Below are 57217 nucleotides of genomic sequence, written 5' to 3' on the forward strand. Positions count from 1 at the left end.
TTCAGGATGTAAATTAGAAACTGTTAACAAAAAAGTTAATTATGATAATAATATTTATATTAACAAAGGATTTACACTAATCTACTCAGACGAACTTATAAAAGATAAAATTACAAAAAAAAAAATTGATATAAGAAGTTTAGATATTCATCATAGCTATTTATCTAGAGGAACAAAAGTTAAAATTACCAACCTCTTAAACAATAAATCTCTAGTTGGAAATGTTTCAAGAAAAATAAAAAATTTAGATTTTTATAATTCAATTGTGTCTAAACGAATTTCAGATGAGTTAAATATAAATCATAACCAACCTTATATTGAGATAAAAGAAATAATAAATAATTCAATTTTTTTAGCAAAGAAATCTAAAACTTTTGAAGAAGAAAAAAATGTAGCTAATAAAGCCCCTGTAGATACAATAAGCATCAACGACTTAAGCTCATCTAAAAAGAAAAAAGTAAAAAATGTAGAAGTTAACAAGTTTTCATATGCAATTAAAGTAGCTGAATTTTACTTTTTTGAAAATGCTAAAGATCTAAAAGAAAGAATAATTACAGAAACAGACATACAAATTGTGAATATTTTGTCTGTCTCAAAGAATACACATAGAATTATATTGGGTCCTTATAATAATATTAATTCTCTACAAAAGGCATTTTATAGTATAAGAACTTTAGGCTTTGAAAATATCGAAATTATGCAAAATGGACGAATTTAAAAAATTTTTATTTTATTGTTTCTTTTCTTACTTTAGTTTAGCGGCTTTTCCTGTTTCTGCTTTTGATATAAAAGCTAGAACTGCAATTTTACAAGATTATTTATCAGGAGAAATTCTTTATGAAAAAGATATTCAAAGATCCATTTATCCTGCATCAATGACAAAGATAATGACATCAATAGTTGTATTTGATTTATTAAAAAGTGGAGATCTAAATCTTGATGACAAAGTAATGGTTTCAGAAAACGCTTGGAGACTTTCACAATCAGGATATTCATCAATGTTCATTATGGTTGGAGATGAAGTATCAATAGAAGATTTATTAAAAGGAATAATAATTGCATCTGGTAATGATGCTTGTGTTGCTTTAGCGGAAGGTGTTGCTGGCACCGAGGAAGAATTTGCAATTATGATGAATTCTAAAGCTGCAGAAATTGGAATGATAAATACTAATTTTACAAATTCCTCTGGAATAAATGATCCCGATAATTATTCTACTGTTGAAGATATTTTATTAATGTCAAATTATTTAATTAAAAACTATCCTGTCTATTATTCTTATTTTAAAGAAAAAACTTTTACATGGGATAGAACTGGGGGAGATCCAATTACGCAAGGAAATAGAAATCCTTTATTATATAAAAATTATGGTGCTGATGGTATTAAAACCGGCTATCTTGCTGTAGAAAAATATTCATTAGCTAGTTCAATTAAAAAAGGAGAGAGAAGATTAATAGCAGTAGGAAGTGGCTTTGAAACAAAAAATTCAAGATCTAGGCAATCAAAAAAACTTTTAACATGGGGTTTAACTAACTTTGATACAATTCAAATAGCTAAAACTGATGAAGAAATTTCCAATTTAGATGTATGGTTAGGTAAAAAAGATAAAGTTCAAGTTTACGTAAAAAACGATATATATAAAACAATTCCAAAAGCTAGAAAAAAACACCTAAAGGCATATATTGAATACAATGGACCCATACTTGCACCAATAGAAAAGGATCAAGAGTTAGGAATTTTAAAAATTTTATATAAAGATGAAATTATCAATGAATTTAAAGTTTATGCATTTGAAGATATAAAAAAACTCAATGTTATTTCTAGAATTATTAAATCTATAAATTATCTTATCTGGGGTGATGTATAAGAAAATTATAGTTTTTGAAGGTATAGATGGATCAGGTAAAACTTTTCATTTAAATGAAGTTTCTAAATACTTAAACAAAAAAAAAGTTAGATTTGTTAAATTTAGAGAACCAGGTGGTACAATAAATTCAGAAATAATTAGAAATATTATTTTAACTAACAAATCCACATTTAAAAAAAAAACAGACCTTTTACTTTATTTAGCTGCTAGAAATGAAAATTATGAAAACTTGATTAAGCCAAATATCAATAAAAAGGTAATACTCATTGATAGGTTTATTGATTCAACAATGGCTTACCAACACTATGGATTTAGTATTAATAAAAATATAATAAATACTCTAAATAATTTTGTTTTAGGTAATTTAAAACCAAATTTTACCTTTTTTCATTATGTACCTATTAAATATATAAAGCAAAATATTTCCGGAGAAAAAAATAAATATGATAAATTTAATAAAAAATTTTACAAAAACGTACAGGATGGTTTTATAAAAATTTTAAAAAAAAAAACAAATAAATTAATAATAGATTCATCAAAAACTAAGAAATATAATGTCGAAATAATAAAAAATAAGATAAATAAAATATTAAATATTCATGATTAAAGATTTATTTAATGAAGAACTTACAAGTTTTAGAAAAAATTTTAATTTCTTTATCAATCTTTATGATAAAAGAAAACTACCTCAAACACTATTATTCACAGGTGAAAAGGGTATTGGTAAATTTAATTTTTCTTATCATTTAATAAATTACATATTGTCTAAAGATGAAGATTACAAATATGACACAAAAAAATATAAGGTTAATCTAAATAATAAAACAAATAAACTTATTTCACAAAATGTTCATCCTAATTTTTATTTTATTTCTCCAAAAGACAAAAAAAATATTGATATTTCACAAATTAAAAATTTAAAGAATTTTTTAAATATCAGTTCACTAAATGACAAACCAAAAATAATTCTAATTAATGAGAGCGAATATTTGAATTTATCTTCCTCAAATTCATTACTCAAATCATTAGAAGAGAACTACGATAATGTTCATTTTTTCTTAGTTCATGATTCGAAAAAACGTTTAATACCAACAATTAAATCCAGATGTATACAATTTAAATTTTATCTTAATGAAGATGAATTAAAAGATAGAATTAATCAAATATTAAATAACCAGTACGAAAAATTAAACTCGGATTTTAAAAATAAATATCTTTCTCCGATTTTTTATAAAGATTTATTTTTGTATTGTAAAAAAAATGATTTACCTTTAGATAGGATTAATTTAGATAGTCTTTTAACTGATATATTTTTAAAAAAAAATTTTAAAAATAATGAGTTTTTATTAAATAATTTTTTTTTATTATCTCAATTATTTTTACACAATCGTATCAAGAGTGACCCAAAAAAAGAAAAATATTATTTACTAACAAAACATTTAGCTCAAAGATTTAATGATGTAATTAAATATAACCTAGATTTTGAGTCTTATGTGATTGAATTTAAACATTTAGCTTATAATGAAAAATAATTTTTATATAACAACACCAATATATTATCCTTCAGCCAAACCCCATATGGGGCATGCATACTCAAGTATAGTTGCTGATTTTTTTGCAAGATTTAAAAGAATCAGCGAACATAATGTTTTTTTTTTAACTGGTACAGATGAGCATGGCCAAAAAATCCAAAGAGCAGCATTAGAAGCAAAAAAAGATCCCTTAGATTTTTGTAATGAAATAAGCTCAAATTTTAAAGATTTGTCTGCTATTTTAAATCTTTCAAATGATGATTTTATTAGAACAACTGAAAAACGTCATAAAATGGCAGTTGAAAATTTATGGAATATTTTAGAAAAAAAAAATGAGATATATTTATCTAAATATTCAGGTTGGTATTCTGTATCTGATGAAGCCTTTTATTCTGAAAATGAAATTGAAGACAAAGATAATGTTAAAGTAAACAAATTATCAGGTTCAAAAGTTGAATGGGTTGAAGAAGAGTCTTTTTTCTTCAAATTATCAAATTGGGAAAAAAAATTACTGGATTATTATGATAAAAATCCTGAATTTATAAGACCGGAAAGTAGAAGAAATGAAGTTATCAGTTTTGTTAAAGGAGGACTTAAAGATTTATCTGTAAGTAGAAAATCTATATCTTGGGGGATAAATGTTCCCTCCCACAAAAACCATATTATTTACGTATGGTTAGATGCACTAACAAATTATTTGAGCGCACTTGATTATCCTAATATTGATAATGATAAATATAAGAATTTCTGGCCTGCATCTGTCCACATAATTGGTAAAGACATATTAAGGTTTCACGCTGTTTACTGGCCAGCTTTTTTGTTAGCAGCAAATTTACCTTTACCTAAAACTATATACGGTCATGGTTGGATTTTATCTAATGAGGAAAAAATGTCTAAATCGAAAGGAAATATATTAGACCCCTTAGAAATTATTGATAAATATGGTCTTGATCCTTTAAGATTTTATTTATTAAAAGAAGTTTCTTTTGGCAACGATGGCAATATATCAAAAGAAAAATTAGAAAATTGTATTAATAGTGATCTTGCTAACAATTACGGTAACTTATGTCAGAGAGTAATATCTTTTAATGAAAAAAATTTAAATTTAAAAATCCCAAAAAATATAAAATTTAATAATGAAGATTTAAATACATTAAATAGATTTAAAGAAAATTACAGTAAAATTGAAAATGCGGTAAATAAACAAGATATAAATTTTTATATGAATTTTTTAATGGAGACTTTGTTTGGAGCTAATAAATATTTTAATGACCAAGAACCTTGGAATAAAAAAAACGATACTAATAGATTAAATACTATTATCTATGTTAGCTTAGAATTAATTAGAAAAATTTCTATTTTAATGTATCCAATAATACCTGAAACTTCTTTAAAAGCTTTAAATATTTTTAATATTAAAGAAAAAGATATCATCTTTAATTCATTGCTAAATAATGAGTTTTTAAAACAAGGTATGAAAATAAATAAAATTAATATACTTATTAAAAAGATAATAAATGATTGACTCTCATTGCCATTTAGACCGTGAACCACTGATTAATAATTTTGAAGAAGTTATGCAAAGGGCTAAAAATGTTGGTATAGAAAAAATTTTAACTATTTGCACAACTAACAAAAACTTTTCTAAAGTAGAAAATTTGGTAAAAAAAGATCAAATAATATATGGCACATTTGGTATACATCCCCATGAAGCTAATACTAACAGTATAAGTAAGGACCAAATAATTAAAAATGTTTCTAAGAATAATAAAATTATTGGGGTAGGGGAAACAGGTTTAGATTTTTATTACAACAATAGTGACAAAGTTTCACAAATCAATAGTTTTGAAGAACATATTCTTGCATCCATTGAATTGAATAAACCAATTATTATACATTCTAGAAATGCAGAAGATGAAACATTTGAATTATTAAACAAATATAAAAATCAAAATATAAAAATTTTGATGCACTGTTATACTGGAAGTCTAAAACTTGCAAAAAAAATGCTTGATTTGAATTCATACTTTTCTGCAAGTGGTATTATTACCTTTAAAAAGAGTACAGATCTAAATAATACTTTTAATTTTATCCCTTCAGATAAAATATTAATTGAAACAGATAGCCCATTTCTTGCACCAGTACCCAAAAGGGGGAAAACTAACGAACCTAGTTATCTAAAGTATACTTTGGAACATATGGCAAAAATTAAGAATATTCCTCCACAAGAAATGGAATTGATAACTTCACGAAATTTCAAAAAATTATTTGAAGTAAATTAATGTCCATAAAATTTATAATTTTGGGGTGTGGTAGTTCATTAGGAGTTCCTAGAATTGATGGTTTTTTTGGTAATTGTGATCCAAAAAATAAAAAAAATTATAGAACTAGATGCTGTGCATTAATAAAATCTAAAAATAAAAATGTTTTGATTGATACATCGCCTGATTTGAAACAGCAACTAATCAAGAATAAAATTAATAATATTGATAAAGTTTTTTATACTCATCATCATGCTGATCAAACTCATGGTATAAATGAACTACGTTTTTTTTATTTAAAGAATAGAAAAAAGATTGATATATATACCAATAATTTAACGAAAAAGTATTTACTCAATTCATTTGGATATTGTTTTAAAAAAAATAGAGAATATCCACCTATATTACAGAATAATTCTTTAAAAAAAAAACATTCATATAAAGATAATGGAAAGATTATTAGCCTCAAATCTATAAAGGTCGAACATGGAAATATTGACAGTATATGTTATGTAATTAACAATAAGTTAGCTTACGCTAGTGATGTAAGTAAAATACATAAAAAAGATTTAAAATCACTTAATAATTTAAAATATTTAGTAATTGATTGTCTTCAATATAATTATCATCCATCACATTATTGTTTAACAGATATTCTTTTATTAATTAAAAACATAAAGCCAAAAAAAACAATTTTAACAAATTTAGCTAGCTCTATTGACTACAACCAAATTAAAAAAAAGTTACCTAAAAATGTTATACCAGCTTATGATGGTTTAACTTTAAATATTTAGCAAAGTTTCTATTTTAGAAATAATTTTATTTGAAGTAGGGTTTGTAAAAGATGAAAATGTATCCTCAATTTTTCCTTCATTATTAATTAAAATTTTATGAAAATTCCACTTAGGTATTGCTGATTTTCCATGATTTTCTTTTGCCCATTTAAATATATCATGTGCACTATCACCTTTAACATCATAAATAGATGTAATTGGAAAAGTGATGTTAAAATTCACCTCACAAAATTCTTTTACCTCTTTTTCTGTTTTTTTTTCTTGATTAAATGAATTCGATGGAACAGCTAAAACTAATAGACCTTTATTCTGATATTTCTCCCAAATATTTTGCATATCATTATATTGTTTTGTAAAACCACAATAACTTGCAGTGTTTACCAATAATATTGCTTTTTTATTTTTATATTCATTTAAATCAATTAATTTTCCATTAACAAGTTCAACAGAAAAATCAAAAAAAACCTTTTCATAATTTGCTAAGGTTTTTGTAGAAAAAAAAGAGATCATTAAGAATACAATTGCTAATAATTTAGTAAAATTTGAAAATTTCATTTCTTTGGAGATAATAATATAAGAAAATATCCAAATAATGTTGATAATAATGACCCACCTAAAACTCCGATTTTAACACCGTCCATATAACTCATGTTATCTATAAATGCTAAATTACCTACGAATAAACTCATAGTAAATCCGATACCAGTTAAAACTCCTACACCATAAAAATTAATCCAATTAGCTTTCGATGGCATTTGTGCTAATTTAAATTTAATTGAAAGGTATGAAAAAATAAAAACACCAAATTGTTTTCCTAAAAATAATCCTAATAATATACCTAATGGAACTTTTGACATGAAGGATGATAAAGACAATCCTTCCAAAGAAACACCTGCATTGGCAAAAGCAAACAACGGCATTATACCAAATGCAACATAGGGGCTTATTGCGTGCTCAATTTTGATTAATAATGAGAATTCTTTTGGTTTTTTTCTATGAGGAATTGTTGTTGCTAATAAAACACCAGCTATTGTTGCATGGATACCTGATTGGTGAGTAAAATCCCACATTACAATACCGATCAAAAGGTAAAGTATAAAGTTTTTAACGTTAAATTTATTTAAAATTAATAATAATATGAAAGCTACAACAATTAATCCTAAATAATGAATTTTTAAATCACCTGTATAGAAAAAAGCAATTATAATGATTGCTCCTAAGTCATCAATTATTGCTAAAGCTGTCAAAAAAACTTTTAGTGATATAGGAACTCTTGATCCTAATAAAGACAAAACTCCTAAAGAAAAAGCAATATCTGTAGCTGATGGTATTGCCCATCCTCTTAATGTCTCCGTATCACCATAATTTATAAAAATATAAACTAGTGCGGGTACAACCATACCTCCAATTGCACCCATTATTGGAAGCATTGCTTGTTTAAAATTAGATAGCTCTCCTTCAATAAACTCTCTTTTAATTTCTAGTGTAACAAAAAAGAAGAATATCGCCATTAAGGCATCATTAATCCAATGCAGAACAGATAATTTTATTCCAAAATCATTTATTCCAATAAATAAATATTTATTTAAGGTTTCAAAATAAACGTTGGATAAATCTGAGTTACTTACTATTAAAGCTAATATTGCACTTATTAATAAAACTAAACCACTTGCAGCCTCTAATTTGAAAAACCACTTAAACGGACTTGATAAGTATCTTAACATTTTTAATTAATTAAATTTATTGTAAATAATTTTATATCTATCAAACTTTGATATAAATTGTCTAAATAAAAGCTGATATTTGGAATAATATAGCTCAAGGGAACCTTGAAGGTATCTATTAAGATAACAATAGCTATTATCGTTATTAAGGAAACCAAAAACAGCTTAGAAAAATTTTTACTTTTTTCTATCTTTATTGCTGGTAAATATTTCTTATTTCCTTTTGTTTTATCTATTTTTGGTTTTATGGTTTCTTTATTCTGCTTAACCTGAATAAATTCTATGTTTTTCTCTTTGTTAATTGTTGTATCCGATGTCGCAACTTCTCGTTTGTTTTCAATGATTTTTGTTGGTTTAAAAAACCATGTATGATTACATACTCCACATTTTACCAAGCGACCTTCTTTAGGTATTAATTTATCATCAATATTAAAACTTTTTTGATCACAGGGACAAACAATAATCATAATTTCTTATATATCAGATTCTATTTAAAATACTTTTATTTTTGATCTCTTTATACTTTAAAAATTAGCTTATCTACTGTAATAGTATTCAAATTCGGGGCGTAGCGCAGCCTGGTAGCGCATCTGGTTTGGGACCAGAGGGTCGTAGGTTCAAATCCTACCGCCCCGACCATTTATGACAAAGAAAAAAGCAAAAATATATAAACCTACCAAAACATCAATGCAATCGGGTATTGGCAAAACTAAAAGGTGGATACTTGAATATATTGACGATTCGATATCTATTAACCCTTTAATGGGTTGGGAAAGCTCAACAAATACTCTATCTGAATTAAAACTTTTTTTTGATACTAAAGATCAAGCAATAGAATATGCTAATAAAAATAAAATTGAATTTGTTTTAATTGAAAATAATCAAAGATCTTTTGTTAAAAAATCGTATACTGACAATTTTTTAGAATAAATGTTTAAATTTTTTACAAATAAAAGGTGGTATCCTTGGAGCATATTTGGTTCATTAATAATATTAGTTTCTACATGGTACCAAGTTCAACTTGACGTAATGATTAATGAATGGTTCGGTGAATTTTATGATACTTTACAAAAGGCCTTAACAACCCCTAACTCAGTATCAGAGAAAGAGTTTATATCTTATCTTTTAACATTTGCTAAAATTGCTGGTGTGTGGATGGTTATTTCTGTCGCTACAGATTATTTTACTAGTCATTGGACGTTTAGATGGAGAACAGCAATGGCTGATTATTACCATGAAAATTGGTATAAAGCTCGTTTAACAGAAGGGGCTTCACAGAGAGTTCAAGAAGATACTTTAAAATTTGCGAGGATTATGGAAGGTTTGGGTGTGGAGCTTCTAAGAAGCTTAATGACACTCGTTGCGTTTTTACCAATATTGTGGGGATTATCAAAACAAATTACCATGTTACCTTTTTTTGGTGAAGTTAATCATGCTTTAGTTTGGGTTGCTATAGTATCAGCCTTAGGTGGAACGTTATTACTAGCTGCTGTTGGATTTAAATTACCTGGAATTGAATATGATATTCAAAAAGAAGAGGCAGCTTATAGAAAAGAACTAGTATTAGGAGAAGATAATATAAATAATGCAGGATCAAGTAGTGTAAATTTTTTGTATGGAAACGTTCGTAAAATTCATTTTAAAATGTACTTTCACTATTTATATTTTAATGCAGTTAAATGGAGTTATTTGCAAGGTATGGTAATTGTACCATATGTAGCTTTAGCCCCAACAATAGTCACAGGAGCTATCACGTTAGGATTTGTTCAACAAATTGCAAGAGCTTTTAACAAGGTAGAAAACTCATTACAATATTTAGTAAGGAGTTGGCCAATAATAGTAGAGTTAATTTCTGTTCAAAGAAGATTGTCAGAATTTGAAACTAAATTAAATAATGTGCCTGATGAAGTAAAAGCTTAATGGACATTGAAGAAAAATTTTTAAAAGAATTTGTTAAAGTTACACAACAAGCATCAATAGCAACACTTCCCAAAATTGGAAAAAAGAACAAAAATGAAGTGGACAAACTTGCAACAGATGCCATGAGAAAAGTTTTAAACAATATTGAAATGAAGGGAAGAGTTGTAATAGGAGAGGGAGAAATAGATGAAGCCCCAATGTTATATATTGGTGAAATTTTAGGAAATAATGACTTTCCAGAAATAGACATCGCTGTTGACCCCTTAGAGGGTACAAATTTTGCTGCTAATAATTTACCCGGGGCTTTGTCAGTTATTGCCGCTTCATACAAAAATAATTTATTAAATGCTCCAGAAACTTATATGAATAAAATAGCTTACGGATCTGATATAGAAAAAGGGGTTATTGATTTAGACTATGATTTTTCAAAAAATATAAAAAATTTGGCTGATTTTAAAAATAAAAAACTTGAGGACATAACTATATGTATTTTAGACAGATCTAGGCATAAAGATATTATTGAAGAAGCTGAAAAATTAAAACTAAAAACTAAATTAATTTCTGACGGAGATGTTTCAGGCGCACTATTAGTAACAGACAAAAAATATGAAGTAGATCTTTTTTTAGGTATAGGTGGTGGACCAGAAGGTGTTTTAGCTGCATGTGCACTTGATGCTTATAATTGTGGTTTTCAAGGTCGATTTATATTTGATGATGATATTGCAACTAAAAGAGCAAAAGATATGGGCATCGTTGATTTAGAAAAAAAATATGAATTAAAAGATATTGTTAGAGGAGACAGCATATTCTGTGCTACGGGAATTACAAACGGCGAATTAGTCAAAGGTATAGAAATATCTGGTGATTATTTTATGACAGATACTTTTGTTACTCACAAAAGCAGGAACATTAAAAAAAAAATACAAGAGAAAGTACAAAAAATTACATGATATCTGTCTCAGGAAATAAATGGTCTGAGAGAAAATTAAATAATAGGATTATTGAAAAAATATCTGTAGATAATAACTTATCATACGATTTATCAAAACTCATTTTAGATAGAAATTATTCATTTGATGAGATAAAAGAATTAGATAACGAATTTCAATTAAATAATCCCTTTTTTAATAACAAGGACTTTTTGAAAGCTAAAAATTTATTAATAAACATTATTAAAAAAAAGGAATTAGTTTTAGTTTATGGTGATTATGATGTTGATGGAGTTTGTTCTACTGCAATTTTAGTAAATTTTTTAAATTATATTAAAATTCCAAATTATTATTTAATTCCAAATAGATTCGATGATGGATATGGTCCTAATTTAGACTTAATAAAAAAAAACTTAAAAAAAAATACAAAAATTGTAATTTTTGTAGATTGTGGGAGTAATTCTACAGAAATTGTTAATTTTTTAAAAAAAAAAAAAATAGAAGTATTAATAATAGACCATCATCATATTAACAATAAAATTTCATCAACATTAAATATGATAAATCCGATGAAAAATCCCAAAGATTATATGGGACAGAATATTTGTGCTGCTGCATTAACCTTTTATTTAATAAATTTTTTGAATAATGAATTAAAAAAAAAAATTAATATTTATGATTTTCTTTTTTTTGCACTTTTAGGAACTATTTGTGACCTTATGCCCTTAAGACATTCAAATAAACATATTTCAAAGATTGCTTTAAATAAATTTAATAAAATTGAAAATCCAGGTATTAAACAGTTATTAAACTTCTTATCTTTAAAGAGATCAGTCAACTATACAGATATTTCTTATTCTATAGGTCCAATGATTAATTCACCAGGTAGACTAAAAGATGCAAAACTTTCTGTTGAATTACTTTGTTCAAAAAATTTAAATAGAATTAAAAAAATCGTAGAAGAAATACAAATTTTAAATCTTAAGAGAAAAAAAATTGAAAATTTTTGTATTAACCTTATAGATTTAAAAAAATACGAGAATAATAAAGAAGTCATATTCGAAGAAAATGAATTATTTCACGAAGGTATTTTGGGTATTATTGCAGGTAAATTAAAAGACAAATTAAATAGACCTGCTTTTGTAATCACAAAGTCTTTTAATTTTTATAAAGGTTCAATTCGATCTACTCGTCAATTTAAATTAAATAATTTATTAAATAAATTATTAAATTTTAAACTTATAGAAAGTGGGGGAGGTCATAATATGGCTGCTGGTTTTGTAGTAAAAAAAGAAAATTTAATTAAATTAAAAGAATTCATAAATACAGAATATCGAAAGTCAAAAAAAATAAATACTTTTTATTATGATTTTAAAAAATTATTACCCAAAGATGATTCTTCTATCTTTATTGATTTAAAGAAATTAGAACCTTTTGGTCACGATAACCAACAGCCGTTATTTTTATTTGAAAATCTTAAGTCTATTAAAACAAAAATTATTAATAATCGACACATAAATTGTATTTTAAAAAATAAAGAAAAAAGATCATTTCAATCGATCGCATTTGACGCAGTTAATACATCAATTGGTAATTATTTAGTTAATTATAAAAAAAAATTTAGTTTAATTGGCACTATTGATCAATATTTTTGGGATGGTAAAAAAAAAAATCAAATTATTATAAAAGATATATTGATATAAATTCTTTAAACTTGATTAATATTTTTTTTTGCAATAAAAGACTGTTTTTTGGTCCCTTCGTCTATCGGTTAGGACACATGGTTTTCATCCATGAAAGAGGGGTTCGATTCCCCTAGGGACCGCCACTAGTTGCTAGATACAGCAACACTTATTTAAATAATTGTGCTAAAAATTTCTCACTGGGCACACTGTGGGCACACTGGTATAATCATTAAATGAAAAAACTTTTAGGGATCGTGGTTCTAGGTTTGTTGATAAGTACTAGTTCTTTTAGTCAATCAATGGTCAGTCTTAAAACTTACATGGAGAAAAATTATAATGATAAAGATTTCATTTATTATACTTATTATAGATGTACGGCTGTTTTGAATTATGCAAGAAGATCTACAACAGATGAAGAATTACGAAATAAATTTAAGGAAGCCGCTAATGCTATAATGTCTTTTAGCATGAGAGTATTGTCAAAAAATATGAAATTGGATGCTGAGATTGCAATTCAAAGAGTTACTGATCATGTTGAATTAATACACAGAAATTATATTAAGGATGGATATGAGTATCACGCAAAAACTGGCAATTATTTGACACCATATATGAAATCAGATTTGCTAATTTGTAAAGAATTATTCGAACCAATTATGAAAGATATTTTAGAATAACCTAAATGAAAAAACTTTTAGTGATTGCGGGCACACTCTGGGCACACTTGATTCTAATTTTTTGATTTTGAAGTTGAAAAAAGCTATAAAATACAATGTTAATGATTCATGAAAGAGGGGTTCGATTCCCCTAGGGACCGCCAGTATGAAATATTACGTTTATTTAATAGTAACAACACATACAAAAAGTAAAAAGGGGCTTTCTTATGTTGGGTGCACAAATAATATTAAAAAAAGACTATTTTTACATAACAATTCTAAAGGTGCTAAATTCACTAGAGGGAGATATTGGCAACTTGCTTATACTAAGGGGTATGAATCTAAAAATATTGCTTTAAAAGAAGAATATATACTTAAACACAATTATAAATTAAGAACCAAAATTAAAAAACTTTTTTTAGATAAATGAAGATATCTGTTTTACTTCCCTATAAAGAAAATTTTTCATCTGTTAATGCTGGCGCCGTCTCTCTATTTGTAAAAGATACTATTCAAAATAGTAAATTTTCTAAAAGTTCTTTTATTTTTGGAAATATGACCAATCAAAAACCTTTTCTTAAAAACTATATTAACATTGAATTAAACAGATCATTAATACAAAGTAATTCAAAGAATTACATAGTTAAGTTTTTGGAAAAAGAAAAAAAAATAAATTCTGACATAATTGAAATACATAATAGACCGAATTACATTAAATTTTTAAATAACTTACAAAATAAAAAAATTATTTTGTATTTTCATAATGACCCATTATCAATGAATGGATCTAAATCAGTAGCAGACAGATTATTTTTATTAAATAAAATTGATAAAATTTTATTTAATAGTGAATGGTCTCAAGAACGATTTTTTATCGACATTGACAATAAAAAACTACTTAAACAAAAAACATCAGTTTGTTATCAGTCAACAAATAGAACTAAAATAAATTTTACCAAAAAAAAAAATTTAATTTCTTTTATAGGTAAATTAAATAGTGCAAAAGGCTATGATATTTTTGGAAAAACAATTATTAAAATTTTGAATAAATATAAAAACTGGAAAGCAATAGTAATTGGAGATGAACCAAGAGAGAAATTATTTTTTGAGCACAAAAATCTAAAAATTTCTGGTTATGTCAAACACGAAAAAGTATTAAATATTTTAAAAAAAGTTAGTATTTCTGTGGTTTGTTCGAGATGGGAAGAGCCTTTCGGTAGAACAAGTTTAGAGGCTGCTAGCAGGGGTTGCGCTGTAATCATAAGCAACAGGGGAGGATTACCTGAAACTTCTAAAAATGCTTTAATTTTAAAAAATCTTTCTTCAGAAGAATTATATAAAAAAATTGAAAGTCTTATTTTAAATAATAAATTATTACTAAAATACCAAAAACTTAATTATAAAAATTTTGAGTTTGATCATGAGTATATTTCTAATTTAATTGATGAGATAAGAGATACATTTGTTGTCAATAAAAAATTTTATACCCATAAAGATCACTCTTTTAAAATTATGCATATAACTAATTTAAACGAGCGGTTTGATGGTAGGCTACATTACAATACTGGGCGTAGACTTAATAATGGTTTTATAAGAAATGGTCACAATGTCTTAACATTAAGTGATAGAGATATTATTCATAATTATAAAAGTTTAAAAGATTTTTCTGGCAAACAGACCTTACAAAATAAAATTATCGAATCATTCAATAATTTTAAACCAGATATAATAATTTTGGGACACGCTGATAGAGTTTTAAATTCAACATTATCGAAGATTAAAGACATCAATAAAAATGTAATTTTTTCTCAGTGGTTTTTAGACCCGTTATCAAAATTTGGACCAGATCATAAAAGTAATTCAAAAAGAATTTTAGATAAAATTAATTTTTTAGATACTACTTTTTTGACAACAGATCCATCTGCCTTATCTATAAATATACCTAACTCTTATTTCATGCCAAATCCTGCAGATAACTCATTTGAAACGTTAAATAACTTTAATAAAAATTGTCCATTTGATGTCTTTTTTGCAATGAGTCATGGCGTTCATAGAGGTCAATTAAAGTCAGGAAAAGGTGATGATAGAGAAAATTTTATAAATAGACTAATTAATTTAAACAAAAATATAAAATTTGATGTTTATGGAATGAATAATGTTCAACCTATTTGGGCAGATCAGTTTATTAAGAAAATAGCCAATTCTTACATGGGATTAAATTTAAGCAGAGGAAAGCCTATAAAGTATTACAGCAGTGATAGAATAGTGCAGCTAGTCGGAAATGGTTTACTAACATTTATAGATGAAAAAACTTTATTGACTGATTTTTTTTCAAATAAAGAAATTATCTTTTATAAAGATATCCATGACCTTAGTAATAAATTAAATAAATATAAAATTGATAAAAAAGAAGGAAAAAAAATAGCAAAAAATGGTAAAAAAAAATATTTAAAATATTTTAATTCAGATATCGTGTCTGAATATATTTTGTCTAAATCTTTTGACTATAAAATGAAAAAAACCGCAATTTGGAATCATTAATTTAATAAACATAAAATTGAAATAATGAAATTAGATGAAAAATTAAAAAATAAGTATTTATCTAAAAAAAATATGAATTTTTTTAAATTAATTTATTTTTTTTATCAATATTTAAAATCTATTAAAATATTACATAAGAGACGCTTTCATTCAAATTGGGGCATAGATATGATGGCAGAAGACTATTTTAAAAATAAAAAAAACGGTTTTTTTGTTGATATAGGTTGTCATCAACCACTACTAAATAATAATACTTATATTTTATATAAAAAAGGCTGGAGGGGTATTAATATTGATCTAGATTTCGGTGCAATTGATATGTTTAATTTCTTTAGGAAAGGTGACACCAATATACAAGCTGCAATATCTAATTCTGTTGATAAAAAAAATCTCTATTTTTTTCATAATCGTTCTGCAATCAATACTCTATCTCAAGCTGCGGCAAATAAAGCACGCGAGGTAAGACAAGTTGAAACCTTTACCTTAAATAATATTATTGAAAGTACTCATTTTAAAGATAAAGAAATAGATTTTTTAAGTATAGATGTTGAGGGTACAGAAATAGATGTTTTACAAGGATTAGATTTTAAAAAATATAAGCCTAAACTTGTTGTCCTGGAATTTATAGATTTTAATGTTTCTGAATATTACAATTTAAAAATAGATAGTATTTTAAACTCATCAATAAATAAATTTATGGAAGATCAAAACTATAAATTAGTTAACTGGATACATGATGATCTAGTTTATGTACCTAACAACTAAATGGAAATATATATAAAATTATTTGAAGTATTATTTCCTGTATTTTTCGTAGTAGGCATCGGATATTATTTGGGCAAAAATAATCCAAAAATAGATACTACTTTTATTACTAGTTTTGCTGCAAATATTGGAACTCCTGCAATGGTTATTTATGCAATAACCTCTACAGGTATAAACTTTGAAATATTTCGAGATTATTTTTGGTATTATCTTTTAGCAATTTGCTTATTTGCTTTGGTAGGCATTTTTACTCTATATTTATTGAAAACTAAGGATATTGTTAGGGAGCTACCACCTTTAATTTTTCCTAATACTGGAAATATGGGGTTACCTATTTGTATGTTTGCATATGGTTCTAAAGGTTTGGGTGTATCAGCATCTATAACTTCTCTAATTATACTATGCCACTTTACTTTAGGTGTTTTTTTAGCTGACAGAAAATTTAATTTAAATGTAATACTTAAAAATCCTCCATTTTATGCAATCATATTTTCTGCAATTATGCTTTTCTACGGTATAAAAATGCCTGTATTTGTTGTTAACACCACAGAATGGTTAATGTACGTTACTATTTTTCTTATACTTATGTCTCTGGGTATTGCCCTTACCCGATTAAAGGTATTTTCTTTGTCCAATGCTTTAATCTCGTCTTTTACAAGAATGATAATTGGTCCTGTTATTGGTTTTTTACTAATTTTTATTTTTGATCTTAAAGGATTTGCCGCTGGGGTACTTCTAATACAATGTTCAATGCCAAGCGCGGTTTTAAATTATTTAGTTGGTTCAATATATTCACCTAAAAAAATAGTAGATAGTATAGCCAGCACCATTGTTGTTTCTACTTTAATTTCTTTTGTAACAATACCAATAGTAGTTTATATAGCATTAAGATTTTTTTCTTAATGAAAGCTATAATTTTGAACTTATTAGCCTGGGTAATGTTACCCATCATGGATGGTTTTGCAAAATATTTAAGCGTTGAACTTCCAGTTCTTCAAATAACTTGGGCTAGATATTTTTTCACTGTAGTATTTACTTTTCCTTTAATGTTTTTTTTCTTTAAAAAATATTTAGTTTGGACTGACAAACCAAAATTACAATTAATTAGAGGTTTGATTTTATTAACCGCAAACATATGTTTTTTTTACTCAATTTCGGTTATTTCTCTTCCTAAAGCATTAACACTTGCATTTGTGGCTCCATTAGTTGTAACTGCTTTCTCACCTCTTTTTTTGGGTGAGTCAGTGGGCTACAGAAGATGGACAGCAGTTATCATTGGTTTTATAGGATCTCTTGTCGTTATTAGACCGGGTTTATTAGAAATAAATCTAGCAAGTTTAGCAGCACTTGGAACTGGTATTATGTATGGTTTTTATTTAATAATTACTCGTAAACTTAGCACCTCAGATAACCCATTATTAACTTTATTATTAACAGGTGTAGTAGGGGCCATTATCGCTACAACATTCATACCTTTTGTTTGGGTTTCTCCAACTTTTAATCAATGGTTTATAATGGCAGCAATTGGATTATTCGCATGCATAGGTCATTTATTTATTATTTTATCTTTGAAGTATGCTGATGCATCTAAATTAGCACCATTTAGTTATTTTGAGATCGTGACTAATATCATTATTGCTTATTATTTCTTTGGTGATTTTCCTGATAGTTGGACTTTTTTAGGCTTGTTTATTATAGTTTTTAGTGGAATATATATTTCTAGAAGAGAGAATATTGTTAAGAAAATAAAAATATAGGTAAATTTAGTTTACTAATTATGAAAGTTTTACTTTAATATTAAGACTTATACTATTGTTTTTATTGAATTTATTTACTTATTAGAAATTGATAAATCTAAATAAAATTAATTAATTAATAATACTAATAAATTAATTGTTTTATTTACTAATATTAAAAAAACACTGAAATATAAGACTTTTTAGGGAAAAATATCGTTTGCAAACTATAAAATAGATTTTTCTAAAAGTGTTGATATTATTAAATAGTAGAGCGATGCAGTATTTGAATATGCCATTTAAACGAACATAGAAGGGTCAAATTTAAGCAAATTGTTTTATATGGTACAACTAAAGGGTGAAATATAATAATTTCTTTTAATAATAGTAAATTGATCAATAATTGTTGATTTTATTAGCTTTTTTAAACATTATATCTACTAAAAAAGGTTAAATTTGAACTTTTTCAGACCTTAATAAACTTACTTTTTTTTTTACCCCACCTCTGCCAGAATAGCCACCAAGGCCTCCATCTGACCTAATTACTCTATGACAGGGTATTTTGGGGGCATATGGGTTCATAGCACAGGCATTTGCTACAGCCCGCGCTGCTTCAGGCTGATTTATAGCTTTTGCAACATCTTTGTATGTTTTGACTGATCCTTTAGGGATCTTTTTGAGATATTTCCAGACTTTGATTTGAAATTTAGTGCCTTTCATTGAGAAAAAACCCCTGTTTCTCTGCACTTTTTACGGTGCAAAGAACAGTAGTTTTGGCACGTCGTTGTATGCGCTACCGCCATGCCTTCCGCCCTACGATTTTAGCGCTACTCCGTAAGACTTTCTGCCCCCTGGGCTTGGTCCTCTCGGCCTTTCCCCAGTCGGCCAGTTAAGGGTTGCCCCTTAATTAATTAAAATTAACAAATGATAATGGTTGTATGTATCACTTTTTGATTGATTTAAGGGGTCCCATGTGGATTGTGTTAATAACTTTTGTTATTGACAAAGTATTTTTGATAATATATTACTAATGATAATTAATTGTTATCAATACTAATTTTATGAATGAACTGACAACAGATCTAAAATCGCTTCATGAGGCAACTTTAAATAACCTCAAAAGTTCAAAAGCAAATAACACTTTAAGAGCATATAAATCAGACTTTAAAGATTTTGGAGCTTTTTGTGCTAAGCATGGTTTAAATTCGTTACCATCAGAACCTAAAATTGTTTCTTTATACCTAACTCATCTTTCTAAAAATTCAAAAATCAGTACTTTAAGAAGAAGATTAGTGTCAATTAGCATGGTCCATAAACTAAAAGGTCATTATTTAGATACAAAACATCCAATTATTGTTGAAAATTTAATGGGAATAAAAAGGGTAAATGGAAGCATTCAAAAAGGAAAAAAACCTATATTAATCAATCATTTAAAATCAATAATTAATGTAATTGATGAACAAAAAATTGAGGACATAAAGAAGTATAGAGATAAATCAATAATCTTAGTGGGCTTTGGAGGTGGTTTTAGACGAACTGAGCTAATTTCAATTGATTATGAAGATTTAGAATTTGTACCTGAGGGGATCAAAATCACTGTTAAAAGATCAAAAACTGATCAATTTGGTGAAGGGATGATTAAAGGACTGCCCTACTTCACTAATGAAACTTATTGTCCAATTATTAATCTTAAAAAATGGTTAGAAATTTCTAGAATTAAATCTGGACCAATTTTTAGAAGATTTTCAAAAGGTTCATCATTAACTGACAAAAGATTAACTGATCAATCAGTAGTTTTATTAATGAAAGAATATTTAAATTTAGCAGGTATAGAAAATAAAAATTTCGCAGGTCATAGTCTAAGATCAGGTTTTGCAACTGTCGCTGCAGAGTCTGGTGCTGATGAACGTAGTATAATGGCAATGACTGGTCACAAAACAACTCAGATGGTTAGAAGATACATAAGAGAATCTAACATATTTAAAAATAATGCCTTAAATAAACTCAAAATTTAAATTAATATAATATTAAATATAATTTAGACAAAAACAAAAAAATAGATACAATACGCAATAAGTTTTTAAAAGATTTCCTAAAATTTAATTTTATAAGATTAATTAAAAACCTCTGAAGGTAATCAAAAAAATTAATTATAATTTTTTTGTATAAATATAGAAAACTGGTTTTTTTACTATAATAAATATATTCAGAAATTTTATGAATTATTGACAATTTACATTTGAGGAAGAACGTCAATTCAGATGACAATCCTTGCAAATGTATCATTTTAGAATCTGGAATTTCTATTATAGATTTTTTATTCGAAATGACTTTGTCACACAAATCATTATCTTCAAAATACATAAAAAAATCTTTATCAAAGCCACCAATTTTTTCAAAAAAATCTCTTTTTATTAAAAAAGAACACCCAACAATAAATTCATAACAAGTGTCGCCTTCAGCTTTTTTATCATTTAATAGATTTTTTTTTAAAATTTTATTCTTTTTGATATGTGAAATATTACCATTAGATCTTCGTTTCCCCTCTTGATCAAACAAACTTGGTGCTAAAATACCTACATTTTGGTATTTAAAAAATTTGTTATATAAAATTTGTATAGAATTAGGATCTACCATTATATCTGGACTTAATATTAAGACAAAGGGTGTGTTACATTCTTTTACACCCAAGTTATTTCCTAGTCCATAACCTAAATTTTTATCGGTTTTTATATATTTGATATTATCAATATCTTTTATTATAGTTTGAATTTGATTCGACACAGAATTTTCAATAATTATAGTTTTGAATTTTTGAATTTGATTTAAGTTCTTTTTTATTAACTTATAGCTGTTATAAGATACGATTATTAATGTAATATCGTTAAAAATACTCATTATTTACTTAATAAATTTATCCATTTTTTTTTAATTATCTCAAAATTATACTTTTTTGAATTAGAAATAGAATTTAAAATAAATTTCTTTTTAATTTTATCTTTTTTATTCATTAAATTAATCATCTTTAAAGAAAGAGATTTATAATCTTTTACAATTAAACCGTTATAATTATTCTTAATTAATTCTTTTAGAGCAGTTTTTCCAAAAGTAATAACTGGTAATCCACACGCATTAGCTTCAATAGCATTAAGACAAAAAGTTTCGTCGTAACCAAGACAAATCATTGCTAATGACTGATTATAAACTTTTCTTAATTTTTCTTTTTTAACTCTACCAAAAAAAAAAATATTATATTTTTTGTAATAATTTTTTAATTTTCTAAATTTATTGTTATCAATACCAAAAATAAATAATTTGGTTTTTTTACTTTTTGGATAAATATAATTTATCCATACATCTAAGGTCTCTTTTAACCCCTTTTCTCTCTGTACAGACCATATAAAATTATTTTTTCTTTTATAACTATATTTCTTTATAATGAATTTATTTGACAAGAAATTAGGTATAATAATTTTTTTATTAAAAAAATATAAATTTGAAGTCTTTCTTTCAAGATATTTACTTACAAAAACTGCAGTTATCTTATTTTTCAGAATCGATAACAATTTTTTTTTTCTTAAAGCTTTTTCAATTGCTAAAGTATTATGCATCCATAATATTTTTTTTGAATTTCTAAACAAATTAAAAATATTTGGATCATTTGAACTTACTATATAATCAAAATGATAATTATGATTTTCTTTCTTTAATTTAGATATTGGAAGATTTGTTAAATTTTTTCTTTTAATTACTTTTTTACATATGGTCGAAAGATAAATATTATAATATTTAGATGAAAGATTTTTGCATAGTTCTAAGTTAAGAGTTTCTATGCCGCCTAATTTGCTATTACCAATTGAATTTAAATCAAATTTTGATGGACAGTGAAATAATATATTCATCAATTAAAAAGTCTTAATAACACAGGCCTCTTAAGAATCTTTTTGTTTTTTTTTAATGATTTTAGACAATTATCTGAATTAAGTTGTTTAGTTTTATGAGTAATAATTACTATAGATGCAGTTTTAAGTTTATTGTCAGGTATTTGTATCATTCTTTGAATGGATATGTGGTTTTTTGCTAAACTTTTTGTTATTTCAGAAAGTACACCAGGTTTATCTTTAACCTCAAATCTTAGATAAAGAGAATTTTCATAGTTATTAATATTAAATGGAGAGATAAATTTCCTTTTATCACTAGATACCCCTAACGGATTTTTAATATTACCTCTTAAGACAGAAAGAAGATCTGACATTAAAGCAGATGATGTGGGCCCTGGTCCAGCACCCTCCCCTTGTAATATGCTTTCACCTACAGGCTTACCTTCTAATATAATCGCATTCATAACACCATCAACATTACCAATATAGCTTTTCTTTTTAACTAAACATGGATGAACTCTCTCAAATAATTTGTTGTTTATAATTTCTGTTATACCTAATAACTTTATTTTGAGATTTAATTGATTTGCTATCTCAAAATCTTTTGGTTCAATAAATTCAATGCCCTCCATAAGCAGATTATTTCTAGAAATTTTCTTTTTAAAAGCCAGAGAAGATAAAATTCTTACTTTTGCCAAGGTATCGTAACCATTTATATCTAATTTTGGATCACCAGGTTCCGCATATCCTAAAGATTGTGCTTTTTTTAATACGTCTCTAAAATTATCACTAGTCTTATCCATCTCTGATAAAATATAATTGCATGTACCATTTAATATTCCATAGACTTTTGTAATTACATTTGTTGATAAGCCTTCTTTTATAGTTCTTAATATTGGTATTCCTCCTCCTACAGATGCTTCAAATTCAAGATTTACTTTTTTGTTTTCTGCAATTTTACTTAAATAATCACCATGTTTTGATATTAATGCTTTATTTGGTGTAATTACATGTATTTTATTATTGAGTGCTTTTTCAACAATTTTTTTCGATATGCCGTCTGATTGACCAATACATTCAAATAAAATATTTATTTTTTTATTATCTAAAATTTTAAACGGATTTTTATAAAAAATCTTTTTATTAATTTTAAATTTTCTTTTTTTATTTTTATTTTTGGCAGATATAGCTATAACATTTATATCTTTGCCAGTTAGTAATTTTATCTCTTTTTTTTTAGTTTTTAGCTCATTTAAAAGGTAATTCCCAATTTGACCTAATCCTACAACAGCAATATTTATATTATTTTTCATTTGTTTATATCAGGATAATCTTTTTCTAATCCTTTTTTTTCTATTAATTCTTTAAACTCATCAAATGTTAAGTTGTCACTAATATCAATCTTTATAGAATTATCGTCAGTGTTATTATAACTGCACGATAATAAAATTATGAAAATAATAAGTAATAAAATTCGCATTAAATCAAACCTTCATCAATTTTAAAGCCAAACTTAATATTCAAATTCTGTATTGCTTGACCTGCACCCCCTTTTATCAGGTTATCAATAGTAGATATTATCACTAATCTATTTTTATTTCTTGTTTCACAAACAGAAATATCACAATAATTAGTATTTATTACATTTTTAGTACCAATAAGTGCATTTCTTTTATTAATACGAATAAATTTATGTTTTTTATAAAATTCCTTTAGAAATTTTACAATTTTTTCAGTACTTATCGTCTTTTCTTTTTCAACATATATTGTTGATAAAATTCCCCTAAACATAGGTAAAATATGAGGTGTAAAATTAAATCTTATTTTTTTTGATAAAAAAGATAGTTCTTGATCAATCTCAGCATTGTGCCGATGTTTAGAGATACCGTATGCACTTAATGTTTTAAATAAATTCATATCTTTTTTTTTTTTCAATATTGATCTACCAGCACCTGAATATCCTGATTTGGAGTCAATAATAAAGTTATTATTTTTTAAATATCTTTTTTTAAATAAAGGAAATAACGGGATGATTATTGAAGTTGGGTAGCAACCAGGACAAGCAATAACTCTTTTATCTCTTATTAATTTTTGATTTAATTCAGATAAACCATATACACTTTCATTCAACAGTTTTTTCGATTTATGTTTAATTTTATAAAATTTTTCATAAATATTTACTTTTTTAATTCTGAAATCAGCTGACAGATCTATCAACACATTTTTCTTATCTAAGTTATTTGCAATTATTTGACTTTGTCCATTTGGCAAAGCTGTAAAAATAACATCAACTTCCTTAAAATATTTATAATTAATCTTAATAATCTTTGGTAAATTATATTTTTTTAGTTCTTTATCGTAAAAATGTATTTTTTTTCCAATCGATGAGTTCCCACAAAGATATTTAATTTTAATATATCTATGTTTGCATAAAAGTTTTACAAGTTGGATACCTATGTAACCAGTAGACCCTGCAACTAAAACATTAAGACGATTCATATTTATTATATTAACAGTTGAAATTTAAAAAGATATTATCTTTTAGAAAACTGGAAACTTCTTCTAGCTTTTCTATGACCGTATTTTTTACGTTCAACAGCTCTAGAGTCTCTTGTGGTAAGTTTTTCTTTTTTTAGTGTTGGTTTTAAAGTGGAGTCAAACTGTAATAATGCTTTTGAAATGCCGTGTATCATAGCGCCTACTTGTCCACTATGACCACCTCCCTTGACTGAACATTTTACGTCATATGATGTTGTTTGATTTATTATTTCAAATGGTTTGGTTAATTCACTTTTGTGATTTACTCTTTTAAAATACTCTTCATAATTTTTCCCGTTAACTATTATTATGCCTGTTCCCTTTTTTAACCAAACTTTAGCGATTGATTTTTTTCTTCTTCCTGTAGCATATTTGCTTTCTTTAAAATTTAAATTTTCAATATTTGGTGCCTGTCTCATTTTAATTTCTTATTATATTTTTATTATTTAAATTTTTAACTTCTATAATTTCAGGATTTTGCGCTGAGTGTGGATGGTTTTCGCCAATATAAATTTTAAGTTTTGAAAGTTGTTTTTTTGCTAGAGGTCCACCAGGCAGCATTCTTTTAACTGCTAACTTTAAAATTTCCTCAGGTTTTTTTACACTAATTTTTTCTGGAGTTGTTTCTTTTATTCCTCCTGGATAGCCAGTATGTCTGTAATATTTTTTATTTAAAAATTTGTTACCTGTGAATTTTATGTGTTCAATATTTTTCACAACAACAAAATCACCATGATCCATGTGTGGTGTAAATTTAGCTGTATTCTTGCCTCTTAATATTTTTGTGATTATTGTAGCCAATCTACCAACGACAGCATTTTTAGCGTCGATTTCATACCACTTAGAATTGATTTCGTCTTTTTTAACAAACTTCGTCATATTGAGGCGGATTAATACTTAATAATATTACATTGTCAAATTATTATATTTAGCTTGTTATATCTATTATCATTATGATACCCTAAAAGGGTTTTAAATGGGTGTTTGAACTTTATTGTGAACCACCATAAGCAAAACACAAAAAAAGGAGTAAATTATGAGTAAATCAAAAAATCCAGAAACAATAGCATTGCACGGAGGTGAATACAGAAGTGACCCAGCAACAACGGCTGTGGCTGTTCCAATTTATAGAACAACCTCCTATCAATTTAATAATACTGGTCATGCCGCAAATCTTTTTGCATTAAAAGAATTTGGAAACATTTATACGAGAATAATGAATCCAACAAATGATGTATTAGAAAAAAGAGTGGCTGCGATAGAAAATGGATTAGCATGCGTAACAGTCGGATCTGGTCAAGCTGCATCAACATTTGCAATTGTTAATGTTTGTCAAGCTGGAGACAACTTTGTTAGTTCAACAGATTTATATGGTGGAACTGTAAATCTTTTTACGCATACTTTAAAAAAATTAGGTATAGAGGTAAGATATGCCGACCCTTCAGATCCTAAAAATTTTGAAAAAGCAATCGATGAGAGAACAAGATGTTTTTACGCAGAAACATTGCCAAACCCGGCATTGAGAGTTTTTCCAATCAAAGAAGTATCTGATATTGGAAGAAAACATAATATACCATTAATAATGGATAACACGGCGGCACCGATTATTTGCAAACCTTTAGATCATGGTGCAGCAGTAGTAGTTCATTCTTTAACGAAATTTATCGGCGGACACGGTACTGTTATTGGTGGCTGTTTAGTTGATGGTGGTAATTTTGATTGGACAGCAGATCCAAAAAGGCAGCCTTTATTTAATGAACCTGATATGAGTTATGGTGGAGCAAAATGGGGAGAAGTAGTTCCACAATTAACGGGAGCGAATGTTTCTTTTGCTGTAAGAGCTAGAGTTTGTTTATTACGTGACCTAGGGGCTCCTCTAGCACCAGATAATGCATGGGGAATTATACAAGGATTGGAGACCGCGCCATTAAGAATGAAACAACATTGCTCTAATGCAGAAAAAGCTGTTGATTTTTTAACAAAACATAAAAATGTAGAAAGAGTAATTTACCCTACACTTCATAAAGGTGCTGTTGGAGATAGAACGAAAAAATATTTTTCTGGTGGCAATGGCGCATTAATAGGCATTGAAGTAAAAGGCGGTGTTGAAGCTGGTAAAAAATTTATAGAAGCACTTAAAATGTTTTATCATGTGGCAAACATAGGAGATGCAAGAAGCTTAGCTATACATCCTGCGACTACTACACATAGTCAACTTACTGAAGAAGAGCTATTGGCAGCAGGAGTTACACCAGGATATGTTCGTTTATCGATTGGAATTGAGCATCCTGACGATATAATAGCTGACTTAAAACAAGCTTTAGATGCATCTGGTAAACCAAGTTTAAAAGCTGTTAGTTAATTTTCTATTGTTGAAGAATAATAGATAAACACTAATACTTATTAAGGCTATTGATCCAATTTGGTGCATAGATGCTAAAAACATTTGTGCACCATTTAATATTGTCAAAACTCCTAAAATTATTTGAAATATTAAAGCCAAACCCAATAACTTTATAATATTATAAAAATTTAATAATTTATCTTTAATTACAAAATATAAAATAATCGAAAATATAATCATTATTAAATACGCTAGGTTTCTATGAATAAATTGTACTAAAGAAGGATCACTTAATGCAGCAAATTGAAAAAGATTAGAAAAAATATTATCATCAGGAAAGTAATTATTTCCCATTAATGGCCATGTGTTGTAAATTTTACCAGCATCCATTCCTGAAACAAAAGCTCCAAATATAATTTGTAAAAAAACTATAAATAAAAATATTGAAGGGAGTTTATATCCAATGGATTGTTCAATAATTTCGCATTTATATTTATAATTTAAAATTTGCCATAAAATTAATGATAAAATTATAAAGGCAGTAACTAAATGCAATGATAATCGAAAATGACTTACGTCAACTCTATTTACTAATCCACTCGAAACCATGAACCAGCCAAGAAAACCTTGAAAACAAATTAAAAAAAATATTAAAAAAAGCGATCTGGTTTTAGAGAACCCTTTTTTATATACAAAATAAATCATTGGTATTAAAAAAAATATTCCTATTATTCGGCCTAGAAATCTGTGTGCCCACTCCCACCAAAATATAACTTTAAATTCTTTTAAACTCATATTAAAATTTTGTAATTTGTATTCTGGAATTTGTTTATATAAACTAAAATAATTTTCCCATTCGAAATTTGATAAAGGTGGCAAAAAACCTCTAAAAAGTTCCCACTCTGTTATAGATAAACCCGAGTCTGTCAGCCTAGTCAAACCGCCAACAATAATTATGCTAGAAACCAGTATAAACATTGCAACTAACCAATAATATAAATATTGGTTTGTTTTTTTATTATTTAAGTACATGATTAAATAGATATAATATCTTAATAAAATTCCAAAAGAATAAATGTCGCCTAATAATAAAAAAAAATTGTTAATTTTAAGAAAAAAATTAGATTTAATAGATAATAAGTTGCTAAACTTAATTAAAATAAGAGCAAGTCATGTAAAGAATGTTCTTTTGTTAAAAGAGTATAAGAATGAAATTATAGATAAAAAAAGAATAAAGATAATTCTTAAAAATATTAAAAGCAAATCACTAAAAAAAGGTATTGACCCAAAAATAAGTAACAGAATTTGGAAAAATATGATTTACGCTTTTGTTGATTATGAGTACAGAAACTTTAAAAAAAGGAAAAAATAATTACTTACTGTGAGGTGGTAATTTTTTTTCTATAAAAACTTCGTGTTTTCTTGTAACGGGATTGTATTTCCTGGCTTTTAATTTTACCTTAGCTTTCTCACCACCAGAGGGCTTTTTTACGTAATAATAGAAAGCGCTGTCAGGTTTAGCCTCTGGTACTAATCTAACTTTGATATGTGATTTTTTTGCCATTTAATTTTTTTTAATACTTTTTAACAAATTGTTAATTTTATTCAATCTGAACTTAATATCTAACGAACTTATAATTTTTTTTTCTTTTTCGTCAATATTAAAATTGCTTCTACTTAATATCTTTTTAACACCATTTATAGTCATTCCTTGATTTTTAAGTAAGTATTGTATCTTTAACAGTATATTTATATTTTTATAATCATAATAACGTCTGTTATTAATTTTAATTGGTTTGATTTGTTTAAATTGTTTTTCCCAATATCTAATAGTGTGAGATTGATTATTTTGTTTATTTGGATTGTTGGTATTTAATATATTAACAACTTCACTAATAGTTTTATATGATTCTTTTAATTTATTATTCATTTTTTATATTAACAAATTTTTTAAAATCCTTCGAGGCTTTAAACAAAACTACATTTCTAGCAGATATCAATTTTTTTTCTTTTGTTTTTGGGTTTCTGCCTTCTCTTTTCTTTTTTTTTCTTAATTCAAATGTGCCAAAGTTAGAAATTTTTACTTTTTTATTTTTTTTTAAATTTTCAACTATTGTGTAAAGAATATCATCCAGAATTGTATTTAATATTCTTTTCGAAAATCCTAGCTTTATGTACATAGAATTTATTATATCTTTTTTTGTTAAATTTATTCTCATTTGATAATATTTTCTTTAATTTTTTGTATTAAATTGTTTTTAACTATTTTAATACAAACATTTAAAGAATGGGAGAAACCAATGTGATCTGTTGATCCGTGACTTTTAACAACAGGTGAATCTAGTCCTATTAATATAGCTCCATTATAAAGTCTAGGATCAAGTTTCTTTTTGATTTTATTTAAATTCTTAATGTTGATTAGACTAGAAACTTTACCTAGAAAATTTGAAGTCATTGACTTCTTAAATTCTTTAATAATGAAATCAGCTGTACCCTCAGCTGTTTTTAATGCAATGTTGCCAGTAAAACCATCTGTAACTATTACATTTGCTTTGCCATCCATAATATGGTTACCTTCGATATAACCATAAAAGTTAAAATTTTTATTTACTTCTTTTTGTAAATTCTGATATGCTTTTTTAATCACTTCGTTACCTTTTAATTCTTCTGAACCAATATTTAGAAGGGCTACAGTAGCGTTATCATTTGGATACAAAGATTTAAATAATGAAGATCCCATAATGGAAAAATCTATTAAATTTTTTTCATTACACTCAATATTTAAACCAAGGTCCAATACAATATTAAAATTCTTTTTATTAGGCCATAAAGCAGCTAAAGCAGGCTTATCAATATTTTTAATCATCTTTAAGTTTAATTTTGATATAACGAAAAGAGCTCCAGTGTTTCCTGCGGATATAGCAATATCTGACTCATTATTTTTAACACTTTGAATTGTTAACCACATACTTGTATCTTTTCCTTTTTTTGCAGCAGATAAAGGAGAGTCAGTATCTAGGATTTTGTTTTTAGTGTTTACAATATTAAATATTTTTTTGTTATAATTTTTTGGTAATAAAGGTTCTATTTTTTCTAAGTCTCCAAATATATTATAAGAAATGTTACTATTTTCTTTATGATTTACAATTATACCTTCAATAACTTTTTTTGGAGAATTTTCACCACCCATTGCATCAACTGCAATTTTAATATTTTCTGACATAAAAAATTATTCCTTGGGATCTAAAACTTGTCTACCTTTATAGGCGCCAGTCTTCAAATCGATATGATGCGATAATCTATATTCACCAGATTTTTTATCTTCAACAATATTTTTACCTACAAATTTAATGTGAGATCTTCTTTTACCAGATCTAGATTTAGTTGTTTTACGTTTAGGAACTGCCATAGTTTAAAATTTATGATTTATTACACTTTTTGTAAATGAATTTAAAGATGTTTTTGATAAATATTTTGTATACTTTATAAAATAATCAACAAAATTTTCGTTATTATCATTAATTTCTATAAAATATTTTAATACTGTATTTTTTTCATCAAAATTAGACTTTTCCCAATTTTCAAATTTATTAATAATTGAATATAGTAAATTTACATAAGTTTTCATCTTTTTATTCACAGTTTGATCACCATATCCAATCTCTCTTATATCAAGTTCGATTTGCCTGAAAACATAATCATAAAAATTTTGCATATATTTTTGATTAATCTTTGATTTAAAATACTTAAAAAAAAAAGCTAAATGAAAAAAGAATATTAATAATCTATCTGAAAAAGTATCTTTTTCAGTAAAATTAAAAAAAAGATTTTTATTTCTAGAGAGATTAACTAAATTATTATATATATTAATATATTCTGAATTCATGAAATTATTATTTTATATATCTCTTTTTTTTTTAATATCAAATTGTTCTTTAAATTTAGTTGATGATCATCACGGTGTCTATTATTTAGACAAAAAAGAAAAGAAAATAATTGTGTCAGAGACAAATGTTAATGATATCTTAAGTATTTTTGGTGAACCCTCAACCAAAAGCACTTTTGATAATGATGTTTGGATATATATAGAGAGAAAAATATCAAATACGCATTTTTTTGGTAAAAGACAATTAATAGTAAATAATGTGATGGTTTTAGAAATAGATGATAAAGGTATTCTAGCTAAAAAGGATTTCTATAATATTCAAGATATGAAAAATTTAAAATTTGATAATCAACGATCAGAAAGTATGAAAAAAAGAAACTTTGTATATAATTTTTTATCTAGTTTAAGACAAAGAGTTAATGATCCTCTAGGTATTAGACAAAAAAAAAGAAAACAAGGAAACTAAAATATATTCATTAAGCGTTAATTATACAGCAATTACAGCTAATAATAATAATGCCACAATATTAGTAATTTTTATCATTGGATTGACAGCTGGACCGGCTGTATCTTTATATGGATCTCCTACAGTATCTCCAGTAACCGCCGCTTTATGAGCCTCTGAACCTTTTCCACCAAAATTTCCATCCTCGATATATTTTTTGGCATTATCCCACGCACCACCACCGGCAGTCATTGAAACAGCTACAAATAATCCTGTAATAATTACACCTAATAACATTGCTCCAACAGCTGCTAGTGCTGCAACCTGTCCGCCTATAAATAAAATAGCAAAGTACAAAACAATTGGAGAAAGAACAGGTAGTAATGAGGGTAGTATCATCTCTTTAATTGCTGCAACCGTGAGTAAATCAACGAGTTTTGCATAATCAGGTTTTTGTTTTTTTTTCATTATACCTGGATATTTTTTAAACTGCCTTCTAACTTCAATGACAACTGCACCACCTGCTCTACCAACAGCTTGCATTCCCATTGAACCGAAGAGATAAGGTAGCATCCCTCCAATTAGAAGTCCAACTACTACGTATGGATTAGATAAATCAAAAGTAACAATTATTCCCTCTAAATTTGAACCAGCTACTTTAGAAAAATGTTTAATGTCCTCTGTATAAGCTGCAAATAAAACTAATGCACCTAAACCAGCTGAACCAATAGCATATCCTTTTGTTACAGCTTTTGTAGTATTTCCAACTGCATCAAGTGCATCTGTTGTCTTTCTTACATTATTAGGTAGCTTCGACATTTCAGCAATTCCACCAGCATTATCAGTCACTGGTCCATATGCATCTAGTGCCACAACCATTCCAGCGAGTGCTAACATAGTAGTTACAGCAATGGCTATACCATATAATCCAGCAATGTTATTTGTTGTGAGTATTCCCACAACAATAATTAATGCAGGTATCGCTGTTGCTTCCAAAGATATTGCTAACCCTTGTATAACATTTGTTCCATGACCAGTAGTTGATGAACCCGCAACACTTCTAACAGGTCTATAATTAGTGCCAGTATAATATTCTGTAACCCAAATTAATAATCCAGTGATTACTAAACCAATTATACCACAATAGTACAAACTCATTCCTGTGAAAGATTTGTTTTTAAGATTATAAACATTATCTAATCCTAGAACATAGTCAGTAACTGGGTATAAAATTATTAATGAGGAAAAAGCAGAAACTACGAAACCTTTATATAAGGCATTCATTACATTTTTGCTTTTTCCTAATTTCACAAAAAAAGTTCCGATTATTGATGTTAATATACAAGCACCTCCAATAGAAAGAGGATATATCATCATACTCATGTCTCCTGGAAAAAATATAGATGACAAAACCATAGTTGCTACAATCGTAACAGCATATGTCTCAAATAAATCTGCAGCCATCCCAGCGCAATCTCCGACATTATCTCCAACATTATCTGCTATAACCGCAGGATTTCTTGGGTCGTCTTCGGGGATACCCGCCTCTACTTTACCAACAAGATCAGCACCAACATCTGCACCTTTTGTAAATATTCCACCACCTAGCCTTGCAAATATAGAAATTAATGATGCACCAAAACCTAGTGCTACCAGCGCATTAACTATTTCTCTTTCATCAACTCTAAAACTTAATAATAAATAATAATAAACAGCGATTGACAATAGTGCTAATCCAGCAACTAACATTCCTGTAACTGCTCCAGATTTAAATGCTATTGATAAACCACTAGCTAAACCTTTTCTAGATGCTTCGGCAGTTCTAACATTCGCTTGAACAGAAACTAACATACCTACATAACCAGCAATGCCTGAGAGTGTTGCGCCAATTAAATACCCTAAACCTACTAAAGTATTAAATGAAAAACTTACAATAACTAAAACGACTACTCCAACAATTGCAATTGTTTTATATTGTCTATTTAAATAAGCCTTAGCACCTATTTGTATAGCGGATGCAATCTCTTGCATTTTAGGATTACCCGCACTTGAGCTTAGAATGCTTTTGCCTGTAAAGAAACCGTAAACAATTGACAAAAGCCCTGCTAAGATTGTGTAAATTAATATTGTTTCAGTATTACTTGACATAAATTAAATTTTAAAAGCGGACAATACAAAATAGATCATAAAAGGCAATATAATATTAAGTAAAAAAATGCTCATAGCCCGGCATTTTTGCTAATTTTAGTACTTTATCGCCATTTAATAGCTTAGACTTAAATTTTTTTTTTGATAATATTTTTCCTATTTTAGTGATTTTTGTATTAGTTTTTCTTGAAATTTTTTGAATTTTTTGTTCATCGGATTTTTTTGCAGTAAATAAGATCTGATAATCGTCGCCGTTAAATATAAATTTATTTTTTTCTAAAGAGTTTTTTTTTAAAAAAATTTTTAAATTATTTGATATTGGTATTTTATCACAATAGATTTCATAAGAAATATTTTGATTATTAATCATTTTATTTAAATCGATTAAAAGTCCATCAGAAATATCTATAGATGTGTTTGCAAATTTAGTTAAATATTTTGAAAAATTTGAATTAATTTTTGGTAAATAAAATTTATTGATAAAATATTTTTTATTAATATTTATTTCAAAGTTTTTCTTTTGAAGATATTTTAAACCTAAATAACTATCACCTAACTCCCCAGTTAAGTATATATCATCATTAATTTTGGCATTGTTTCTTTTAACTATTTTATTGCTAAAGCCTAGTGAAATAACAGTAAATGAGTTTATTTGAGAATAAACTGTGTCTCCACCTGATAATTTAATAGAAAATTTTTTTTGTTCAGACTTCAATGAACTGATTATTTTGTTTATATTTTTTTTAGTGAAAGACTTTTTGTTTCCACTTCCAGAAATAAAATAAAATTTTGGAACAACACCTTTACAAATTAAATCAGATATTGAAGATCGTATAACCTTTTTAATTAATAATTTTGGGTTATCAAAACTAGGAAAATGAGTTTTTTCAACATAAGTATCAACAGATATTACAGTTTTACTTTTTTTATCAAAAAATACGTCGTCATTTAATTTTAATGCTGCTGAATTTTTTTTAACTAATTTTGCTAAATAATTTTTAATAAAAATATTTTCATTCATTTGTTAATCTTAAATTTTTTGAAATTTTGTCAAGTAGTGCGTTTAAATATTTTGTTTTATTATCATCTATAAAAAAATTAGATGCATCTAAATATTCTTTTATAATTATTTTTGAGGAGGTAGTTGGTTTGTACAAAAGCTCGTAAATTGCACTTTTTAAAATGATTAAAAAAACATTGTCAAGTTTTTTAAAATTTATATCTGTGTCTAAATATTTTTTTATTTCCATAATTATAACTTCATTTCTTTCTATCGTACCAAAGACAACATCTTTTATAAATTTTTTAAACCTGTGTTTTGGAATTATTATCCTTTGATTGTCATTATAAAATTTTCCATATAAAATTTGGATAATTATTACCCTTGGGTTATTTCTAGGACTATAAAAAGGCTTCATTTTAAAATTAATTTATTTATAAAGAATGCTATTCAGAGCTAATGCAGCCTCTTTACCCCTGTTTTTTCTTGCTAAAGCTTGCCTATAATTAAAACATGTTAAAATACAGTTCCCCACAGGCTTTTTACTATCTATACTTATATTCATGATCGCATCAATTACAGATTTTGATATTAAATCAAAATGTGCAGTTTTTCCTTTGATTACACAACCAATAGCAATGAAACCATCAAACTTTTTAATATTTTTTGAAATTATTACTGGTATTTCAAAAACACCAGGAACTTTAATAATTTTTAAATGAGACTTTTTATTGATATATTTTTTAGCACTTTTTAATAAAGGCCCACTAATACCTTTATAATAATCAGATACAACTATAAGAACTTTTTTTTTCATTTAATAATCTCTTGTTTTACAATTTTTATATCAAATCCTTCTAGACCTACAACTTTTTTTGGTGATCTTGTAACTAAAATCATATTTTTTATTTTTAATGATTTTATTATTTGTGCACCAATCCCATAATTCCTTATCAATTGATCTGGTCTTTTTTTAATTTTTTCTGATTTCAAATCACGTAGAGTTGCTGATACAGACTTGATGTTAGTATCTCTAATAAATATTAATACACAATTATTAAATTTTTGAAAGTATCTTAAAGTTTTGCTAAAAGAATTTGGTAGATTTATTCCCATAAGATAATTTTCAACAATATTTGAAGATATAACTCTTACCCTAATATTCTTATTAGATTTAATTTTACCTTTGACTAAAGCGAAATTCTCTGATCCATCTAACAAGTTTTCAAACACCTTAATTAAAAATTTTTGGTTATTTATTGTTATATGATCTTTTTTTTTTAATTTGATCAATTTTTCATTTTTTAGTCTATAAGAAATCAAGTCTTCAATTTTTCCAATCTTTAAGTCATGCTTTTTTGCAAAATCAAAAAGCTCTCTCCCCTTTGCCATAACACCATCGTCATTCATTATTTCGCATATAACAGCTGATGGATTTTTATTTGCAAGTTTAGAAATATCTACAGACGCTTCTGTGTGTCCTGCTCTAACTAATACACCACCGTCTTTTGATATAATTGGAAAAATATGTCCAGGAGAGACAATTTCTTCTTTCTTAACCTTATCCTTAATAGCTGTTTTGATAGTTTTTGACCTATCTTTGGCTGAAATACCAGTTGTAACACCTTTTTTTGCCTCAATAGAAACGGTAAAAGCTGTTTGATTTCTTGAATTATTTATTGGGGACATCAATGATAAATTTAATTTTTTTGCTTGTTTGTCTGTAATAGCTAAGCAAATTAATCCTCTGCCAAATTTAGCCATAAAATTAATTTTACTAGAAGATATATATGATGCAGGAACAACTAAATCTCCCTCATTTTCACGATTTTCATCATCAACAAGGATAAACATTTCACCCTTTTTTGCAGACTTTATAATTTTATCTATTGGAGTGTAATTACTTTTTACCATAATGTTTTTTTATATATTTTGATAAGATATCAATTTCAACATTGACAATTTGTCCCTTTTTAAGATCTGATAAATTTGTAAGTTTTAAACTGTGAGGAATTAACCATACTTGAAATCCTTTTTTAGTAACTTTAGATATTGTCAAAGATACACCATTTAAAAGTATAGATGCTTTAGGTATTAAATATGATAAATTTTTTTTATCAATTGTAAAATCATATATTCTAGATTTACCTTTTTTAATAATTCTATTTACCTTTGATGTGCAGTCAACATGTCCCTGGCATAAATGACCAGAAATTTTCTGACCATATTTTAAGGGTAATTCAAGATTTATCTTATCACCTAATGAAATATTTTTAAATTTAGATCTATTCATTGTCTCTTTTAATAAATAAAATTCCATTAATTTGTTTTTTAGAGATACCATTGTTAAACAAACACCATCGCAACATATTGAAACACCTAAGTCTTTTTTATTAACTTTAAGATTACTTTTGATGAAAATATTTACACCTCTAGTGCTTTTTTTTATCTTATTTACAATCCCTTTATTAAAAATAATACCATTAAACATAATTAACTATAGTTAATAACTTTATCCTTATTAAGGTAAACATCTAAATTCATTTTATTTTTAAATTTTTTATTTAGTTGATTAACTATTTCCTTAATCTTCAATTGTCCATTTGTATTTAGGTTTTTACCACTTTTAAACAAAAAAAACTGATTAATATGTTTTTTTTGTATTAAAGATTTAGTCAATTCTTTGCCACCTTCTATTAGAAGATAATTTATATTCAATTTAAATAATTTCTTTTTAATTTCCTTAAAATCTAGATTATTTTGCTTATCTAAATTAACTTTATAATATTTTATCTTATTTTTTTTAAGTACAGACAATTTTTTTTTACTCGAATAGTTATAAAAAAAAATGCATCTTATTTTTTTGTTTTTAAATATATTAAGATTTTTTTTATAATTTAGGTTTTTATCTAAAATAATTTTTATAGGTGAAAAATTTTGCAAGCCATTAATCCTACAATCCAAAAAAGGATTATCTTTATTTAAAGTTTTAGATGAGATTAGTATTGCATTATTCCTATATCTTAATAAGTGCGAGGTTTTTCGAGATAATTCATTAGTTATATTTTTATTTTTTTTTGAGTAAATATAATAATCATTGGAGCAAGCTAATTTGGCAGTTATGTAAGGTAATTTGTTTTTTCTAATATAAAAGTAACTTTTATAAAAGTCTGTAATTTCTTTCATCTTGACTTGTTTTGTAGAAATATTAAATTTTTTCAAAACTATTTTTAGCTTTTTTGCAGTTCTTTTATCAATATCATTAGATCCATATACAATTTTTGATATTTTATTTTTAATTATTAAATCAGTACAAGGTGGAGTTTTTCCATGATGTGTACATGGTTCAAGAGTTACATAAATAGTCGAGTCTTTTAAATCATTTCTATTTGCTAATCGAATAGCATTCGCTTCTGCATGAGGTCTTCCATTAATTGAGGTTTTTGAGAGTGATATAATTTTATTATTCTTAACTATAACACAACCAACAGAAGGATTTTCTCTGGTCAAACACTCATTTTGTTTGGCCAGATTTAAAGCTAATTTTAGGTAAAATTTATCGTTTCTTGAAGACATCTATCTTGTCTACAAATTGAACGAAATCTTTTTCTTCTCTAAAATTTCTATACACGGATGCAAATCTAACATAAGCAACAGGATCTAAATTTTTAAGACCATCCATTACCATAGTTCCTATTGTGCTAGATGAAATTTCACTTTGTCCAATTTCTTCCAATGAATTGGATATTTTGGTTATAAATTTTTCTACTGTATCTGTATCTATTGGCCTTTTCTTTAATGCTATGTAAATTGATTTAGACAGCTTTTCTCTATCAAAAGGAGACTTTCTTCCATTTTTTTTAACAATAACAAGTTCTCTTATTTGAATTCTTTCAAATGTTGTAAATCTCTCACCACATGTAGTACAAAGTCTTCTTCGTCTAATTGCTGTGCCATCTTCTGTTGGTCTAGAATCCACAACTGAAGTTTCCCCTTTTTTACACGGACAAATCATTTTTAACTTATTTTAAATTTTTATATATCGGAAACTTAGAGCAAAGATCGATAACTTCTTTTCTTACTTCATTCTCAACTTTACTATTATCCTCTTGGTTAGTTGATAATCCTTTAATTACTTTAGTAATCAAATTACCTACTAATTTAAATTCCTCTAATCCAAATCCTCTTGTTGTTGCTGCTTGGGTTCCTAATCTAATTCCAGATGTAATCATTGGGCTTTCTGTATCAAAAGGTATTCCATTTTTATTACAAGTAATGTTAGCTCTACATAAACTATCTGCTGCCATATTCCCTTTTACATTAAATGGACGTAAATCAACTAACATTAAGTGTGTATCCGTACCTCCAGAATAAATTTTAAATCCATTATTTTTTAATGTTTCAGCTAACATCTTAGCGTTTGCAAGAACGTTAGATATATAATTTCTAAAATCTGGTTTTAGCGCTTCCAAAAAACCAACTGCCTTAGCAGCTATCACATGCATTAGTGGCCCGCCTTGGTATCCTGGAAAAACTGCAGAATTAAATTTTTTAGATAAATCTTCTCTGTTTGTTAAAATTATTCCACCTCGTGCACTTCTAAAAACTTTATGAGTTGTTGAAGTTACCACATCTGCATGGTCAACTGGATTTGGATAACCTTTACCAGCTACTAGACCAGAGAAATGTGCCATATCTACCATCAAGTAGGCTCCAACTTTTTCAGCAATTTCTTTAAATCTTTTAAAATCTATAACTCTAGAATAAGCGCTTCCTCCTGCAATTATTAACTTGGGCTTATATTCGATAGCTTTATTTTCAATATCTTTGTAATCTAATAATTCAGTTTCCTTATCTACTTCATAACTAATTGCGTTAAACCATTTACCAGAAACAGATGCTTTTGAACCATGAGTTAAGTGACCACCAGAATTTAAACTCATGCCTAAAATAGTATCACCTGGTTTTAATAATGCTAAAAAAACAGCTCCATTTGCCTGTGCACCAGAGTGCGGTTGAACATTTGCAAATTTACAATTAAATAATTTTTTAACTCTTTCTATTGCTAAACTTTCTGCTGTATCCACATGATCACAACCATTGTAGTATCTTTTGCCTGGATAGCCTTCTGCATATTTATTAGTAAGAACTGAGCCTTGGGCTTGTAGCAGAGCGTTCGAAACTATATTTTCAGAGGCTATAAGTTCAATATGTTGTTGTTGTCTTAATAATTCATCATTAATAGCTTTATAGATCTCTGGATCAGATGAAGATAAATTATTTTCAAAAAAGCTTTGAAAGTCAGGATTTATATATTTTTTTTCACTAGACATATATTTAAAATTTTTTAATTCTCCTTAAGTGTCTACCACCTTCAAATTTAGTTTTCAAAAAAATATTAACTAATTTTAGAGCTAAGTTTTTTCTAATTAGCCTAGATCCTATTGTAATAATATTTGCGTTATTATGCAATCTAGATAATTTAGTATTTTTCATATTATAACACACCGCAGCTCTTATATTTTTTACTTTATTTGCAGCCATTGCCATACCTGTCCCAGACCCACAAACAAGAATTCCAAAATTTGTTTTATTTTTGGACACTTTATTAGCTAATTTTTTCGCATAAATTGGGTAGTCTACAGATTTATCGCTAAAAGGGCCTAAATTATCAATCTTATAATTTTTTTTTTTTAAATCTTCAAAAATATAATTTTTTAAATCAAAGCCTGCATGATCTGATGAAATAAAAATTTTCAATTTAATTAAATTTGTAATTTAAAACACAAGCTACTAAATGAATCCTGTCTTCTTCACCACCATTAAAAGCATTATGATATTTTCTATTATTGGTAATCCAGACCGAACCATCTGCTGGCAAATGTTTGGCGATATTATCTATAACCATAATTGAGCCTGGATTTGTTATTATAGGAATATGCAATCTAGGTTCAGGATCTCTATGCCAACTTAATGTAGACCTAGGTTTTTTTAGTAAAATCCTCACTCGACCGATTTTATAATTTTTTTGTAAAGTATCTACTACCTCCTTAAAGTATGTATCTTTATAATCACTAACAAATTCTGAATAAGCTGCCTCATCAATCATTTGGTCTCTAATAACTTCTTTTCCAGTTTGATCTGGCTTAGTCCAAAAAACACCCCTTGCTTTATTACCTTTAATAGAGTCTGGATCTCCAGGTATTTGTGTCAATGAAATAGCACCAAAATTAGATACACCTTCAACACCTTGAAAATCTCTGATTTTTAATATTTGTTGATATGCTTCTTTAAGTTTTTTAATATCAAATTTTATGTTTTGTTTTTGGAAATCATTAAATGATAGTGACATAGTATCCTTTTATTAATAACTTATAGACTATATTTATATATATTACTATTGTCGCATATAATAAACAATGATTATCACTGGAAAATACCCAAAATTAAGATTGAGAAGATCTAGAAAAGAGGATTGGTCTAGAAGACTTATCAGAGAAAATACTCTCTCGGGAAGTGATTTCGTATTACCCATTTTTCTTACGGAAGGTAAAAATAAAAAAAATGAAATAAAATCTATGAAAGGTGTTTACAGGTACAGTGTTGATAATTTATCTAGTATCATTGACCGTGCACTTAAAAATAAAATTCCTATGATAGCACTTTTTCCCAATACTAATAAAAAACTTAAAGACGCTTATGGAACAGAAGCTTTAAATGAAAATAATTTAGTATCAAGAGCAATAGTAACAATAAAAAAAAAGTATAAAAATAAAATAGGTATTATGTGTGACGTTGCACTAGATCCTTATACATCACATGGTCATGATGGATTGATTAATAAAAATGAAATTTTAAACGACAAAACAATAAAAATTTTAATTAAACAATCTTTATTACAGGCACAAATGGGATGTGACGTAATCGCGCCTTCAGATATGATGGATGGAAGAATTGGTGAAATTAGAAATGAATTAGATAAAAATGGATATGAAAAAATACAAATACTTTCATATGCTATAAAATATTCCTCTTCTTTTTATGGACCTTTTAGAAATGCCATTGGTTCAAAAAATTTATTAAAAGGAGATAAAAAAACATATCAGATGGATTATAGTAATGTACATGAGGCAATAAGAGAGGTAGCTCTAGATATAAAAGAAGGTGCTGACATGGTTATGGTAAAACCAGGATTACCATATATTGATATAATAAAAGAAGTTAAAAATAATTTTAAAATACCAGTATTAGCTTACCAAGTATCTGGAGAATATAGCTTAATATCAAATGCTATTAAGAATAAAATTCTAACAAAAGACTCAATTTATGAAACATTGCTTTCATTTAAAAGAGCTGGAGCTAATGCAATAATAAGCTATTATGCTGATTATTTAGACAAAATTTTAAAATAGTTACTTAAAGTAGTTAATAAAATTTTGTCTAGATAGAGGAAAGTTAATATTGTTTGGTATAAAAATATTTTTTTTCATGTATTCGCTTAATAAAGTTAAAGAGTTAAAAATGTCTCTGTCAGATATATCTACATTATTGTCGTCTATTAAAAAATTAGGTACAATTAATTTTTTTGAGGATGTTTCAATATAATATCTCTTATCATTTTTAAACATTTCGTATTTACAAAATTCTGCAATGTCTAAATCAAATCCAATATATTTTAATAATTTAAGTTCCCAATAAATATAATTTGTTTTCCAATTTTTATTGTTTAAAAGAAAAAAAAAATTATCTATTAAATTATAGATTTTTAAATTTTTTTCTCCATCTACTGTCAAAATTTTAATCAATTCTAAAGTAGATACAATACAATTAAGCTTTATTTTATCAGAGAAAAATTCAGACGTACGAGGTTTTATAATTTCCACTTTAAAGTAACCAAGGGCATTTTCACTTTTCGAATGATACTCTAAATATAATTCATTACCTTTTTGCAAATAATTTTTAATCTTTTTAGATGTAGCGCCATAAATTATACCTGAACACTTTCCATGTTTTTGTGTGTAAAAATTTACAATAATTGAATTTTCTTGGAAAGGAATTTTAGATAATAAGTATCCACTATCTGTCCAAATCATTTTATTTTTAAAATTCCTAAAAGTTTTTTTGCAGCCAACTGTTCGGCTTGTTTTTTTGAATTAGCTGTAGCAACTATACTTTTTGAGTTTTTAATCTTTACAGAAACTTTAATCAATGGTTTATGTCTCGGTCCTTTGTTATCTATCAAATGATAAGATGGTAAAGTTTTATGAAATTTAAGAGAATATTCTTGTAATTTTGTTTTAGAATCTCTTTCAGATATAAGGCTATTGTTTAGATATTTTCGCCAATATTTTATTATAAATTTTTCCACAACGTCCAGTCCTTGATCTAAATAAATACATCCGATTATTGCTTCTAAACAATCTGACAAAACCTTTTTTTCTACACTTGTATTATTTTTAGAATTTTTTAATAAAATATAATCTTGAAGTCTTATATCATTTGCAATTTTTGCACATTGATTCTTATTAACAAGTGAAGCTAGTTTCTTATCTAAATCACCTTCTTTATCAGCTGGAAAAAAATTTAGTAAATTTTGAGAGATTATTAGACCCAATACTCTATCCCCTAAAAATTCTAATTTTTCATTATTATCTAACGGGTCGTAACTTTTGTGAGTAAATCCTTTTATTAATAAACTTTGATTTTTAAAATTAATTCCTATTTTTTTTTGAAAATTGATCAAATTATTTTTCATTAATTAATTTTTTTAAAAAATCGGTCCACTCTTAAAATATTCTTCCAATTCATGATATTAAAGATACTCCCTTCTTTAATATTAGTTGAAAAAAAAATGAATTGCGCCTTACCTACTAAATTATTTTTATGAACAAATCCTACGCTAGATAAAAATCTACTATCTTTTGAACAATCTCTGTTATCACCAAGAAAAAAATAATGATCTTTTGGAACTATGAACTCATCAGAATTTTGATAACTTCCATAGTTAAAATATGTAATCAAATATTCCTTTTTATTTAATAACATTTCCTTAAAAACAGTGGTATCTACATTTGTTTCTCCGCAATAAATTTTAGACTTATAGTTAATTTTAGACTTTAAAATTTCAACATTATTTAAATATAAGTTACCATCAATAAATTGAATTTTATCTCCTGGAAGACCAATTAATCTTTTTATATAATCTGTTCTATTATCTGTCGGTGTTTTAAATACAATTACATCACCACGTATTGGTTCTGAAAAAAAAATTCTATTTTTAATGGGCCCTAAACTAAAAGGAAAAGAATGTTTACTATAACCATAAGATAATTTTGTAACAAACAATCTATCGCCCACTAATAATGAAGGTTCCATAGATGATGATGGGATATAAAAAGGTTGTAAAAGCAGAGACCTTATTAAAATAGCTATAACTAGTGCATAAAATAAAGTTTTTAAATTTTCAATAATAATTTTTTTCATTTTAATTTTTGTAAAATTACATAAGAGATAGAATGTTTTTTTTCATCTGATAATGACAAATGAGCTTTAAATTTATTTAACTTATATTTTTTTTTAAGTAAGTTCCTTACCTTTTGATTAAATGAAAAATATGGTTTTCCTTTTTTATCATTTAAAATTGATATATCTGAAAAACATAAATTATCTCTAAAACCACTCCCTAATGATTTAACAAAGGCTTCTTTTGCAGAAAATCTCTTTGACAAAAATAGGACTTTATTCCTTTTTTTTCTTAAAACACGATACTCTTTTGAACTGCAAATCCGATTTATAAATGTTTTATTATTTAATAATTTTTTAAATCGTTTATTTTCGATAATATCAACACCTATACCAAATATTTTCATTTATTTAATTATCTTCATAAAATTTTGTATTACCTTAGATATACCAATTTTTGTACTTTCACCTATTATGAAATGTCCAATGTTGTATTCACTGATATGAGGGATTTTACACAAAATTCGTGTAGTTTTATAATCTAAACCATGTCCAGCGTGTATTTCAATATTATTTATTAATCCAAATTTAGAACACTTCTTTATTTTAATAAGTTCTTTTTTAAAATCTTTATTATTCTTAACAAGCCTAGATATTTTTCCAGTATGTAATTCAACACACTTTGCACCAATTTTTTTAGAAAGTATAATATTACTTATTGACGGATCTATGAACAAACTGGTTCGGATTTTTTTTTTATTTAGCTTCGTTACAATCATTTTAATTATCTTATAATTTTTCTTTAAGTTTAAACCGCCCTCAGTAGTAATTTCATTTCTTTTTTCTGGAACCAAACAAACAAATTTTGGTCTGTTTTTAATTGCAATATTCATCATTTTTAAATTTGCAGCCATTTCCATATTGATATTAAATTTTTTTTTACATAAATCAGATAGATCTTGATCATTGATATGTCTTCTATCTTCTCTCAAATGAACCGTGATAGAATCTGCTTTAGACTTTTTAACGATATTTGCAATTTCAATAATATTAGGATGATTTTCACCTCGTGCATTTCTTAGAGTAGCGATATGATCAATGTTGATACCAAGTTTTTTCATCGTAAAAATCTACTACCTGGTTTTGTAATAGGTATTTTTTTTAGCTGGTCAGGCAAATCTTTTTTATTGTAAGTGGGAATTTTTAATTCTACCTGAGATATTATTTTATCTTTAATGTTTTCATTATTAGATCTGTCTATTAAACAAGCAAAACCAATTAATTTAGCTTTGAATTTTTTTATAAGTTTCACACATTCTAAACTTGATTTTCCAGTTGTAATAACATCCTCAACAATTAATACTCTTGAATTTTTCTTTATTGAAAAGCCTCTCCTTAAAGTAAATTTTTTATTAACTCTTTCACAAAAAATTGTTTCTATGGAAAGAATTCTACCTATTTCATAACCTACGATAATACCACCCATTGCAGGAGAAAGAATTAAATCTATTTTTTTAAATTTTTTTTTTACCTTTATAGCAAGTGAATTTATGAATTTTTTTGAAAATTTTGGTTGGCTTAACAATTTTGCACACTGAACATAATGAGCTGAATGTAGACCTGAAGATAGAACAAAATGTCCTTTTAATAAAGCATTAGTTTTTTTTAAGACCTTTAAAGAATTTTTTAAAGAAAGCATATTTTTTATTAGTATGTCTAATTATTTTAAACTTATACTGTCTCTGTTTTAGCTCACTTAAAAGTTTTGTAAAGTTTTTGAGATCAAAAATAATAAGATTAAATTTAAAATTTATCGAAGTTTTCGTTTTTTCCGTCATTTCAACACTTGAAATGTTAATTTCATTTTCACCTACTAGTGTTGTTACATCTCCAAGAATACCTGGTTTATCTGGCAGAGAAATCCATAATGAAGTATTATATTTTTTGTCAATTTTTTTTGTGTTTTCTCTATACTGCCAATATTTTCTAATTGCAGATCTAGCCTTCCCTGTTTTTGTTGATGATAGCCAATGTAATGAAGGTGAAACTTTTTTTGAAGTTATAATTTTAATTAAATCACCATTTCTTAATTCACTTTGTAGTGGACTTTCTTTTCCATTGATTTCACAACCTATTGCAGTATCTCCAACTTGTGTATGTACCGCATAAGCAAAATCAATTGGTGTAGCGTTTTTAGGTAATTTAATAACAGAACCTTTTGGGGTAAAACAAAAAACATTTTCTTGAAACATTTGAAGCTTAGTGTACTCAAAATAGTGTTCAGGATTTTCATTTCTCTCAATAATATCAACTAAATCTTTAAGCCAGTCATACTCTTTCCATGTTAATGAATTGAATTTTTCATTTGATTTATATTTCCAATGCGAAGCTATCCCTCTTTGAGCAAATTCATGCATTTGCATTGTCCTTAATTGTATTTCAATTGGTCTTTTGTTTGGACCTATTATTGCTGTATGTAAAGATTGGTATTTGTTTATTTTGGGTGATGAAATGTAATCTTTAAATCTTCCAGGTATACAATTCCATTTTGAATGAAAAACACCAAGTGCCTTATAACAGTCACTTACATCTTCAACAATAACTCTGAAACCAATTATATCTGTAATTTGTTCTAAAGAGGTTCTTTTTTTTTGTATTTTTCTCCAGATAGAAAAAGGTGTCTTTTCTCTTCCTATAATTTTTACTTTTATATCAGAATTACTCAATGTTTTTGTAAATTCTTCTGAAAGGGAATTGAAGTTCATTAAGTTATTATATTTAATTTCATCCAATCTATTCTTTATTAAAGTTCTTGCTCCGTTATTTAATATTTCAAAAGAAAGATCTTCCAGTTCATCTCTTATTCTGTTCATTCCCATTCTATCCGCAAGAGGAGAGTAAATTTCCATAGTTTCTTGAGCTTTACGTATTTTCTTACTTTCATCTTTTAAATATTTAATAGTCCTCATGTTATGTAATCTGTCTGCAAGTTTGACCAATAGAACTCTAATATCTTTAGAAGTAGCAATTATTAACTTTCTAAAATTTTCTGCTTTAGAAAATTTTTTTTTATCTTCATCAGCTATAGCCTGATTTTCAAAAACTGATATTTTTGTAACACCTTCGACTAAGTCAGCAACCTCTTGACCAAATTCTTCTTTAATAGTTTGATAAGTTGCGTGAGTATCTTCAATGGTATCATGAAGAAGTCCTGTTGTTATTGTTGCACTGTCTAATTTTAAATCAGATAAAATGTCTGCAACAGCAACAGGATGATTTATATACGGCACACCTTCATCTCTTTTTTGTTTTTTATGAGCATTAAGAGCAAAATTGTAAGCCTTGGTTAGCGCTTGAGGATTTAAAAATCTGTTATATTCTTTTACTTTATTAATTAATTCTTCAGATTTAAGCATAGTTATTTATATCACTTATTTTAATAAATTTTAATACCCCTAAGGGATTTAAAATTAAGATTTTTTAATAAATTATCTATAGATATGTTATTTTTAGGATGTTTCCATGTTTTTTCAATTTCATAAAGTGGTACTAAAACAAAATTACGCTTCAATAATCTTGGGTGAGGAATTTTTATATAATTTTTATCAAGTTTAATTCCTTTAAAATCAATAATGTCAATATCACATGTTCTAGGAAAATTTTTTAATGTTTTTTTTCTTCCAAGTTTTTTTTCTATTATTTTTATTATTTTAAGCAACGATATGACATTTAGTTTTGTATAGCATCTTAAAATAATGTTTAAGTATTTTGGATATTTTACATTTGGCCATGAGTTGGTTTCATAAAAATTAGAAATTTTGTCTATTAAACAGAAAGTATGTAATAAATAGCAAGCTTTATTAATATTATTTTTTCTATTACCAAGATTTGAGCCAATTCCTAAATAAACTGGTTCAGGATGATTTTCTAAAATATCTTGCTTTATCTCTATTCCAATCTCTTCTTTTAATCGTTTGTCTTTTATCATATTGTTTTTTACCTTTTGCTACAGCTATCTCAATTTTAGCTTTTCCTTTTTTAAAATACATTTTAGTAGGTATTAAGGTGAAGCCTTCCCTTTGCATTTTGCCAATTAGCTTATTTATCTCTTTTTTGTTAAGTAAAAGCTTTCTTTCCTCAACAGTGTTATGGTTTAACATGCTCGCCTCTTTATAAGATGATATGTGAGAGTTAATCAAATAAAGTTCTCCATTTTTTTCTATTGCATATGAGTCGGCAATGCTAACTTCCCCATTTCTAACAGATTTTATTTCTGATCCTTTTAACATTATGCCTGCTTCATAAATATCTTCAAAAAAATAATTGAAAGATGCTTTTCTGTTGAGACATATTATCTTTAAACCAGACCTGGTTTTATTTTTCATCAATTTATTAATTTTGCAATGTATAAAGCTTTATCAATTTCTTGTTTAGTTTCCTTTTTAATATTTACCAAAGGAAGTCTTATATCATCATTACAAAGTCCTAGAACTTTTGCGGCATATTTTACTGGCGCTGGATTGCTTTCAATAAATAGTGCTTTATGTAATGGTTGTAAATTTTTATCTAACAACTCTGCTTTGGAAATATCTTTGTCACTGCTTGATTTTGATAATTTCTGCATTTCTGAACATTGTTTGGGAGCTATATTTGCTGTAACAGATATAATTCCTACACCTCCCCTTTTATTAAATTCTAAAGCCAAACCATCTTCACCCGTTAATTGAATAAAATCTGGACCTAATTTTTTTATAGTTTGATCTAACCTATTAAGATCACCAGTAGCATCTTTAACACCAGCAATATTTTTTAGTTCAAATAATCTAGCCATAGTGTCTACTGTCATATCAATCACACATCTGCTAGGTATATTGTAGATGATAATTGGCAGGCTGGTATTATCATTTATTGCTTTGTAATGTTGATATAAACCCTCCTGTGTAGGCTTGTTATAATAAGGTGTAACAACCAATACTCCATCTGCGCCTGCTTTTTCAGCATGCTTTGTTAGTGAAACAGCTTCTTCTGTAGAATTAGAACCTGTTCCAGCTATGACTGGAATTTTTCCAGCTGATTCCTTTATACAAATTTCAATCACTTTTTGATGTTCGTCATGACTTAAAGTTGGCGACTCTCCTGTAGTGCCAGCGGGAACTAATCCGTTAGTGCCATTTTCAATATGAAAATTAATTAATTTTATATAGTTTTCTTCATCTAATATATTATCCTTAAAAGGAGTAATTAAAGCGACATTTGATCCTTTAAACATATGACTTTATAACATAAATTATTGATTCATTTACTAAAATTATGGTTAAAAACAAAAAAAACATCATTCTAATTATAGCATTTTATTTAATAAATTTTCTGTTTAATGCACATAGTGAGAATTTAATTATACCGAAGAAAAAACCACAAATTAGTAATGAAACAAAAGTTTTAAGCGAACTTAAAAGTGAAATATTACCTCTAAAAAAACCTCTGCAATCAAAAAATGAGGTCATCCAGAGTCAAAAAAGTGAGAAAAAAAAACAATTCACAGATATATTAATCCCAAAAAGTAAACCTTTAATAGTCACTAAAAAAATAGAAAACAAAAGTAAAACTTATAAATCAAAATTTTATAATAAAAAAGATCTAGAGATAGCAAGAAAATCAATACAGCTTATAGAAAAGAAAAAATGGAAAACCGCAATAACAGCTTCAAAGAAAGCAAAAGACAAATCTATTTATAATTTTATAGTTTGGAGATATTTATTAGAAAGAACTAATAATGCTGATTTTAGTCTTTACAATGAATTTTTGGAAAGAAATAAAAGTTATCCTAGGATAGGACGAATAAAATATTTATCAGAAAAAAAATTGTCAACCAAAAATATTAGTCCAAAAAAAATTATTAAAATGTTTGAAGATAGTGAGCCCTTGAGTGGATTTGGTGAAATGATTTTAGGTGAAAGTCTTATCAAGACAGGTAATGAGAAAGAAGGTGTCGATTTAATTAAGAAAGGCTGGATTAGAGCCGATCTAAATAAAAGCGAACTAAGAATTTATAAAAAAAAATATAATAAATATTTAGTTTCAGAAGATCATATTAAAAGAGCTGAATATTTAGCCTGGGAAAATAAATATTGGGATTTAAAGAGAATGTTGCGATATTTACCAAAAGACTACCAAGCGCTTTATAATGCTAGACAACTTTTAATGAGTAGGTCTTATGGTGTTGATGCGGCTATCTCAAAGGTTCCTGAAAAGTTTAAAAATGATGCTGGCTTAAATTATGATAGACTAAAGTGGAGAAGAAAAAGAGGTAGAGTTGATAGTTCATTAGAAATTTTATTGAAAATAAAAAATAATAAGTATTATTTAGTTAGACCAGAAAAATGGTGGTTGGAAAGATCAATTATCGCAAGATCTTTAATATATAAACAAAAATATCAAACATCTTATAAAATAGTTAATAACCATGCCCTCGATAAAGGTACACCAGAGTTTGCAGAAGCAGAGTGGTTAAGTGGATGGATTTGTATAAGTTTCTTGAATGATCCAATAAGAGCTAGAGAACACTTTAAAGCTTTTTATGAAAATGTCGGTTATCCAATAAGTTTATCTAGAGGTGCCTATTGGATTGCTAGAAGTTATGAATCTTTAAATGATACAGTTACAGCAAATAAATATTATAAAATTGCTTCGAGTTACCCAACAACCTATTATGGTCAGTTAGCTCACTTGAAAATTTCAAAAAATGAAAAATTTAATTTGGAAAAAACAATGGATGTAGATGAAAATTACAAAAAAATATTTATTAAAAAAGATTTGTATAAACTTGTACATTTATTGCATGAATTAAACAAAGATAAATATACAAAACATATTTTAAGGTATTTGGCTTTGGATAATATAGAAAAAGGAAGTGAAATTTTGTCAGCTCAATTGGCAACAGATATAGGGAGGTATGATTTTGCTATACAAATTTCTAAGATAGCTTCTTATGAAAAAAGATTCCATAATAAATATAATTATCCTATAGTAAGCACTCCAAAATATGTCGGAGGTAGAAAAATACCTGATCAAGCATTAATTTTAGCAGTCATTAGACAAGAAAGTGAGTTTGATTTTAAAGCAAATAGTCATGCTGGAGCTAAAGGTATGATGCAATTAATGACATACACAGCTAAGGTAGTAGCTAAACAGGCTAAACTACCATATTCAAAAACAAGATTAACACAAGATCCTGAATATAATATAAATTTAGGTTCTCATTATTTAGCAGGCTTAATATTGGAATATGATGGATCATATCCATTTGCAATTGCAGCCTATAATGCAGGTCCTAAGAGAGTGAGATATTGGAAAAAATTAAATAAAAATCCACAAAAAAAACAAATTGATTATGTAGATTGGATTGAGCTTATAAAATTTAAAGAAACAAGAAATTATGTTCAAAGAGTTTTAGAAAATTACAATGTATATAGATATATTCTTAATCAAGAACCGTTGGAAATAAAAGATTTTTTTGAAAATGACCCTTTGTACTAAATTATGGCGGAAGAGGAGGGATTCGAACCCTCGGTACAAGTTTCCTCGCACGGTCATTTAGCAAACGACTGGTTTAAACCTCTCACCCACTCTTCCTTATTTAACTGTGTAACTTGAAATCATTGAATATTCAATATTTATGAAGTAATTTTGTTCAAAATGAAAAATAAATATTCAATATTTTCACTAATTAAAAATGCTCTTAGTGGACACGAAAATTGGCAAAGAGCTTGGAGAGATCCAGAACCAAAAAAAGAGTACGACGCAATAATAATTGGTGGTGGAGGTCATGGACTTGCAACTGCTTATTATTTAGCCAAGAAACATAAAATGACTAATATTGCGGTTGTCGAGAAAGGATGGATCGGTGGAGGAAATACCGGTAGAAACACAACAATAATTAGATCGAACTATTTATGGGATGCCAGTGCTGGACTTTACGATCATGCGCTTAAAATTTGGGAAGGATTATCTCAGGAATTAAATTACAATGTTATGTTTAGTCAAAGAGGTGTTGTGAACCTTGCACACAATCTTCAAGATGTAAGAGATTTAAAAAGAAGAACTCATGCAAATAGATTAAATGGAATTGATGCTGTCTGGTTAAATACAGAGGAAGTTAAAAAATTTTGTCCAATTATTAATACATCCCCAAGTATTAGATACCCTGTACTTGGAGGAACATTACAAAGAAGAGCTGGTACAGCAAGACATGATGCTGTTGCATGGGGTTATGCTCGTGGCGCAGATAAAATGGGAGTTGATATTATACAAAATTGTGAAGTTAAAGGTATTAAAAGAAATAATGATACAGTTGAGGGTATAGAAACAACAAAAGGTTTTATAAAAACAAAAAAAATTGGTGTTGTTGCTGCAGGACATTCTAGTGTTATAGCAAATATGGCGGGTATAAGATTGCCGTTAGAAAGTAAACCTCTCCAAGCATTAGTATCTGAGCCGGTTAAACCAATAATTGATACAGTTGTAATGTCAAACGCTGTACATGCTTATGTAAGTCAATCTGACAAAGGTGAACTTGTAATTGGAGCAGGTACAGACTCTTATGTTTCTTATACTCAAAAAGGCAGTCATAATATTGTCGAAGAAACTTTAAGAGCAATATTAGAATTATATCCAATATTTAGTAGAATGAAAATGCTGAGACAATGGGGAGGTATTGTAGATATTTGTCCAGACGCAAGTCCAATAATTAGCAAAACTCAAGTTAAAGGTTTGTATTTTAATTGTGGTTGGGGTACTGGCGGTTTTAAAGCTACACCTGGTTCTGGAGATTTATTCGCGCACACTATAGCTAATGACGAACCGCATAAATTAAATGCAGCATTTAACTTAAATAGATTTGTTAGCGGTGATCTAGTAGATGAACATGGTGCTGCAGCAGTAGCACACTAATGTTTATAATTAATTGTCCATATTGTGGTGAAAGAGATCAAACAGAATTTTCTTGTGGTGGTGAAGCTCACATTGAAAGACCAAAACAACCTACAGAATTAAGCGACGATCAATGGGCTGAATATCTTTTTATGAGAAAAAACATAAAAGGTATTCAATTTGAAAGATGGAACCACATTCATGGATGCAGAAAATGGTTCAATGTGGTTAGAGATACTTCAAATGATAAGATACATGCAGTTTATAAAATGGGAGAAAGACCACCCATAAAATAATTATGAGTAACAATTTAAGAATTAATAAAAACAATTTTATAGATCAAACTGTTAGAATTTCCTTCAAGTTTAATGGTAAAAAGCTTTTTGGTTACAAAGGTGATACATTAGCCTCTGCATTATTGGCAAATAATATTCATTTAGTGGGAAGAAGTTTTAAATATCATAGACCCAGAGGAATAATGACCTGTGGTTCAGAAGAGCCTAATGCAATTATTCAAGTTGGGAAAGATCCTGCATTAACCGATCCAAACGTAAGAGCTACTGAGATTGAACTATATGAAGGTTTAGAAGCCTTTAGCCAAAACTGTTGGCCAAGTGTAAATTTTGATATTGGAGGTATAAATAATTTTCTATCCCCTCTTCTACCTGCAGGATTTTATTATAAAACCTTTATGTGGCCGGCAAGTTTTTGGGAGAAATATGAATTTTTTATTAGACATTCAGCTGGATTAGGCAAATCTCCAACTAAACCAGATCAAGATTTGTATGATCATCAATATGTACATTGTGATGTTTTAGTAATTGGCGGTGGTATCTCTGGCATATTATCAGCTAAATTATCAGCAGAAAAAGGTCTTAATACAATACTGATAGATGACAAAAGTTATCTTGGAGGATCAACAATATATCAAGATGATGATATTTTTAAAATAAATAATGAAACCTCAAATGTATGGTTAAAAAATCAAATAGAGAAACTTAAAAGAATACCAAACTTAACAATTAAAAACAGAACAAGTGTTGCTGCTTTTCATGGTTATAATTATCTTTTAGCAAGAGAAAATTTAACTGATCATTTAAGTGCTCATGAAAGAAAAGGGAAAATTAGACAAAGATTGCTAAAAATAAGAGCTAAAAAGGTTGTGATAGCAACTGGTGCTATTGAACGACCTTTAATTTTTAGTAACAATGATAGACCAGGGATAATTTTATCATCATCTATAAAAAAATATATTGATTACTATGGCGTAAAAACTGGAGAAAATATTTCATTATTTACTAATAATGATAGTGCTTATGAAACAGCAATTTCATTAAATAAAAGTGGAGTTAAAGTAAAAGTAATTATAGATATTAGAGAAAATCCTAGCTCAATACTTTCAGAAAAAATAGAAAAAACAGGAATAAAAATATTAAGAGGATATACAATAACTAATACTGATGGGTACAAAAGAATTAAATCTATCGATGTTATGAAGTTATCAAAAGATGGTGGTAGCGTTATTGGTAAAAAAGTTACCTATAAATGTGATTGTTTAGGAATTTCTGGTGGATGGACGCCAATGGTTCATTTGTTTACTCAATCAGGTGGAAAATTAAAATTCAGGAATAATGATAATGTTTTTATTCCTGACGAAAATAAAACACCGTCAGAACAAATTAGCGTGGGGTCATCAAATGGAGACTTTGAATTAGATGATGTTATAAATAATACTGTCAAAAATATTAAAATTTTTCTTGGCTTAGATAAAAATAAATATGAAAATTTAGATATTAAATGTTCAAAAGAAAAACAAAAAAGAAACATATGGTTGTTACCTTCAAATGAGGCTATATCTAAAACAAAACCATTCTTAGATTTCCAAAATGACTCGACTGCTAAAGATGTAAAGCTAGCTCTGAGAGAAGGCTTTAAATCAATAGAACATGTAAAAAGATATACTACAACAGGAATGGGAACTGATCAGGGTAAACTATCAAATATGCATGCACTGGGTATAATTGCTGATACAACTGGTACAAATATGGGAGAGCTAGGCACAACTACCTTTAGGCCTCCTTATACACCGTTAACATTTGGAGCAATAGTAGGAAGAAACGTTGGTGAGTTTTTTGATCATACAAGAAGAACCGCTATTCATGATTGGCATGTGGAAAATAAAGCAGAATTTGAAAATGTTGGACAGTGGAAAAGACCTTGGTATTTTCCTAAGAATGGAGAAACTATGTACGAAGCTGTTCAAAGAGAGAGTAAAGCTGCAAGAGTAAGTGCTGGAATACTTGATGCCTCTACTTTAGGAAAAATTGATATACAAGGTGAGGATGCGTCCGAATTTTTAAATAGAGTTTATACTAATGCATGGTCAAAACTAGCAATTGGTAAATGTAGATATGGCTTGATGCTAAATGAAGATGGCATGGTTTATGATGATGGTGTTACTACAAGACTTGGAGAAAATCATTATATAATGACGACTACGACTGGTGGTGCAGCCAATGTTTTATCAAAACTTGAAGATTATTTACAGACAGAATGGCCAGAATTAAATGTATATTTAACTACTGTTACAGATCAATATTCAACAATGAGCATTTGTGGACCAAATTCTAAAAAAATTATTAAAAAAATAATACCAAGTTTAGATCTTTCAGATGAAAGTTTCCCACATATGTCCTTTAAAAATTCAAAAATAGATAATGTTAATTGTCGTATTATGAGAATTAGTTTTACTGGAGAGCATAGTTACGAAATTAATGTTCAGTCTAATTACGCCAAAGATGTTTGGGAGAGATGTATAGAAGCAGGTAAAGAATTTAATATTACACCATATGGAACTGAAACTATGCATTTACTTAGAGCTGAAAAAGGTTTCATAATCACAGGTCAAGATACAGATGGAACATTAACACCTTCAGATCTTCAAATGGACTGGATTATTGGAAAAAAGAAATATGATTTTATAGGTAAAAGATCATTATACAGGAGTGATACGATAAGAGAAGATAGAAAACAATTAGTTGGATTATTAACAGATGATCCAAAGGAAGTTTTAGAAGAAGGAGCTCAACTTGTTGAAAGTTTAGAAAAGCCAATTGATATGTTGGGTCATGTTACCTCTAGTTATTTTAGTCCAAATCTTAATAAATCTATTGCTCTAGCTGTAGTAAGGAGCGGAAAAAAATTAAAAGGTAAAAAATTAATAGTTCCTATGGAAAATAAAAATATCAATGTAACTATTACAGACACTGTTTTTTATGATAAGGAAAATAAAAGATTAAATGCTTAATTTTAATTCATCAATTAAGGAAGAAAAAAAATACAATGATTTAAATATTATTGAAGTTGAGCCTATAATTAAAATTAACCTTAGAAGTAATAAAAGAGAATTCTCTACAAAAATTGGAAAAATATTATCAATTTTACCGCCAAACGAAGCAAATACTTCATCTGGTAACGAAAAATTTAATTTATTGTGGTTGAGTCCAGATGAATGGTTAATTTACTCTAATGATAAAAAAATGACTTTAGATGACCAAATAAATTTAGAAGATAAATTATTTAATGAAATTTCAAAATTAAATCAAGGAGCTGTAACAAATGTTTCCGATCACTGGATAATGATTAATTTAAAAGGAAATAAAGTGTACGATTTATTGTCTAAAAGTTGCCCTTATAATTTTAATTATTATAAAAAGAAAAAAGGATCTGTTGCTCAAACAATTGTTAATCACATAGATGTAATCCTACACAACAAAGAGGATAACAACATTAATCTATTTGTCAGAAGGTCATTTTCAGAAGATTTATGGCTCTGGTTGAATGATAGTGCTAGATTCATCTGATTATTTATGTGCGTCAAGGTTAACCTGGAAATCTTTGCTTATTTTAAGTACTAACTAAATATGAAAAAAATCATAGTATTTATATTTAGTTTATTCTTTGCATTACCCTCTTATTCATCAAGTCTTGATAAAATTTTGTCCTCTGGCGAGCTAAGAGTTGGAACAACTGGAGATTGGGATCCTATGACAATTAAAGATCCTGCAACTAATAAATATAGAGGTTTTGATATAGATGTCATGAATGAATTAGCAAAAGATATGGGTGTAACAATTAAATTTGTGCCTGCTGAGTGGAAGACTATAGTATCTGGTAT

The 57217-nt window shown here is 27.0% G+C and carries 67 protein-coding genes, 3 tRNA genes and 1 riboswitch (2 of these 71 cut by a window edge); of the genes, 30 read left to right on the forward strand and 40 right to left on the reverse strand.

Features of this window, described 5'->3' with window-relative positions; all coding sequences use genetic code 11:
* The 7 genes in view from AMN80_RS02880 to AMN80_RS02910 are tightly spaced (each overlapping or abutting the next) and all read left to right on the forward strand, a layout consistent with a single transcriptional unit that may run on beyond the window.
* On the forward strand, window positions 1-718 hold the 3' portion of the coding sequence (locus AMN80_RS02880) for a hypothetical protein (RefSeq protein WP_075520485.1). It extends 41 nt beyond the left edge of the window; 718 of the gene's 759 nt are visible here — the last part of the coding sequence; the start codon falls outside the window, past its left edge; its stop codon occupies window positions 716-718.
* The gene (locus tag AMN80_RS02885) at window positions 705-1865 is read left to right on the forward strand and encodes a D-alanyl-D-alanine carboxypeptidase family protein (protein WP_075520486.1); all 1161 of its coding nucleotides are present in this window, start codon (window positions 705-707) and stop codon (window positions 1863-1865) included. Before AMN80_RS02880 ends, AMN80_RS02885 begins: the two co-directional genes overlap by 14 nt.
* Window positions 1858-2472 (forward strand): dTMP kinase, encoded by a 615-nt coding sequence (gene tmk, locus AMN80_RS02890; RefSeq protein ID WP_075520487.1) that lies wholly within the window; start codon window positions 1858-1860, stop codon window positions 2470-2472. Before AMN80_RS02885 ends, tmk begins: the two co-directional genes overlap by 8 nt.
* Entirely contained in the window at window positions 2465-3397 is a 933-nt protein-coding gene (locus AMN80_RS02895; protein WP_075520488.1) for a hypothetical protein, read from the forward strand. The genes tmk and AMN80_RS02895 overlap by 8 nt, the downstream gene beginning before the upstream one ends.
* Window positions 3387-4922 (forward strand): methionine--tRNA ligase, encoded by a 1536-nt coding sequence (gene metG / locus AMN80_RS02900; protein ID WP_075520489.1) that lies wholly within the window; start codon window positions 3387-3389, stop codon window positions 4920-4922. Before AMN80_RS02895 ends, metG begins: the two co-directional genes overlap by 11 nt.
* The gene (locus tag AMN80_RS02905) at window positions 4915-5679 is read left to right on the forward strand and encodes a TatD family hydrolase (RefSeq protein ID WP_075520490.1); all 765 of its coding nucleotides are present in this window, start codon (window positions 4915-4917) and stop codon (window positions 5677-5679) included. Before metG ends, AMN80_RS02905 begins: the two co-directional genes overlap by 8 nt.
* Window positions 5679-6452: an MBL fold metallo-hydrolase gene (locus AMN80_RS02910; RefSeq protein ID WP_075520491.1), complete on the forward strand. Its 774-nt coding sequence runs from the start codon at window positions 5679-5681 to the stop codon at window positions 6450-6452. The genes AMN80_RS02905 and AMN80_RS02910 overlap by 1 nt, the downstream gene beginning before the upstream one ends.
* Here AMN80_RS02910 and AMN80_RS02915 read toward each other — a convergent pair.
* From AMN80_RS02915 to AMN80_RS02925, 3 genes are read right to left on the reverse strand one after another with little or no spacing between them, the layout of a single operon-like run.
* On the reverse strand, window positions 6441-7007 hold the full coding sequence (locus AMN80_RS02915) for a glutathione peroxidase (protein ID WP_075520492.1): 567 nt from the start codon (window positions 7005-7007) through the stop codon (window positions 6441-6443). The genes AMN80_RS02910 and AMN80_RS02915 overlap by 12 nt on opposite strands.
* A complete protein-coding gene (nhaA, locus tag AMN80_RS02920) occupies window positions 7004-8176 on the reverse strand; it encodes a Na+/H+ antiporter NhaA (RefSeq protein WP_075520493.1) in 1173 nt (390 codons plus the stop codon). Before nhaA ends, AMN80_RS02915 begins: the two co-directional genes overlap by 4 nt.
* A 2-nt stretch (window positions 8177-8178) precedes the next feature.
* The gene (locus AMN80_RS02925) at window positions 8179-8643 is read right to left on the reverse strand and encodes a zinc-ribbon domain-containing protein (RefSeq protein WP_075520494.1); all 465 of its coding nucleotides are present in this window, start codon (window positions 8641-8643) and stop codon (window positions 8179-8181) included.
* Window positions 8644-8738: 95 nt separating this feature from the next.
* Between AMN80_RS02925 and AMN80_RS02930 the strand changes: the two genes are divergently transcribed.
* The 12 genes from AMN80_RS02930 to AMN80_RS02985 all read left to right on the forward strand — a co-directional run bounded on the left by AMN80_RS02930 (window position 8739) and on the right by AMN80_RS02985 (window position 18429).
* Window positions 8739-8815, forward strand: a tRNA-Pro gene (locus tag AMN80_RS02930).
* 3 nt (window positions 8816-8818) lie between these two features.
* Complete coding sequence (locus AMN80_RS02935) at window positions 8819-9106, forward strand: ETC complex I subunit (protein ID WP_075520495.1); 288 nt, start codon at window positions 8819-8821, stop codon at window positions 9104-9106.
* Complete coding sequence (locus AMN80_RS02940) at window positions 9107-10096, forward strand: putative transporter (RefSeq protein WP_075520496.1); 990 nt, start codon at window positions 9107-9109, stop codon at window positions 10094-10096.
* The gene (gene glpX, locus AMN80_RS02945; protein ID WP_075520497.1) at window positions 10096-11046 is read left to right on the forward strand and encodes a class II fructose-bisphosphatase; all 951 of its coding nucleotides are present in this window, start codon (window positions 10096-10098) and stop codon (window positions 11044-11046) included. The genes AMN80_RS02940 and glpX overlap by 1 nt, the downstream gene beginning before the upstream one ends.
* On the forward strand, window positions 11043-12728 hold the full coding sequence (gene recJ, locus AMN80_RS02950) for a single-stranded-DNA-specific exonuclease RecJ (RefSeq protein WP_075520498.1): 1686 nt from the start codon (window positions 11043-11045) through the stop codon (window positions 12726-12728). The genes glpX and recJ overlap by 4 nt, the downstream gene beginning before the upstream one ends.
* Window positions 12729-12778: 50 nt before the next feature.
* A tRNA-Glu gene (locus AMN80_RS02955) sits at window positions 12779-12853 on the forward strand.
* A 90-nt stretch (window positions 12854-12943) separates the two neighbouring features.
* Window positions 12944-13387, forward strand: coding sequence for a hypothetical protein (locus tag AMN80_RS02960; protein WP_143323378.1), 444 nt, complete (start codon window positions 12944-12946; stop codon window positions 13385-13387).
* 145 nt (window positions 13388-13532) lie between these two features.
* On the forward strand, window positions 13533-13796 hold the full coding sequence (locus AMN80_RS02965) for a GIY-YIG nuclease family protein (protein ID WP_075520500.1): 264 nt from the start codon (window positions 13533-13535) through the stop codon (window positions 13794-13796).
* Complete coding sequence (locus tag AMN80_RS02970; protein WP_075520501.1) at window positions 13793-15907, forward strand: glycosyltransferase family protein; 2115 nt, start codon at window positions 13793-13795, stop codon at window positions 15905-15907. The genes AMN80_RS02965 and AMN80_RS02970 overlap by 4 nt, the downstream gene beginning before the upstream one ends.
* Before the next feature lie 24 nt (window positions 15908-15931).
* Window positions 15932-16672, forward strand: coding sequence for an FkbM family methyltransferase (locus tag AMN80_RS02975; RefSeq protein WP_075520502.1), 741 nt, complete (start codon window positions 15932-15934; stop codon window positions 16670-16672).
* Window positions 16673-17575, forward strand: a complete 903-nt coding sequence (locus AMN80_RS02980) for an AEC family transporter (protein WP_075520503.1) — start codon at window positions 16673-16675, stop codon at window positions 17573-17575.
* Window positions 17575-18429, forward strand: a complete 855-nt coding sequence (locus AMN80_RS02985) for a DMT family transporter (protein ID WP_075520504.1) — start codon at window positions 17575-17577, stop codon at window positions 18427-18429. Before AMN80_RS02980 ends, AMN80_RS02985 begins: the two co-directional genes overlap by 1 nt.
* 429 nt (window positions 18430-18858) lie before the next feature.
* Here the strand turns inward: AMN80_RS02985 and AMN80_RS02990 are convergent, their stop codons facing one another.
* On the reverse strand, window positions 18859-19128 hold the full coding sequence (locus AMN80_RS02990) for a methylated-DNA--[protein]-cysteine S-methyltransferase (protein WP_075520505.1): 270 nt from the start codon (window positions 19126-19128) through the stop codon (window positions 18859-18861).
* 341 nt (window positions 19129-19469) lie between these two features.
* Between AMN80_RS02990 and AMN80_RS02995 the strand changes: the two genes are divergently transcribed.
* A complete protein-coding gene (locus AMN80_RS02995; protein ID WP_075520506.1) occupies window positions 19470-20423 on the forward strand; it encodes a site-specific integrase in 954 nt (317 codons plus the stop codon).
* 1 nt (window position 20424) lies between these two features.
* On the opposite strand, the gene AMN80_RS03000 is transcribed toward AMN80_RS02995, so the two are convergent.
* From AMN80_RS03000 to rplM, 7 genes are read right to left on the reverse strand one after another with little or no spacing between them, the layout of a single operon-like run.
* On the reverse strand, window positions 20425-21306 hold the full coding sequence (locus tag AMN80_RS03000) for a glycosyltransferase (protein ID WP_075520507.1): 882 nt from the start codon (window positions 21304-21306) through the stop codon (window positions 20425-20427).
* On the reverse strand, window positions 21306-22310 hold the full coding sequence (locus tag AMN80_RS03005) for a glycosyltransferase family 4 protein (RefSeq protein ID WP_075520508.1): 1005 nt from the start codon (window positions 22308-22310) through the stop codon (window positions 21306-21308). The genes AMN80_RS03000 and AMN80_RS03005 overlap by 1 nt, the downstream gene beginning before the upstream one ends.
* The gene (locus tag AMN80_RS03010) at window positions 22310-23602 is read right to left on the reverse strand and encodes a homoserine dehydrogenase (protein ID WP_075520509.1); all 1293 of its coding nucleotides are present in this window, start codon (window positions 23600-23602) and stop codon (window positions 22310-22312) included. Before AMN80_RS03010 ends, AMN80_RS03005 begins: the two co-directional genes overlap by 1 nt.
* Window positions 23599-23769 (reverse strand): hypothetical protein, encoded by a 171-nt coding sequence (locus AMN80_RS05545; RefSeq protein ID WP_179850276.1) that lies wholly within the window; start codon window positions 23767-23769, stop codon window positions 23599-23601. Before AMN80_RS05545 ends, AMN80_RS03010 begins: the two co-directional genes overlap by 4 nt.
* Window positions 23769-24788 carry an N-acetyl-gamma-glutamyl-phosphate reductase gene (gene argC / locus AMN80_RS03015; protein WP_075520510.1) on the reverse strand — a complete coding sequence of 340 codons (1020 nt, stop codon included), beginning with the start codon at window positions 24786-24788 and terminating at the stop codon, window positions 23769-23771. The genes AMN80_RS05545 and argC overlap by 1 nt, the downstream gene beginning before the upstream one ends.
* Window positions 24789-24823: 35 nt before the next feature.
* On the reverse strand, window positions 24824-25246 hold the full coding sequence (rpsI, locus tag AMN80_RS03020) for a 30S ribosomal protein S9 (protein ID WP_075520511.1): 423 nt from the start codon (window positions 25244-25246) through the stop codon (window positions 24824-24826).
* A gap of 1 nt (window position 25247) precedes the next feature.
* Complete coding sequence (rplM, locus tag AMN80_RS03025) at window positions 25248-25706, reverse strand: 50S ribosomal protein L13 (RefSeq protein ID WP_075520512.1); 459 nt, start codon at window positions 25704-25706, stop codon at window positions 25248-25250.
* A gap of 90 nt (window positions 25707-25796) precedes the next feature.
* Window positions 25797-25860: riboswitch (SAM riboswitch) on the forward strand.
* Between the two features lie 3 nt (window positions 25861-25863).
* On the opposite strand from rplM, the gene AMN80_RS03030 reads away from it, so the two are divergent.
* Window positions 25864-27189 (forward strand): O-acetylhomoserine aminocarboxypropyltransferase/cysteine synthase family protein, encoded by a 1326-nt coding sequence (locus AMN80_RS03030; RefSeq protein ID WP_256997981.1) that lies wholly within the window; start codon window positions 25864-25866, stop codon window positions 27187-27189.
* Here AMN80_RS03030 and AMN80_RS03035 read toward each other — a convergent pair.
* The gene (locus tag AMN80_RS03035; protein ID WP_075520514.1) at window positions 27172-28203 is read right to left on the reverse strand and encodes a COX15/CtaA family protein; all 1032 of its coding nucleotides are present in this window, start codon (window positions 28201-28203) and stop codon (window positions 27172-27174) included. The two genes, AMN80_RS03030 and AMN80_RS03035, sit on opposite strands and share 18 nt — an antisense overlap.
* Window positions 28204-28246: 43 nt before the next feature.
* Between AMN80_RS03035 and AMN80_RS03040 the strand changes: the two genes are divergently transcribed.
* Complete coding sequence (locus AMN80_RS03040) at window positions 28247-28543, forward strand: chorismate mutase (protein WP_075520515.1); 297 nt, start codon at window positions 28247-28249, stop codon at window positions 28541-28543.
* Here the strand turns inward: AMN80_RS03040 and AMN80_RS03045 are convergent, their stop codons facing one another.
* The 6 genes from AMN80_RS03045 to AMN80_RS03070 are packed head-to-tail and all read right to left on the reverse strand — an operon-like array spanning window position 28544 to window position 31057.
* Window positions 28544-28735 (reverse strand): 50S ribosomal protein L33, encoded by a 192-nt coding sequence (locus AMN80_RS03045; protein WP_075520516.1) that lies wholly within the window; start codon window positions 28733-28735, stop codon window positions 28544-28546. It lies immediately after the preceding gene.
* Complete coding sequence (locus AMN80_RS03050; RefSeq protein ID WP_075520517.1) at window positions 28736-29101, reverse strand: MerR family transcriptional regulator; 366 nt, start codon at window positions 29099-29101, stop codon at window positions 28736-28738.
* Window positions 29094-29390, reverse strand: coding sequence for an HU family DNA-binding protein (locus AMN80_RS03055; RefSeq protein WP_075520518.1), 297 nt, complete (start codon window positions 29388-29390; stop codon window positions 29094-29096). The genes AMN80_RS03050 and AMN80_RS03055 overlap by 8 nt, the downstream gene beginning before the upstream one ends.
* Window positions 29387-30394 carry a phosphate acyltransferase PlsX gene (gene plsX / locus AMN80_RS03060; protein ID WP_075520519.1) on the reverse strand — a complete coding sequence of 336 codons (1008 nt, stop codon included), beginning with the start codon at window positions 30392-30394 and terminating at the stop codon, window positions 29387-29389. Before plsX ends, AMN80_RS03055 begins: the two co-directional genes overlap by 4 nt.
* Window positions 30395-30400: 6 nt before the next feature.
* Window positions 30401-30580, reverse strand: coding sequence for a 50S ribosomal protein L32 (gene rpmF / locus AMN80_RS03065; RefSeq protein WP_075520520.1), 180 nt, complete (start codon window positions 30578-30580; stop codon window positions 30401-30403).
* Window positions 30581-30583: 3 nt separating this feature from the next.
* Window positions 30584-31057, reverse strand: coding sequence for a ubiquinol-cytochrome C chaperone family protein (locus AMN80_RS03070; RefSeq protein ID WP_075520521.1), 474 nt, complete (start codon window positions 31055-31057; stop codon window positions 30584-30586).
* Between AMN80_RS03070 and bamE the strand changes: the two genes are divergently transcribed.
* Window positions 31056-31523, forward strand: coding sequence for an outer membrane protein assembly factor BamE domain-containing protein (gene bamE, locus AMN80_RS03075; RefSeq protein ID WP_075520522.1), 468 nt, complete (start codon window positions 31056-31058; stop codon window positions 31521-31523). The two genes, AMN80_RS03070 and bamE, sit on opposite strands and share 2 nt — an antisense overlap.
* 21 nt (window positions 31524-31544) lie before the next feature.
* Here the strand turns inward: bamE and AMN80_RS03080 are convergent, their stop codons facing one another.
* From AMN80_RS03080 to AMN80_RS03130, 11 genes are read right to left on the reverse strand one after another with little or no spacing between them, the layout of a single operon-like run.
* Window positions 31545-33650, reverse strand: a complete 2106-nt coding sequence (locus AMN80_RS03080) for a sodium-translocating pyrophosphatase (RefSeq protein WP_075520523.1) — start codon at window positions 33648-33650, stop codon at window positions 31545-31547.
* 55 nt (window positions 33651-33705) lie between these two features.
* Window positions 33706-34671 carry a thiamine-phosphate kinase gene (thiL, locus tag AMN80_RS03085; RefSeq protein WP_075520524.1) on the reverse strand — a complete coding sequence of 322 codons (966 nt, stop codon included), beginning with the start codon at window positions 34669-34671 and terminating at the stop codon, window positions 33706-33708.
* Window positions 34664-35068 (reverse strand): transcription antitermination factor NusB, encoded by a 405-nt coding sequence (locus AMN80_RS03090; RefSeq protein WP_075520525.1) that lies wholly within the window; start codon window positions 35066-35068, stop codon window positions 34664-34666. The genes thiL and AMN80_RS03090 overlap by 8 nt, the downstream gene beginning before the upstream one ends.
* A 12-nt stretch (window positions 35069-35080) precedes the next feature.
* Window positions 35081-35467 carry a 6,7-dimethyl-8-ribityllumazine synthase gene (gene ribH, locus AMN80_RS03095; RefSeq protein WP_075520526.1) on the reverse strand — a complete coding sequence of 129 codons (387 nt, stop codon included), beginning with the start codon at window positions 35465-35467 and terminating at the stop codon, window positions 35081-35083.
* Window positions 35464-36564 carry a 3,4-dihydroxy-2-butanone-4-phosphate synthase gene (gene ribB / locus AMN80_RS03100; protein ID WP_075520527.1) on the reverse strand — a complete coding sequence of 367 codons (1101 nt, stop codon included), beginning with the start codon at window positions 36562-36564 and terminating at the stop codon, window positions 35464-35466. Before ribB ends, ribH begins: the two co-directional genes overlap by 4 nt.
* Window positions 36551-37141: a riboflavin synthase gene (locus tag AMN80_RS03105; RefSeq protein ID WP_075520528.1), complete on the reverse strand. Its 591-nt coding sequence runs from the start codon at window positions 37139-37141 to the stop codon at window positions 36551-36553. The genes ribB and AMN80_RS03105 overlap by 14 nt, the downstream gene beginning before the upstream one ends.
* Before the next feature lie 2 nt (window positions 37142-37143).
* Window positions 37144-38226 carry a bifunctional diaminohydroxyphosphoribosylaminopyrimidine deaminase/5-amino-6-(5-phosphoribosylamino)uracil reductase RibD gene (ribD, locus tag AMN80_RS03110; protein WP_075520529.1) on the reverse strand — a complete coding sequence of 361 codons (1083 nt, stop codon included), beginning with the start codon at window positions 38224-38226 and terminating at the stop codon, window positions 37144-37146.
* Complete coding sequence (gene nrdR / locus AMN80_RS03115) at window positions 38207-38665, reverse strand: transcriptional regulator NrdR (RefSeq protein ID WP_075520530.1); 459 nt, start codon at window positions 38663-38665, stop codon at window positions 38207-38209. Before nrdR ends, ribD begins: the two co-directional genes overlap by 20 nt.
* Before the next feature lie 7 nt (window positions 38666-38672).
* Window positions 38673-39983, reverse strand: a complete 1311-nt coding sequence (glyA, locus tag AMN80_RS03120; protein WP_075520531.1) for a serine hydroxymethyltransferase — start codon at window positions 39981-39983, stop codon at window positions 38673-38675.
* A gap of 4 nt (window positions 39984-39987) precedes the next feature.
* A complete protein-coding gene (rpiB, locus tag AMN80_RS03125) occupies window positions 39988-40410 on the reverse strand; it encodes a ribose 5-phosphate isomerase B (protein WP_075520532.1) in 423 nt (140 codons plus the stop codon).
* A 1-nt stretch (window position 40411) separates the two neighbouring features.
* The gene (locus tag AMN80_RS03130) at window positions 40412-41002 is read right to left on the reverse strand and encodes an aspartyl/asparaginyl beta-hydroxylase domain-containing protein (protein WP_075520533.1); all 591 of its coding nucleotides are present in this window, start codon (window positions 41000-41002) and stop codon (window positions 40412-40414) included.
* A gap of 70 nt (window positions 41003-41072) precedes the next feature.
* On the opposite strand from AMN80_RS03130, the gene hemB reads away from it, so the two are divergent.
* The gene (gene hemB / locus AMN80_RS03135; protein WP_082256562.1) at window positions 41073-42062 is read left to right on the forward strand and encodes a porphobilinogen synthase; all 990 of its coding nucleotides are present in this window, start codon (window positions 41073-41075) and stop codon (window positions 42060-42062) included.
* Here the strand turns inward: hemB and recO are convergent, their stop codons facing one another.
* The 10 genes from recO to dapA are packed head-to-tail and all read right to left on the reverse strand — an operon-like array spanning window position 42063 to window position 49381.
* Window positions 42063-42743, reverse strand: coding sequence for a DNA repair protein RecO (recO, locus tag AMN80_RS03140; RefSeq protein ID WP_075520535.1), 681 nt, complete (start codon window positions 42741-42743; stop codon window positions 42063-42065). It lies immediately after the preceding gene.
* Window positions 42740-43405 (reverse strand): ribonuclease III, encoded by a 666-nt coding sequence (rnc, locus tag AMN80_RS03145; protein WP_075520536.1) that lies wholly within the window; start codon window positions 43403-43405, stop codon window positions 42740-42742. The genes recO and rnc overlap by 4 nt, the downstream gene beginning before the upstream one ends.
* Entirely contained in the window at window positions 43405-44133 is a 729-nt protein-coding gene (lepB, locus tag AMN80_RS03150; RefSeq protein ID WP_075520537.1) for a signal peptidase I, read from the reverse strand. Before lepB ends, rnc begins: the two co-directional genes overlap by 1 nt.
* On the reverse strand, window positions 44130-44519 hold the full coding sequence (gene acpS / locus AMN80_RS03155; RefSeq protein WP_075520538.1) for a holo-ACP synthase: 390 nt from the start codon (window positions 44517-44519) through the stop codon (window positions 44130-44132). Before acpS ends, lepB begins: the two co-directional genes overlap by 4 nt.
* A complete protein-coding gene (locus AMN80_RS03160; RefSeq protein WP_075520539.1) occupies window positions 44520-45233 on the reverse strand; it encodes a pyridoxine 5'-phosphate synthase in 714 nt (237 codons plus the stop codon).
* Window positions 45230-45811 (reverse strand): orotate phosphoribosyltransferase, encoded by a 582-nt coding sequence (gene pyrE, locus AMN80_RS03165; protein WP_075520540.1) that lies wholly within the window; start codon window positions 45809-45811, stop codon window positions 45230-45232. Before pyrE ends, AMN80_RS03160 begins: the two co-directional genes overlap by 4 nt.
* The gene (locus tag AMN80_RS03170; protein WP_075520541.1) at window positions 45768-47528 is read right to left on the reverse strand and encodes a RelA/SpoT family protein; all 1761 of its coding nucleotides are present in this window, start codon (window positions 47526-47528) and stop codon (window positions 45768-45770) included. The genes pyrE and AMN80_RS03170 overlap by 44 nt, the downstream gene beginning before the upstream one ends.
* A 20-nt stretch (window positions 47529-47548) precedes the next feature.
* Window positions 47549-48100: a 2-amino-4-hydroxy-6-hydroxymethyldihydropteridine diphosphokinase gene (gene folK, locus AMN80_RS03175; protein ID WP_075520542.1), complete on the reverse strand. Its 552-nt coding sequence runs from the start codon at window positions 48098-48100 to the stop codon at window positions 47549-47551.
* Entirely contained in the window at window positions 48027-48497 is a 471-nt protein-coding gene (smpB, locus tag AMN80_RS03180) for an SsrA-binding protein SmpB (protein ID WP_075520543.1), read from the reverse strand. The genes folK and smpB overlap by 74 nt, the downstream gene beginning before the upstream one ends.
* Window positions 48497-49381: a 4-hydroxy-tetrahydrodipicolinate synthase gene (gene dapA, locus AMN80_RS03185; protein ID WP_075520544.1), complete on the reverse strand. Its 885-nt coding sequence runs from the start codon at window positions 49379-49381 to the stop codon at window positions 48497-48499. Before dapA ends, smpB begins: the two co-directional genes overlap by 1 nt.
* Window positions 49382-49422: 41 nt before the next feature.
* Between dapA and AMN80_RS03190 the strand changes: the two genes are divergently transcribed.
* Window positions 49423-51648: a lytic transglycosylase domain-containing protein gene (locus AMN80_RS03190; RefSeq protein WP_075520545.1), complete on the forward strand. Its 2226-nt coding sequence runs from the start codon at window positions 49423-49425 to the stop codon at window positions 51646-51648.
* A gap of 4 nt (window positions 51649-51652) precedes the next feature.
* Here the strand turns inward: AMN80_RS03190 and AMN80_RS03195 are convergent.
* A tRNA-Ser gene (locus AMN80_RS03195) sits at window positions 51653-51744 on the reverse strand.
* Between the two features lie 63 nt (window positions 51745-51807).
* Here AMN80_RS03195 and AMN80_RS03200 point away from each other — a divergent pair.
* The 5 genes in view from AMN80_RS03200 to AMN80_RS03220 are tightly spaced (at most 60 nt apart) and all read left to right on the forward strand, a layout consistent with a single transcriptional unit that may run on beyond the window.
* The gene (locus AMN80_RS03200; RefSeq protein ID WP_075520546.1) at window positions 51808-53061 is read left to right on the forward strand and encodes a sarcosine oxidase subunit beta family protein; all 1254 of its coding nucleotides are present in this window, start codon (window positions 51808-51810) and stop codon (window positions 53059-53061) included.
* A complete protein-coding gene (locus AMN80_RS03205) occupies window positions 53061-53336 on the forward strand; it encodes a sarcosine oxidase subunit delta (protein WP_075520547.1) in 276 nt (91 codons plus the stop codon). Before AMN80_RS03200 ends, AMN80_RS03205 begins: the two co-directional genes overlap by 1 nt.
* 2 nt (window positions 53337-53338) lie before the next feature.
* Window positions 53339-56347: a sarcosine oxidase subunit alpha family protein gene (locus tag AMN80_RS03210; RefSeq protein ID WP_075520548.1), complete on the forward strand. Its 3009-nt coding sequence runs from the start codon at window positions 53339-53341 to the stop codon at window positions 56345-56347.
* Complete coding sequence (locus AMN80_RS03215; protein ID WP_075520549.1) at window positions 56340-56903, forward strand: sarcosine oxidase subunit gamma; 564 nt, start codon at window positions 56340-56342, stop codon at window positions 56901-56903. The genes AMN80_RS03210 and AMN80_RS03215 overlap by 8 nt, the downstream gene beginning before the upstream one ends.
* A gap of 60 nt (window positions 56904-56963) precedes the next feature.
* A protein-coding gene (locus AMN80_RS03220) for a transporter substrate-binding domain-containing protein (RefSeq protein ID WP_075520550.1) crosses the window boundary here: on the forward strand, window positions 56964-57217 show its beginning. It continues 511 nt past the right edge of the window; the window shows 254 of its 765 coding nt (coding positions 1-254); its start codon is at window positions 56964-56966; its stop codon lies beyond the right edge, outside the window.

This window comes from Candidatus Pelagibacter communis (genome assembly GCF_001179985.1).
In the GTDB taxonomy this organism is placed as follows: Bacteria; Pseudomonadota; Alphaproteobacteria; order Pelagibacterales; family Pelagibacteraceae; genus Pelagibacter; species Pelagibacter ubique_J.

Bases quoted from the DNA above. Each gene is read 5' to 3' on its own strand.
- AMN80_RS03190 (WP_075520545.1), top strand. From the start codon at position 49,423: ATGGTTAAAAACAAAAAAAACATCATTCTAATTATAGCATTTTATTTA.
- nhaA (WP_075520493.1), bottom strand. From the start codon at position 8,176: ATGTTAAGATACTTATCAAGTCCGTTTAAGTGGTTTTTCAAATTAGAG.
- recJ (WP_075520498.1), top strand. From the start codon at position 11,043: ATGATATCTGTCTCAGGAAATAAATGGTCTGAGAGAAAATTAAATAAT.
- dapA (WP_075520544.1), bottom strand. From the start codon at position 49,381: ATGTTTAAAGGATCAAATGTCGCTTTAATTACTCCTTTTAAGGATAAT.
- ribD (WP_075520529.1), bottom strand. From the start codon at position 38,226: ATGTCTTCAAGAAACGATAAATTTTACCTAAAATTAGCTTTAAATCTG.
- AMN80_RS03045 (WP_075520516.1), bottom strand. From the start codon at position 28,735: ATGGCAAAAAAATCACATATCAAAGTTAGATTAGTACCAGAGGCTAAA.
- ribH (WP_075520526.1), bottom strand. From the start codon at position 35,467: ATGAAAAAAAAAGTTCTTATAGTTGTATCTGATTATTATAAAGGTATT.
- folK (WP_075520542.1), bottom strand. From the start codon at position 48,100: ATGATAAAAGACAAACGATTAAAAGAAGAGATTGGAATAGAGATAAAG.
- AMN80_RS02995 (WP_075520506.1), top strand. From the start codon at position 19,470: ATGAATGAACTGACAACAGATCTAAAATCGCTTCATGAGGCAACTTTA.
- AMN80_RS03215 (WP_075520549.1), top strand. From the start codon at position 56,340: ATGCTTAATTTTAATTCATCAATTAAGGAAGAAAAAAAATACAATGAT.
- AMN80_RS03010 (WP_075520509.1), bottom strand. From the start codon at position 23,602: ATGAAAAATAATATAAATATTGCTGTTGTAGGATTAGGTCAAATTGGG.
- metG (WP_075520489.1), top strand. From the start codon at position 3,387: ATGAAAAATAATTTTTATATAACAACACCAATATATTATCCTTCAGCC.
- AMN80_RS02990 (WP_075520505.1), bottom strand. From the start codon at position 19,128: ATGAAAGGCACTAAATTTCAAATCAAAGTCTGGAAATATCTCAAAAAG.
- smpB (WP_075520543.1), bottom strand. From the start codon at position 48,497: ATGAAAAATAAAACCAGGTCTGGTTTAAAGATAATATGTCTCAACAGA.
- AMN80_RS03050 (WP_075520517.1), bottom strand. From the start codon at position 29,101: ATGAATAATAAATTAAAAGAATCATATAAAACTATTAGTGAAGTTGTT.
- AMN80_RS03105 (WP_075520528.1), bottom strand. From the start codon at position 37,141: ATGTTTAATGGTATTATTTTTAATAAAGGGATTGTAAATAAGATAAAA.
- AMN80_RS02975 (WP_075520502.1), top strand. From the start codon at position 15,932: ATGAAATTAGATGAAAAATTAAAAAATAAGTATTTATCTAAAAAAAAT.
- nrdR (WP_075520530.1), bottom strand. From the start codon at position 38,665: ATGATTTGTCCGTGTAAAAAAGGGGAAACTTCAGTTGTGGATTCTAGA.
- AMN80_RS03000 (WP_075520507.1), bottom strand. From the start codon at position 21,306: ATGAGTATTTTTAACGATATTACATTAATAATCGTATCTTATAACAGC.
- argC (WP_075520510.1), bottom strand. From the start codon at position 24,788: ATGAATCGTCTTAATGTTTTAGTTGCAGGGTCTACTGGTTACATAGGT.
- AMN80_RS03210 (WP_075520548.1), top strand. From the start codon at position 53,339: ATGAGTAACAATTTAAGAATTAATAAAAACAATTTTATAGATCAAACT.
- AMN80_RS02915 (WP_075520492.1), bottom strand. From the start codon at position 7,007: ATGAAATTTTCAAATTTTACTAAATTATTAGCAATTGTATTCTTAATG.
- AMN80_RS03170 (WP_075520541.1), bottom strand. From the start codon at position 47,528: ATGCTTAAATCTGAAGAATTAATTAATAAAGTAAAAGAATATAACAGA.
- AMN80_RS02965 (WP_075520500.1), top strand. From the start codon at position 13,533: ATGAAATATTACGTTTATTTAATAGTAACAACACATACAAAAAGTAAA.
- AMN80_RS03200 (WP_075520546.1), top strand. From the start codon at position 51,808: ATGAAAAATAAATATTCAATATTTTCACTAATTAAAAATGCTCTTAGT.
- AMN80_RS03080 (WP_075520523.1), bottom strand. From the start codon at position 33,650: ATGTCAAGTAATACTGAAACAATATTAATTTACACAATCTTAGCAGGG.
- AMN80_RS03040 (WP_075520515.1), top strand. From the start codon at position 28,247: ATGTCGCCTAATAATAAAAAAAAATTGTTAATTTTAAGAAAAAAATTA.
- glyA (WP_075520531.1), bottom strand. From the start codon at position 39,983: ATGTCTAGTGAAAAAAAATATATAAATCCTGACTTTCAAAGCTTTTTT.
- AMN80_RS02970 (WP_075520501.1), top strand. From the start codon at position 13,793: ATGAAGATATCTGTTTTACTTCCCTATAAAGAAAATTTTTCATCTGTT.
- rpsI (WP_075520511.1), bottom strand. From the start codon at position 25,246: ATGAGACAGGCACCAAATATTGAAAATTTAAATTTTAAAGAAAGCAAA.
- ribB (WP_075520527.1), bottom strand. From the start codon at position 36,564: ATGGTAAAAAGTAATTACACTCCAATAGATAAAATTATAAAGTCTGCA.
- AMN80_RS03160 (WP_075520539.1), bottom strand. From the start codon at position 45,233: ATGAAAAAACTTGGTATCAACATTGATCATATCGCTACTCTAAGAAAT.
- AMN80_RS03055 (WP_075520518.1), bottom strand. From the start codon at position 29,390: ATGAGAATAAATTTAACAAAAAAAGATATAATAAATTCTATGTACATA.
- AMN80_RS02985 (WP_075520504.1), top strand. From the start codon at position 17,575: ATGAAAGCTATAATTTTGAACTTATTAGCCTGGGTAATGTTACCCATC.
- AMN80_RS03070 (WP_075520521.1), bottom strand. From the start codon at position 31,057: ATGAATTCAGAATATATTAATATATATAATAATTTAGTTAATCTCTCT.
- AMN80_RS02895 (WP_075520488.1), top strand. From the start codon at position 2,465: ATGATTAAAGATTTATTTAATGAAGAACTTACAAGTTTTAGAAAAAAT.
- bamE (WP_075520522.1), top strand. From the start codon at position 31,056: ATGAAATTATTATTTTATATATCTCTTTTTTTTTTAATATCAAATTGT.
- glpX (WP_075520497.1), top strand. From the start codon at position 10,096: ATGGACATTGAAGAAAAATTTTTAAAAGAATTTGTTAAAGTTACACAA.
- recO (WP_075520535.1), bottom strand. From the start codon at position 42,743: ATGATTTGGACAGATAGTGGATACTTATTATCTAAAATTCCTTTCCAA.
- lepB (WP_075520537.1), bottom strand. From the start codon at position 44,133: ATGAAAAAAATTATTATTGAAAATTTAAAAACTTTATTTTATGCACTA.
- AMN80_RS02960 (WP_143323378.1), top strand. From the start codon at position 12,944: ATGAAAAAACTTTTAGGGATCGTGGTTCTAGGTTTGTTGATAAGTACT.
- AMN80_RS02910 (WP_075520491.1), top strand. From the start codon at position 5,679: ATGTCCATAAAATTTATAATTTTGGGGTGTGGTAGTTCATTAGGAGTT.
- pyrE (WP_075520540.1), bottom strand. From the start codon at position 45,811: ATGCTTTCTTTAAAAAATTCTTTAAAGGTCTTAAAAAAAACTAATGCT.
- tmk (WP_075520487.1), top strand. From the start codon at position 1,858: ATGTATAAGAAAATTATAGTTTTTGAAGGTATAGATGGATCAGGTAAA.
- AMN80_RS02940 (WP_075520496.1), top strand. From the start codon at position 9,107: ATGTTTAAATTTTTTACAAATAAAAGGTGGTATCCTTGGAGCATATTT.
- AMN80_RS03130 (WP_075520533.1), bottom strand. From the start codon at position 41,002: ATGTCACTATCATTTAATGATTTCCAAAAACAAAACATAAAATTTGAT.
- acpS (WP_075520538.1), bottom strand. From the start codon at position 44,519: ATGAAAATATTTGGTATAGGTGTTGATATTATCGAAAATAAACGATTT.
- AMN80_RS02935 (WP_075520495.1), top strand. From the start codon at position 8,819: ATGACAAAGAAAAAAGCAAAAATATATAAACCTACCAAAACATCAATG.
- AMN80_RS03005 (WP_075520508.1), bottom strand. From the start codon at position 22,310: ATGAATATATTATTTCACTGTCCATCAAAATTTGATTTAAATTCAATT.
- AMN80_RS02980 (WP_075520503.1), top strand. From the start codon at position 16,673: ATGGAAATATATATAAAATTATTTGAAGTATTATTTCCTGTATTTTTC.
- AMN80_RS05545 (WP_179850276.1), bottom strand. From the start codon at position 23,769: ATGCGAATTTTATTACTTATTATTTTCATAATTTTATTATCGTGCAGT.
- AMN80_RS02905 (WP_075520490.1), top strand. From the start codon at position 4,915: ATGATTGACTCTCATTGCCATTTAGACCGTGAACCACTGATTAATAAT.
- AMN80_RS03205 (WP_075520547.1), top strand. From the start codon at position 53,061: ATGTTTATAATTAATTGTCCATATTGTGGTGAAAGAGATCAAACAGAA.
- AMN80_RS03090 (WP_075520525.1), bottom strand. From the start codon at position 35,068: ATGAAGCCTTTTTATAGTCCTAGAAATAACCCAAGGGTAATAATTATC.
- thiL (WP_075520524.1), bottom strand. From the start codon at position 34,671: ATGAATGAAAATATTTTTATTAAAAATTATTTAGCAAAATTAGTTAAA.
- AMN80_RS03030 (WP_256997981.1), top strand. From the start codon at position 25,864: ATGAGTAAATCAAAAAATCCAGAAACAATAGCATTGCACGGAGGTGAA.
- plsX (WP_075520519.1), bottom strand. From the start codon at position 30,394: ATGTCAGAAAATATTAAAATTGCAGTTGATGCAATGGGTGGTGAAAAT.
- AMN80_RS02925 (WP_075520494.1), bottom strand. From the start codon at position 8,643: ATGATTATTGTTTGTCCCTGTGATCAAAAAAGTTTTAATATTGATGAT.
- rplM (WP_075520512.1), bottom strand. From the start codon at position 25,706: ATGACGAAGTTTGTTAAAAAAGACGAAATCAATTCTAAGTGGTATGAA.
- rnc (WP_075520536.1), bottom strand. From the start codon at position 43,405: ATGAAAAATAATTTGATCAATTTTCAAAAAAAAATAGGAATTAATTTT.
- rpmF (WP_075520520.1), bottom strand. From the start codon at position 30,580: ATGGCAGTTCCTAAACGTAAAACAACTAAATCTAGATCTGGTAAAAGA.
- AMN80_RS02885 (WP_075520486.1), top strand. From the start codon at position 705: ATGGACGAATTTAAAAAATTTTTATTTTATTGTTTCTTTTCTTACTTT.
- AMN80_RS03035 (WP_075520514.1), bottom strand. From the start codon at position 28,203: ATGTACTTAAATAATAAAAAAACAAACCAATATTTATATTATTGGTTA.